This is a genomic window from Streptomyces pimonensis (genome assembly GCF_041380215.1).
GTDB classification, from domain to species: Bacteria; Actinomycetota; Actinomycetes; order Streptomycetales; family Streptomycetaceae; genus Streptomyces; species Streptomyces pimonensis.
This window is the reverse complement of record NZ_JAHWZY010000011.1, coordinates 56842-114512: the sequence shown is the minus strand read 5'-3', so window position 1 is coordinate 114512 and position 57671 is coordinate 56842. Positions and strand designations below refer to the sequence as shown.

The following is a 57671-nucleotide window of genomic DNA, read 5'->3' as shown; positions in this document are numbered from 1 at the left end:
ACGTGCCGCAGGCCCGGCGTCCGCTCCCGTATCCGCGCGGCCAGGTCCCGGTGGTCGAAACCGGCGTGCCGGTCGGGGACGACGTACGCGACGGCTTCGGTGAAGGAGCAGAAGTGGGAGATCTCCGTCTCGCGGTGCGCGGGCAGCGCGTACACCGGCAGCGCGCCGATACGGAACAGGGCGAAGACCACCTCGACGAACTCGCCGACGTTCGGCAGCTGCACGACGACCCGGTCGCCCTTGGTGATGCCGCGTGCCAGGAACCCGGCGGCGAGCCGGTCGGCGCGCGCGTCCAGCTCCCGGTACGTCCAGGTGCGGCGCTCGGGCGCCGGGTCGACCAGGGCGATCCGGTCGGGGTGGGCGGCGGCCCGCTCGCGCAGCATGCCGCCGAACGTCTCGCCGCGCCAGTGACCGGCGGCCCGGTAGCGCTCGGCGAACTCGGGCGGCCAGGTGGGGGCGTCCACACCGGGGGTGAGGGTCACAGCGCTGCTCCCACGGCGTGCAGGAAGGTACGGAACTTGGCGGCGGTCTCCGCGGTCTCGGCCTCCGGCGTGGAGGCGGCCACGACCCCGGCGCCGGCGAACAGCCGCAGGGTCGTGCCCTCGGCCTCGGCGCAGCGGATCGTCACCACCCACTCGCCGTCGCCGTCGGCGTCCTGCCAGCCGACCATGCCGGTGTAGGCGCCGCGGTCGAAGGGCTCCGACTCGGCGATCACCCGCCTGGCCCGCTCGGTGGGTGTGCCGCAGACCGCCGGGGTGGGGTGCAGCGCGGACGCCAGGTCGAGGGCGGTGGTGTCCGGGGCGGAGACCTCGCCGGTGACCGTGGTCGACAGGTGCCACATGGCAGCGGTACGCACCAGCGTGGGCCGCTCGGGCACGTCCAGCGCCCGGCAGAAGGGCGCCAGTGCCTCCCGTACGGCGGCCACGACGACGGCGTGCTCGTGCAGCTCCTTCTCGGACTCCAGCAGAGCCGCCGCGCGCCGCACGTCTTCGGCGAGGTCGGTGCTGCGCGGCGCCGATCCGGCGAGGGGGTTGGCGGTGAGCCGGCCGCCCCGGCGGGAGACCAGCAGCTCAGGGCTGGCGCCGACCAGGGTGCGGCCCGGCCCGCTCGGCACGGCGAAGGTGTAGCCGGCCGGGTCGCGGCGGGCCAGGCGGCGCAGCATGGCCGGCAGGTCCGGTTCCCGGGCGGAGGTCAGCTCCAGCGTGCGGGCGAGGACGACCTTGTCGAACTCCCCGGCCCGCATCCGCGTCACCGCGGCGGCGACCGCCTCGCCGTACCGTCCCGCGGCCGGGACCTCCTGGACCCGCCACTCGGGACGGTGCCCGTCCTCGGGCACGGGCAGCGCGATCAGCGGGTCCTCGCGCAGGGGCGGTGCCCAGCGCACCGAGTCGGGCACCGCCAGCGCGGCCGGGGCGTCCGGGGCGAAGGGCAGCGCCCCCACGACCACCGGCACGGGGGCACCCGGGCGGCGCAGCGCCTCCAGCGTCTTCCGCACCCGCCGGGCCGGGGGACGGGAGTCCTCGGGTATCCCGGCGGCGGTGCCGCGTCCCAGGAGCGTGCGGTGGGGGGTGGCGAGGAAGCGGTCGGTCGCGGGGCGGTAGGACTCCAGCAGCGCGGTCGCGGCGCCGGGGGTGACCGGTGCTCCGGTGGGCCGGTGCGGGGTGTCGGGCAGCGGTTCGTGCAGGGGTTCGTGCAGGGAAAGGGACATGGCTGTCTCCAGTGGGGAGGACGTGTGCCGAGGGCCCGGGTCAGGCCCGCAGGGTGGCGCCGCCGTCGACGTACAGGTTGTGCATGGTGATGTGCTGGGCGTGGTCGGAGGCCAGGAAGACGACGGCGTCGGCGATGTCGGAGGGGTCGGCGATCCGGCCGAGCGGGATGCCCGTGCGGTAGGTCGCCGGGTCGCCCTCGACCACCCGCTGGGCGGAGGCCTCCTCCTCGCCCGCCGTCCACAGGGCGCGCTGCATGTCGGTCATGGTCGAGCCGGGGGAGACCGCGTTGCAGCGCACGCCCTGCCGCGCGACCTCCAGGCCCAGGCACCTGGTGAACATGACCGCGGCGGCCTTGGACGCGGCGTAGGCGGCGAAGCCCGCGCGAGGGACGCCTCCCGCGTTGGAGGCGACGGTGACGATGCTGCCGCGGCCACGCCCGGCCATGCGGCGGGAGGCGGCGCGCGAGACGTGGAACACCCCGGTGGTGTTGACCGCGAAGTGCGCTGCCCAGTCCTCGTCGGAGAGGCCGGCGACGGGTCCGTCGCGCAGGATGCCGGCCACGTTGACGGCGATGTCCAGCGGGCCGAGGGTCTCCTCGGTCCCGGCCACCAGCGTCTCCACGGCGGTGGCGTCGGTGACGTCCAGCGGGCGGGCGGTGACCCGCCCGTCGTGCCGGGCGGCGAGTGTCTCCACGCCCGCGGGGTCGAGGTCGGTGGCGACCACGCGGGCGCCCTCCTCGACGAGGGCCGTGACCACCGCCGCGCCGATGCCCCGGCCCGCCCCCGTCACGAGGGCGAGCCGGCCGTCGAGTCCGGGCGTCACGAGGCGAGCGCCTTCGTCACGTCGTCCAGGACGATCCGGGCGGCCAGGGGGCCGCCGGCGCTGTTCCAGGCGGAACCCTGGACGACCACGACGTGGCCCTCCTGTTCGGCCTTGAGCCTGCTGAAGTTGGGCACCTTCTGGGCCTCGGCGTACGCCTTCTCACCGTCGGCCTTCTCGCCGAGGGTGCCGAAGAACAGCCAGTCGCCGTCGATGGTGGACAGCTTCTCCAGGCTGACCGGCTCGCTGTGGCCGGTGCCCACGCCCTGCTGGTCCTCGGGCCGCTGGAGGCCCAGGGCGGTCAGGGTGGCGCCCACGTGGCCCACGCCCCGGCCGACCGCCGACGGCGCCTTGTTCTGCCAGCGGATCACGCTGACGACCGCTCCGGCGTTCTCGCCGAGCTTCCCCTTGGCGGCCGTCACGTCGGCGTCGAAGCCGGTGAGGATCTTCTCGGCCTCGGCCTTCCGGTTCAGCGCGTCGGCCGTGGCGGTGAAGGCCTTCTTCCAGTCCTCGTTCAGCTTGGCGGTGACCACGGTCGGGGCGATGGACTCCAGCTTGGAGACCTCGCCCTTCACCGCCGTGGTCTCGTCGAGCAGGATCAGATCGGGCTGGAGCGCGGCCAGCTTCTCCATGTCGGCCTCCGCGACCGTGGCGACCACCTGCGCCTCGCCCGCCTTGTCGGCCAGGTACGTGGACACGCCCTTCTGACCGCGTCCGGCGGTGGCGCCGGCCGGCTCGATGCCGAGCGCGAGAGCGGCGTCCAGGGTGGGCTCGCTGAGCGTCACGACCTTCCTCGGCTCGGCGGGCACGTCGACCTTGCGGCCCGTGGCGTCGGTGACCTGACGGGTGCCGGTCTCAGAGCCGCCCGCGCTGTCGCCGCCGCCGTCGTCACCGCAGCCGGTCAGGAGCAGGGCTCCGGTGACGACGGCGGCGGGGACGAGGACGGTTCTGCGGGAGGCACGTGCAGGGGACATGAAGGAGTCGCTCCTCGGAAGGGTGGTGGGAAACGGAAACGGAAAACGGGGCGGGACAGGGAGATGGGAACGGGGAAACGGGACGGGACGGGGGAAGGTGGGCGGGACGGGGGAAGGGGAGGCGCGGGAGGGGAGTCGGCGGGCGGAAGGGAGCGGGCGGAAGGGGGCGCGAGGCGACGGGTCAGAGGGTGGGGCCGCCCAGCAGGCGGACCAGTCCGTCCGCCAGAGCGCCGTGCCAACAGGCGTAGTCGTGACCGCCGTTGAACTCGGTGCGGGTGACCTGGCGGCCGGTCGTGCGCAACGCGTCGTACAGGGCGCGGCTGTGGTCGACCATGACCCCCTCGTGTAGTCCGACGTCCAGATGGACGCGCACCGGCCGGGCGGTTCCGGCGGCGTAGCGGGCGACGAGCCAGGGCGTGCCGTGGACCGGCGGTTTGGGTCCGGCCGGCGGCGGCTGTCCGGGCCGCCACCACAGGGAGGCGGATTGGGCGAGGACGTTGCCGAACCGGTCGGGCCGCAGGTACGCGGCGTACAGCGCGGTTACGCCGCCGAGGCTCTGTCCGGCGACCACGGTGCGTTCGGGGTCCGTGGCCAGCGGCCAGCGTCCGGCCGCCCAGGGCAGCAACGCGTCCGCCAGGAAGGCGACGAACGGTTCCCGGCCGCCGAGGTCACGCCAACGGGTCCGCCGGTCCACGGCGTCCGGTGCCAGCACGGCCAGCGGTGGCAGCGCGCCGTCGGCGATCAGCGCGTCCAGCGTGTCGCCGAGTCCGAGCCGCCCGAACCACATGTCGCCGTCGCACAGCACCACGGTCGGCAGGGGCGCACGGGCGCCGGCTTCGTGACCCGGCGGCAGATAGACCCAGACGTCCCGGTCCCCGACCGGCGCCGAGCCCTGGACCCGGTGCCGCTCGACCCGCCCGGCCGGCACCGTGCCCCGCCGCCCGGCCCACCGCTGGGCGGGTGCGTCGGGCAGGGCGAAGATCGAGGCGTCGGACTCCCCGCGGCGGGTGGCGACGGTACGGCGGTTGAGCGGGTCGGCCGCGGCGAACGCGGTCAGCGACCGCAGCCGCTGCTGGAGTCCGTCCGGGTCCGAGGGCGGTTCCCGGAGCGAGATGTCGGCGGCCAGCCGGTAGGAGCCGCGGTGGTCGGCGCGCAGCCGGAGCCCCAGATGCCAGACGTCGGTGCCCGGGACCCGCTCCAGCAGTGAACCGGCCAGGTGGGCGCGGTCGGTGAGGCGGTTGCCGAAGAACAGCACCTGCCGGGTGGCGCGGTGACCCCGCCACAGGAACGTGACCGCCCGATGGCCGGGCGCACCGTCGAGCTCCTCGACGAGCGGGGTGCCCAGCCTCTCCGCCTCCTGCCAGAACTCGGCTGCCAGGGCCGCCCGTCGGGCGTCGTCGGCCCCCTCCACGGCCTCCAGCAGCTGTGCGACGCGCGGTCCCGTCACCCGCTCCGGGCGGATGTCCGGCGCGGTGGCACCGCGAGGGGTGGATCGAGTGAGCGTGGTCATCGGTGTTCTCCGTGAACCGCCGGTCGGAGCGTGCAGGGCAGGCGAAACTGCCGACAAAATCGTCAACAGCCAAGGTAAGGTTAGCCTAAGCTAAGCACATGTCCACTGGAATGTGTGCCCTGCACCTAGACGCTTCGGTGCCCGTCGTCCGGCGCTCCGCCCCCCGGACGGCCGTCTCGTGAGCACCACGACGGCCGCAGCCCCACCGAGGGGGGAGCAGGATGGGAAGAGGCCCCGCACCAGGGCTCCCCGGCGCGCGGCGGGCCTGCTCCTCGGCGTCCTCCTGCTCGTCGGGGCGACCGCCCTCTCCCTGGCCGTAGGGGCCAGGCAGATGCCGCTCGACCAGGTCTGGTCCGCGCTGTTCGACCCGTCCGGTACCGAGAACGACGCGATCGTTCGGGACCTGAGGCTGCCCCGCACGCTCATCGGCGCCGCCGTCGGCGCCGCCCTCGGCCTCGGTGGCGCCGTCATGCAGACCCTGACCCGCAACCCGCTCGCCGATCCCGGACTCCTCGGCGTCAACGCGGGCGCGTCGGCCGCGGTCGTCACCGCGATCGGGGTCCTCGGCATCACGTCGTTCACCGGACACCTGTGGTTCGCACTCGCCGGCGCGGCCCTCGCCGCCACCGCCGTCAACGCCCTCGGCGGCGGCCGGTGGGCGACACCGGTGCGGCTCGCGCTGGCCGGGACCGCCGTCAACGCGGCCCTGTTCGGCTACGTCAACGGCCTCTCGCTGTGGCACCTGAGCACGCTGGACGAGATGCGGTTCTGGTCGGTCGGCACCCTGGCCAACCGCGAGGTGTCCCTGCTGGTCACCGTGGCGCCCCTGCTCCTGGGCGGCGCCGTGCTCGCCCTCGCCCTGGCCCGGCCGCTCGCTGCCGTCGCCCTCGGCGAGGACCACGCGCGGGCACTGGGGACCCGGGTGCGGCGCGTGCGGGTGCTCTCCGTGGTCGCCATCACCCTGCTGTGCGGCGGCGCCACCGCCGTGTGCGGGCCGATCGGCTTCATCGGCCTGATGATCCCGCACGCCGCCCGCGCCTTCTGCGGGCCCGACCCGCGTCGGCTCATCCCCTGCTGCGCGGTGTTCGCACCGGTGCTGCTGCTCGTCTCGGACGTGATCGGCCGCGTCGTGATGCCGCCGTCCGAGATCGAGGTGGGCACGGTCACCGCGTTCCTCGGCGGACTGCTCTTCATCCATCTCGTACGGCAGCGGAAGGTGGCCCAGCTGTGAGCCTCGTGAAGGACACCCCCGTGCGGACCCGCGCGGAGGTGCGGCGCGGACTGCTGCGCACCGGCCGCTGGTCGCTGCGCTACGGCGCCCGGACCCTGCTGGTCTGCGTGGTGCTCGCCGTGCTCACGGCAGGCGCCATGGTGCTGGCCATCGGCAACGGAACCTACGAGCTGTCCCCGCCCGAGGTGCTGAGCACGCTCGCCGGCGACGGGCCGCCGGGCGCCGGGTTCGTCGTCCTCGACCTGCGCCTGCCCCGGGCTCTCGTGGCCGCGCTGGTCGGCTTCGGGCTGGGCATGGCGGGCGCGGTCTTCCAGTCCCTGACCCGCAACCCGCTGGGCAGCCCCGACGTCATCGGCTTCGGCAACGGCGCCTCGGCCGGCGCGCTCGTGGCCATCATCGTCCTCGACGCGGGCGCGGCGCGGACGGCCGTCGGCGCGGTGTGCGGCGGCGCGGCGACGGCCGCCGCCGTCTACCTGCTGGCCTGGAAGCGCGGGGTGCACGGATACCGGCTGGTCCTCGTCGGCATCGGCGCCTCCTCGGTGCTGGGCGCGGCGACCAGCTTCCTGTACCTGCGCGCCGACATCGGCAAGGCCGCGCAGGCCGCCGCCTGGACGATCGGCTCGCTCAACGCCCGGGACTGGAACGACGTCCGAGTCGCCGCGCTGGGCCTGGTGGTGCTGGCGCCGATCGTCCTGGCGTACGGACGACGGCTGACCATGCTGGAGATGGGCGACGACTCCGCCGCCGCGCTCGGGGTGCCGCCCGAGCGGAGCCGCCTGGTGCTGCTCGGCGCGGGCACGGGCCTCACCGCCCTGGCGGTGGCGGCGGCCGGCCCCGTCCCGTTCGTGGCGATGGCCGCCCCGCAGTTGGCCCGCCGGATGACCCGGGCGGCGGGCCCGAACGTCCTGGCCGCCGGGTGGACCGGAGCGTTCCTGGTGACCGCCGCGGACCTGGTCACCCAGCGCCTGACCGGCTCCGCCCTGCTGCCGGTCGGTGTGGTGACCGGCGTGGCGGGCGGGGCCTACCTGGCCTGGCTGCTGCGCGCGGAGCGCAGGGGCTCCCGGCTGTGACGGGGGAGCCGGCCGCCGAGCGGGACTGACGTGCGCCCCACCGTGACCGGTGGCTCCCGGCCTCCCCGCACCTCCGCCCCCGGCGGCCCGCCTCCCCGAGAGCGACCTGGATCGAACGCGCGCCGGCCCGCGTCACCCGCTGGGGCGCCCGTCTGTCTGTAAGGACTTCTTTTGGGACCAGAGTTCGGAGTTCTTTTGGCCCCACTGGCGGGCCGTAGGGGGCGTGTGGAGAGGTGCTTCGCGCCCCTGTAGCAAGTTCTTTTGGCCCCACTTCGATCGGGTGGTTCCGCTGGCCGGGTGTGGGGGGCTGGAGGGTAGTTTTGGGGTATCGGTCAGACGCCGTCACCGTGCCCCCGACAGGCGCGTGGAGTCTGCCGACCCGACTCGATTCAGGTCGCAGGCCGCCCAGTGTCTGCGGCGGCTGGACGAGAACGGGTGCTGGCCCGGTCGGCACTGGGACTTTTTGGCCGGGCCCGACATGGCTGCGGCCGGCACCCCGTCAGGGGCGCCGGCCGCGGTTGCCGTGAGGAGTCAGCGGCGTCGCTTCTTCTGGGTCTGTGCGAAGCGGTAGGAGTCGGTGCCGGTCTCGACAATGTGCGCGTTGAACGTGACCCGGTCCACGATTGCCGTGCAGAGACGGGGGTCGGTGAACGTCTGCTTCCACTCCGAGAACGGCGCGTTGGAAGCGACCGCGATGGCCCCTCTTTCCTCACGTTCAGTAAAGATCTGGAACAGGAGCTTTGCGCCGGCCTTGTCCAGGTCGAGATAGCCGAACTCATCCAGGCAGAGCAGATCGACGCGTCCGTAACGGGCGATGGTGCGGGCGAGCCTCTTCTCGTCGGCTGCCTCTGCCAGCTCGTTCACCAGGTTCACCGTGGTCGTGTAACGGACCCGGAGCCCCGCTTCGGCGATCGCGGTGCCGATACCGATCAGCAGGTGGGACTTGCCGGTGCCACTGTCGCCGATGAGGCAGAGCGGCTCCCCGGATTTGACCCAGGCCGGGTCAGCCAGGGTGCCCAGGAGTTCGGGTGTGACGTTCGGGTTCTCGGCGAAGTCGAAGTCTTCCAGCCGCTTGGGACGGGGGAAGTTGGCCTCCCTGACCAGCCGCTGCTTGCGGCGTTCTTCACGTTCGGCGACTTCAGCTTCCAACAGGTCCGCCAGAAAGTCCTTGTAGCTGACCCGCTCGCGCAACGCGGAAGCCGCGATGTCCTCGAATCGGCTGCGGATGGTGGGCAGGTGCAGGGTCCGGCAGGCTTCGTCGATGACTGTGTCGACGGCGCCTTCCGCGGCGGCATCACTGCGAGGCGGGGGAATCCGCTCGTCCGTGGATGCTGTGGGAGTACTCATGCAGGGCCTTTCGGTTGGCGGCGGGTCAGGAGCTGGTCATAGGGCGCCACCGACGGCAGGGGGCGCTTGTCCTCGGGGATCTGTGCTCTGCGGGCTGTCAGGGAGACCACGCCGCTTGGCTCGGCCCAAGGCGGCGGATCGTCTGGGTCGTCCGGCAACGGGGTCTGCTCCGGTTCGGCAGCGACGGCTTTGCGAGCTTCGACAGCCACCACGTCCGAGCTGATCGAGCCCGCTCTGACTGCGGCAGCCATGCCCAGCTGGACGGCCGCCGCGGGCATCCGCCGGTGCAGCAGCAGGACCTCGATCAAGGCCCGGGTTCCTGCCGCGTCCCCGTGACTGGCACGGGCCGATGCCCAGAAGGCCTCATGGACTTCGGTGAACGAACCGTTCTCGCGGGCGCTGGCCAGCGCGGTCGATCCCGCCATTGCTCCCGGCTCGGCCAGCAGGATTTCCAGATAGTGATCGAGCTCGTCACGGAACTCACCGCGCCGGGTCAGTCGCGGATGGCGGGCCACGACCGTGCGCCGTTCGAAGATCAGAAGTTCGTTGCCCCGCAGCAGCACCCGAATGTTCTGTCCGATGAACCGGGCCGGTACTGAGTAGTGGCACTGGCGGACGGTGATTCGGCTGGTGCGGTCGACCTTCGGAGTGAGGGTGATGCCGCACTCGAATTCCTCGAACGGCAAGGGCGCCAGGCCGTCGCTCTCACTCACGAAGTTGAAGCCGATGGATGTCAGTTTGCCCTGCAGAACACGGTCGTCCTCGGCCACGTCGATCGCGGCGATCTTTTCATTCAGCTCTTCGAGCGATGCCACTTCGGGAACCGGGACCAGATGGGTGCGGCGGAAGCGTCCGCCCTCCTGTTCCACCCCGCCCTTCTCGTGGGCGCCTTCCTGGCCAGGGATGCAGTAGAACGCGTCAAAGCCGTAGTGGGCACGGAAGGTGACCCACCGCTCGGACTCCACCCGGCTGCGGCCCGTGCAGATTCGGTTGACCGCCGGCTTCAGATTGTCGTAACGGATGTGGCGGGCCGGCACTCCGCCCAGCGCGTTGAAGGCCGCGACGTGGCCTTCCATGAACGACTCCTGGGCCTGCGAGGCGAAAACCCGGTGGATGGCCTTGTCCGAGTACGACAGTCTCAGTGTGAACAGATGGCACTTGGTCACTGTCCCGGCCAGCCGCACCCAGACGTCTGCGAAGTCCACTTCGGCCTCTTCGCCGGGAAGGTGGATCTGCGGGACCATCCCCTCCAAGTGCCGGCGTCCCTCGCGGGCTTCGGTCTCGATCTCCGGCCGGCGGACCGCCACATAGTCCGAGACCGTCGAGTACGACACCTGATCGAACCCATGCTCCTGCGCGAGGCGTTGATAGACACGCCGGGCGGTGTGCTTCTGCTTTCGAGGAGCCGTGAGGTCGTCCCGCAGCATCGCGTCGATCCAGCCCTTGGCCGGGTCCAGCACCGATCTCCGTGGCTGTTGCTCCTTGCGCGGCGGCGGCACTGCGGACTCCAGCGCCTGCCGCACCGTGCGCCGATGCACCGAGTATTTCTCTGACAGAGCACGCTGCGACAACCCCGGATCGAGACGTTTGTCCCGACGGATAGCGGCGAACAGCTCAGCCCGCGACAAACCCACCCCGGCCTCCCGACACGACCGTGTTCCAACATCACGGTCCCGACATGACCGTGATCGACGGAGACACCTTGTCGCTGATCGGCGGACGGCTCATCGCATGCACTCCATCGTGGGCACGTCGCCCTCGACGAATGTCGCGGCCAAGTGAACGGCCTGGTCACGGCCCCGGACCGGGCCCGTGACCAGCACGTTCGTCAACGACCTAGCCGACGCAGAACTCGTTGCCCTCGGGATCCTGCAGAACGACGGCGTAGTAGTCCATGTCCGGCCTGTCCATTACCCGCAGCACAGTCGCACCAGCGCCGGTAAGCCGTTCCACTGTGGTGGTGATCCGCTGAGTGCGAACCGCCAGCGGGACGCTCCGGCCACCGCCGACTTTCAGGTCAAGGTGTACCCGGTTCTTGACGGCTTTGGGTTCCGGCACCGGCTGGAACCACACCCGCGGTCCCTGCCCTGTCGGGTCGACGATCGACTCCGGCCCCTCTCCGACGCCATTCAATTCCTCTTCGGGCACTCCCATGTCCGCCCAGTAGTCCCGCCACGTGTCGTGCCCGCCCGGCGGGGGCTCCGGGACATATCCCAGTGCGTCGGCCCAGAAGGACACCAGCCGTTGCGGGTCTGTGCAGTCGATGGCCACTTGAAGCGTCAGATCCATGCCAGCAGCGTCTCAGGCAGGTCTGACAGAGACCGGGTCGCGACGCTTGCCGGGCCGAACACCGTGAGTGGAGCCAAATCAACTCCGTACGTCCCTGGAGCCCGGAATCGTTCCCGCAGTGGAGCCCAGAGAAGTCCTTACAAACACCCGTCACCGGCAGCCCGCCCGATTGATTGACGGCCCTGGTCGGCGTGTCCCCGGAGCGGCTCGCCGCCGCCCTTCCGTGCCGGGCGCCGTGCGGGCGTGTCCGCGGGGAACCGGCTCGCGTGACCGGCCCGGTATCGCCTTGTGCTCCGTAGTGCCTCACCGTCAAGCACGTCGTCGACCTCCCCGCCCACTTCCTGGGGGGCGCGGGGGCGAGGAAGCGTGCCCCTCCGTCCTCTCACGTGGGCCGCCCTGCGACGTGACCGGCTCACGGGTCATCGGGACGAGGCGGTTACCGCCTCTCCGGGGACACCGCGCCGATCGGACGTGAACGGCCGGTGCCGGGCCGGAAGACGCGAATACGGTAGACGAAATTGTTGACAATCTTGTTTGGCTAGATTTACGTTCGACAGGCACTCACTCAGGGAGGGCAACCATGCCGAAACAAGCCCGTCCGGGCACCGGGGAGCAGGCCAAACAGCTTGCGCTCGGGCAGCTGCGGCAGGCGATCCTGCGCGGCGAGATGGCACCGGCGCAGCGGCTGGTGGAGAACGAACTCGCCGAGCAGTTCGGCGTGACCCGGGCCAGCATCCGGGCCGCACTGATCGACCTGGAGTCCCAGGGGCTCGTGGAACGCATCCGCAACCGCGGTTCACGGGTACGGGTCGTCACGGTTGAGGAGGCGGTGGCCATCACCGAATGCCGCCTGGTTCTCGAAGGGTTGTGCGCGGCCAAGGCCGCCGCCGCCGTCGACGACGAGCAGCTCGGTGAACTGCGGGGCCTAGGCACGGCCATGCGCAAGGCCGTGACCGCCGGCGAGCCGTTGACCTACTCGGACCTCAACCACGAACTCCACGCCAGGATCCGGGAGTTCTCCGGGCAGCGGACGGCCGTGGAGCTGCTGGAGCGGCTCAACGCCCAACTGGTGCGTCACCGTTTCCAGCTGGCGCTGCGCCCGGGGCGTCCGCAGCAATCCCTGAACGAGCACCTGGCCATGATCGAGGCGATCGAGGCCAGGGACCCACAGGCGGCCGAGGCGGCCGTCCGGGCCCACCTCACCAGTGTGATCGAGGCGCTGCGCGACTGACACACACGCGTCGAGGCGGGCGTCACCTGTTCACCAAGGAGAAGCATCCATGACGCACGGCAACGCGCCCGCCGCCACTCCACGCTCGACACTCGTCGTCACCGCGCACGCGGGGGACTTCGTGTGGCGGGCGGGCGGCGCCATCGCCCTGGCCGCCTCGCGCGGGGAGAAGGTCACCATCGCGTGCCTGACCTTCGGCGAGCGCGGCGAGTCCGCCAAGGCATGGCGCGAGGGGAAGAAGCTGGAGGAGATCAAGGCGATCCGCCGGGAGGAGGCCGAGAGGGCCGCCGCCGCCCTCGGTGCCGAGGTCCGCTTCTTCGACGCGGGCGACTACCCGCTGACCGCCACGCCCGAGCTGACCGACCGGCTCGTCGAGGTCTACCGCGCCACCCAGCCCGACGTGGTGCTCACCCACCCGGTCGAGGACCCGTACAACGGCGACCACCCGGCCGCCAACCGCATGGCTCTCGAAGCCCGTGTCCTCGCCCAGGCCATCGGCTACCCGGGCGAGGGCGAGATCATCGGCGCCCCGCCGGTCTTCTACTTCGAGCCGCACCAGCCCGAGATGAGCGGCTTCCGGCCCGAGGTCCTGCTCGACATCACCGAGGTGTGGGAGACCAAGCGCAAGGCCATGGAGTGCCTCGCCGCCCAGCAGCACCTGTGGGACTACTACACCGACCTGGCCGTCCGCCGCGGCGTCCAGCTCAAGCGCAACGCGGGCCCCAACCTGGGCCTGGCCCACAAGACCATGGCCGAGGCATTCATGCGCCCGTACCCGCAGATCGCGAGGGAGCTGGCATGAGCGGCGTCATCGTCACCGGCCCGCCGAAGGCCGCCGCCGCGGACGTCGAGGCGCTCGCCAGGTACGGCGTGGCCACCGTCAGCGAGGCCATGGGCCGCACCGGCCTGCTCGGCCCGGAGATCCGCCCCGTCCAGCAGGGCGTACGCATCGCCGGCACCGCGGTCACCGTCCTCAGCTGGCCCGGCGACAACCTGATGATCCACGCCGCCGTGGAGCAGTGCGGCGAGGGCGACATCCTGGTCGTCACCACCACCTCCCCGTCCACCGACGGCATGTTCGGCGAACTCTTCGCCACCGCCCTCCAGCGGCGCGGTGTGCGCGGTCTGATCATCAACGCGGGCCTCCGCGACACCCAGGAGCTGCGCGAAATGGGCTTCGCCGCCTGGTCCCGGGCCGTCTCCGCCCAGGGCACCGTGAAGGCCACGGGCGGCTCGGTCAACGTGCCGGTCGCCATCGACGGCCAGGTGATCCGCCCCGGCGACGTGATCGTCGCCGACGACGACGGCGTGGTGGTCGTCCCTCGCGAACGCGCCCGGCGGACGGCCGAGGCGTCCGAGGCCCGCGAGGTCAAGGAGGCCGGCGCCCGCGCGGCGTTCGTCGAGGGACAACTGGGCCTGGACCGCTACGGGCTGCGGGAGAAGCTGAAGCAGCTGGGCGTCACCTACCAGTCGTACGACGAGTACACGGCGGGGGAGCGGCCGTGACCGGCTCCGAGGGGGTGCGCTGCACGCTGATGCGTGGCGGCACCTCCAAGGGCGCCTACTTCCTGGCCGACGACCTGCCCGCCGACCCCGGTGCCCGCGATGGGCTGCTGCTGCGGATCATGGGCAGCCCCGACCCGAGCCAGATCGACGGCCTGGGCGGGGCCCACCCGCTGACCAGCAAGGTCGCCGTGGTTTCCTGTTCGGCCGACCCGGACGCGGACGTCGACTACCTCTTCCTCCAGGTCGCCGTGGACACACCCGAGGTGACCGACCGGCAGAACTGCGGCAACATCCTCGCCGGGGTGGGCCCGTTCGCGGTCGAACGCGGGCTGGTGGCGGCCGGGGACGAGGAGACGTCCGTACGCGTCCGCATGCGCAACACCGGAGAACTCGCCGTCGCGACGTTTCCCACCCCGGGCGGACGCGTCGACCCCACCGGGAACGCCGAGATTTCCGGCGTGCCCGGGACCGCCGCCGCGGTGGTCCTGGAGTTTCCACAGGGTGCGGGCCCCCTGCTCCCCACGGGCAACGTCCGCGACACCGTGGCCGGTACGGAGGTGACCTGCGTGGACAACGGCATGCCGGTCGTGCTGATCCCGGCCGCCGCGCTGGGGGTCACCGGCTACGAGAAGCCCGGGGACCTGGAGGAGGACGCCGCGCTCGCCGACCGGCTGCGGGAGATCCGGCTCGCCGCCGGACGGCTGATGGGCCTCGGCGACGTAGCGGGCACCACGGTGCCCAAGCTGACCCTGCTCGCCCCGCCCGCGGACGGCGGCGCGGTCATGACCCGCACCTTCGTCCCCGTGCGCTGCCACACCTCCATCGGCGTACTGGGCGCCGCGAGCGTGGCCGCCGGACTCCGCCTGCCCGGCGGGGTGGGGGAGCCGATCGCGGTCCTCCCGCACTCCGGCGACCGCCTGCGCGTCGAGCACCCCACCGGATTCCTGGAGGTCGGCGTCGACGTCGACCCGGGCTCCGGCACGGAGCCCGCCGTGGTCCGCCGCACCGCCGTCGTACGCACCGCACGGAAGATCTTCGACGGCACCGTCTTCCCGCGGTCCGCCGAGACGGCACCGATCCCCGCACAACGCCCTGGAGGCCCCCATGACTCCGCCGCTCGGTGACATCGCCCACGTCGGCCACGCCCAGCTGTTCACGCCCGACCTGGACGCGAGCGTCGCCTTCTTCACGGACTACCTGGGCCTGACCGTCAGTGGTCAGGACGGCGACACCGTCTACCTGCGCACCTACGACGACTACGAGCACCACAGCCTGGTCCTCACCGCCCGCGAGCACCCCGGCCTCGGCCGGCTCGCGCTGCGCACCTCCAGCGAGGAGGCGCTCCGGCGCAGGGTGGCGGCGCTCGAGGCGGCGGGCCGGCCCGGCACGTGGACCGAGGACGAACCGGGCCTCGGCAAGATCTACCTGACCACCGACCCCGACGGCCACGAGCACGCCCTGTACTGGGAGAGCGAGTACTACCAAGCACCGGACGAGCTGCGGCCGGCGCTGAAGAACCAGCCGCAGGCCAAACCCAACCGGGGCGTGGGCGTACGCCGCCTCGACCACGTCAACTTCCTCGCCGCCGACGTGCTCGCCAACGCCGAGTTCCAGGAACAGCTCCTGGGCGCCCGGCCCACCGAGCAGATCCGGCTCGACTCCGGGAGGATCGCCGCCCGCTGGCTGACCTTCACGGACAAGTCGTACGACATCGTCTACACCGAGGACTGGACCGGCACCTCGGGACGCCTCCACCACATCGCCTTCGCGGCCGACACCCGCGAGGACATCCTGCGCGCCGCCGACCTCGCCATCGACACCGGCGTGTTCATCGAGACGGGCCCGCACAAGCACGCCATCCAGCAGACCTTCTTCCTCTACGTCTACGAGCCGGGCGGCAACCGTATCGAGCTGTGCAACCCGCTCACCCGCCTGGTGCTGGCTCCCGACTGGCCGATCGTCACCTGGACCGAGGCGGAACGGGCGAAGGGGCAGGCCTGGGGTCTGAAGACCATCGCGTCCTTCCACACCCACGGCACCCCGCCCGTCGCCTAGCGGGGACCGGACGACGGGGGGTGGGCCGCGCAGGTCGTGCGCGGCCCACCCTTCGGCGTATGCGCCCGAGTCCCCACGGCGGCCACCGGAACGACGGCATCAGATCGTTGCTGAGATTGTCAACAAAAGTGTTGACATCCGATGAACGCGGTCTTTAGCGTCGCCCCATCACACGTCCCCTCCAGGCACCGCCTCCTGGACGAGAGGAAAACAACGATGTCCTCCTCACCCGCCGTGCTGTCCCCCCGCGGCAGCAGACTGGCCCTGCTGGTCGTCGGCCTCTGCTGGCTGGCCGTGCTCTTCGACGGCCTGGACATGTTCATCTACGGCTCGGTCCTGCCCCGCATGCTCGAGGAGAAGGCGCTCGGCATGACTTCGGGACAGGCCGGCGACCTCGGCAGTTACGCCACCTTCGGCATGCTGGTCGGCGCGCTGGCCGCGGGGACGGTCGCCGACCGGATCGGCCGCAAGAAGTTGATGGTCTCCTGCGTCGCGCTCTTCTCGCTGGCGTCCGGCCTCTGCGCGGTCGCGAGCAGCGTCGCCGTCTTCGGCCTCGGCCGGACCCTGGCCGGCGTCGGCCTCGGCGGCCTGCTGCCGACCGCGATCAGCATGGTCTCCGACTACGCCCCGCGCACCCGCGCCGCCCTCACCATCGGCCTGCTGATGACCGCCCACCACACCGGGGGCATCCTCTCCGCCTACGTGGCCCTGTGGATCGTCGAGCCCCTCGGCTGGCGCGCCGCCTTCTGGGTCTGCGTGGCCCCGCTGCTCTTCGTCCCGGTGCTCGCCAAGTGGCTGCCCGAGTCGCTGAGCTTCCTCGTCGCCCGGGGCCGCACCGATGAGGCCCGCGAGCTGGCCGCCCGCTACGACGTCGAACTGCCCGCCGCCGCGACCGGCAAGCCCGCCGCCGGTGCCCGCTGGAACAGCCTGCTGGGCCTGTTCCGCGGTGGCGAGTGGGTCCAGACCCTGCTGTACTGGCTGGCCTCCTTCGGCGGCCTGCTCCTCGTCTACGGCGTCGCCACCTGGCTGCCCACCCTGATGCGCGGCGAGGGCTACGAGCTGGGCTCCGCGCTCACCTTCGTCGTCCTGTTCAACCTCGGCGGCATAGTGGGCATGCTGGTCGCCGGCCGCGCTTCCGACCGCTTCGGCGCCCCCCGCATCTCCTCGATCTGGTTCGCGCTGACCGCCGGCGGCGTCTTCCTGCTCAGCGTCCACATGCCGCTGGCGCTGACCTTCGTGGTCGTCTTCCTCACCGGCGTGTTCCTCAACAGCGCGCAGACCATGGTCTACGCGACCGTCTCCATCGGTTCCGCCCCCGCCAACCGTGCCACCGCGGTCGGCTGGACCTCCGGCATGGGCCGCTTCGGCGCGGTCTTCGGCCCCTGGCTCGGCGGCCAGCTGCTCGCCGCGGGCAAGGGCGACTGGGGCTTCACCGCCTTCGCCCTCGCCGGCTTCTCGTCCATGGTCTTCATCGGCGTCGCGGCCCTGCGCACGGCCAAGCGGTCGGGCACCGGCAGCCCGGACCGGAAGCTGGTCGGCGCCCACTGAGCCCGGCACCCGTCGCCGTCCTGGCCGGCGCCCCGCGGGGCGCCGTCGGGGCCGGCCGGGTGCGCCCCGTCCAGCCGAGCGGTTCGGGTGCGGTCTCCGCTTCTGTTCCGTGCCTCGGTGACACGCCCCGTTCGTACGGGACAGGTGGACGACGGGCCGGGTCCGCTCCGGACGGCCCGGATCGGTGGACATACCGGCTGCCTCATGGCGGCCCGGACGCGTTGTTCGATGCGGTCGTCGACCTGGGCGTGGGCGACGCGGCCGTGGCGACGCGGGCGAGGAGCCCTGTACCCAAGGGCGACGACGCCGCTCCCACCGACATCGCCCTCGACGGCCTCCACCGCGCACGTGAGCCGAAGAAGCTCGTCCTCATGGACTGCGACTACTTCTCCCCCCGACGCCGAGCGGTTGGAGCCGTCCTCCTCGGCCGTCATCAACTGGTTCGACACCCGCCTCAAGCCGGGTGCGGGACGGTCTCATGGCTCCCTGGTTTCTGCGTGCGGGTGTGCCGGGAACGGTCGACGGAGCGAGGACGTCAGGAGAGCCAGAAGTCGCAGCGGTGGTCGGCCGAGTAGTCGCTGATCACCTTGCTGGCCCCGGCCGTGCGCAGCTGCATGACCGGCCAGTTCGCCGCCTCGGTGTAACGAGGCCAGGTGGGCTCGCCCTTGGCCTTCGGGGCACCGCTGTGGGCGAAGGCGCCCCAGTAGGCGATCATCTGGTCGGCCAGCTTCTCCTGCCGTGCGGTGAGGGGCTTCTCGCCGAGGGTGAAGTCGAAGAGGTAGGCGAGTTCGGCGCTGTGCGCGTTCGACATGTCCTTGCCGGGGATGGTGAAGCCGTACAGCGTCGGCGAGGTCGGGTCGTCGAACTCGTACCGGTAGACGGGCGCCTCGGCGGAGATCAGCTGCGCGGCCTGCTGGTTGGTGCAAGCACGCTGGACGTCGGTCCGGATCTGCGTGAGGGCGTCCCAGGGGTTGGCGAAGTCCGCCAGCGGATACAGGTCCAGGACGCGGTCGGCCCGGTCGCCGTAGTCCTCGCGGACCCGCTCCTCGAAGTCCTCCGGTGTGAGGCCGGCGAACGCCTCGGAGGCGAGGCGGTTCTCGGAGTGGGTGTTGCCGGTCAGTACCGGCACCGCGTTCCAGGTCCCGTCGGCCAGCGCCTGCCGGAACGTCTTGGGCAGCACGGAACCGCCGACCTTGGAACCGCCCAGGTACTCGCCCTGGTGGGCGACCAGGGCGCCCGGCCATGCCTTGCGCAGGCAGGCGACGACGGTGGCCTCGTCGGTGCAGCCGACGGCCTCGGCGTACGAGACACCGCTCTGCTCACCGGCTGCAAGCGTCGACTGCGACTGCAGGCACTGGGAGCTCTGCACCGCCGCCTTGCCGAACAGGCCGCGCGCGGACGGCATGGCCATCAGGTCGCAGACGGCGCCGCCGCCGGCGGACTGGCCGGCGATGGTGACGTTGCCGGTGTCGCCGCCGAAACGGGCGATGTTGTCCCGGACCCACTTCAGGGACGCCACCTGGTCCATGCGGGCGTAGTTGCCGGAGCCGCCCGGGGTCCGTTCGCTCAGCGCCGGGTGGGCGAGAAAACCGAGGGCGCCGAGGCGGTAGTTGACGGTGACGACGATGACGTCGCTCTTGGTGGCCATGCTGCCGCCGCCGTAGATGACGCCGGTGCCCTGGGTGTTGGCGCCGCCGTGGAACCACACCAATACGGGCAGCCGGGCACCGGGCTTGGTGCCGCTCGGGCGGTAAACGTCCAGGTAGAGGCAGTCCTCGCTGACGGCCTGCTCCTCCCGCACGCCGGAGGGCTGGAACTGGAGACAGGCGGGCGACTGCCGGTCCGCCTCGCGCACGCCCTTCCAGGACGCGGGTGCGGCGGGCGGTGCGAAGCGCAGGTACCGTACGGGCGGGGCGGCGTACGGCAGTCCCAGGAAGCGGTCCGCCCGGTCGGCGGTGACCCCTTGGACCAGGCCGCTGTCCGTCCGCACGACGGGAGCGGCGCGGCTCGCGTCCGGTCCGGAGGCCGAGCCGGCGGTGGACGCGGAGGCCATCAGGGCGAGGGCCGGCAGCAGGGCGGTCGCCGCGAGCGCGGCCAGAGGGCGCGTCAAGGCACGTCGGAACACACAACCTCCAAGTAGGGAGCCGCCGTCACGTGACCGGCGGGGCGAGCTGTGGGATGTGAGTTGTCTGTGGCCGACTGCGAACGTAACCGGTCGGCAATATTGTCATCAATATGCTCGACATGTTTTCTTCGGCCGGTGAAGGCGCGTCGTGCGCGGCCGCCCTCTCATTGCCCTGGGCATGAGCGGCGGTTTCGGCAGTCGAACGCGTGACTGCCGCCAACTGCCTTTCCCGCTTGAAGTGTTGACCACGGACGCCACCCCGTCGACACTCGGCCCGGATCCGCCCGACACCACGCACGGGACCGGGCGACCTCCTCCACCGGTCCGTGTCGGGGGAGCGCCGGGCGGCGTGCCCGACGACGTGCGCCGCAGGGAAGGGAACGCCCCCATGCCTCACTCCGACGACCGCGGCTCCAGGGTCCGCGGGCTGCTGGTCCGGTTGGCCCTGGGCGAGCTGCACAGGGCCGCGCGTGCGGGCGGACGGCCGCTGAGACCACCGGCCCCTGGGGAGCCGGGCCGCAGCCCGGCTCCCCACAGGCCACTCACGCTCGCGGACGGTCCGCTCCCGGACGCCGTCAATGCCGCAGGCGATCCGCCAGGTGGTGAGGCGGTTTCCCAGCGGGCCGTCCCGGGAACGCACCGCGGTGCCGGCGGCCGGAGTGTCCGGATGCGCGCTGCCCCCGGACGCGCGCCGCCTTCACAGCCACGGCAAAGGCGCGCCTAACCGTTTCCTCAGGCGGTGTCCGGACAATCGTCGGCATGAACACCTCTCACCTGTCACGACGCGGTCTCCTCGCCGCCTCGTTCGGCGCGGTCCTCCTCGGTGCCACCGCCTGTGCCAACTCCTCCGACGGCTCCAGTGCATCGGCGTCCAGCTCCTCCGGGGCAGCCAGCGGCACCCCTGCCGCGGAGGCCACCACGACCGGCGGCGCTGAGGAACCGCCCAGCCTGGAGACTCTGACCTCGGAGGTGAAGAGCACGTTCCAGCAGTTCACGTACGAGGACTCGCAGACGGGGAAGTCCCTGCCCTACAACCTGTACGTCCCCGAGGACTACGACGCCAGCAGGTCCCACCCTCTCGTGCTCTACATCGCCGACTCCAGCCTGGTCGGCCAGGACGTCACCGCCCCGCTGTCACAGTACGGCGCACTGATCTGGGCGAGCGCCGGCGAACAGGCCAAGCACGCCGGCTTCGTCCTCGTCCCCGAGTTCCCGTCCGTCATCATCGACGACCACGGCAGCTACACCACCACCGACTACGTCGAGATGACCACCCGCCTGCTCAGCTCGGTCACCGGCGAGTACAGCATCGACGACAAGCGGATCTACGGCACCGGCCAGTCGATGGGGTGCATGACGGTCATGTACCTGGCCGCCCAGCATCCCGACCTGTTCGCCGCCGAGCTGTTCGTCTCCGGCCAGTGGGATGTCGGCGAACTGGACGGCCTGGCCGAGCAGAAGTTCGTCTACATCGCCGCCGGCGGCGACGAGAACGCCTCCGGCGGCCAGGCCGACGTCAAGGACATGCTCGAGGAAGCCGGGGTCTCGTACCAGAGCGCCACCTGGGACGCGACCTGGTCCGCCGAGGAGTACGCCACCGCCGCCGAGAAGCTCTTCGCCGCAGGGGACGACATCAACTTCGCCACCTTCAAGTCCGGCACCGTCCTGGAAGCCTCCGACTCCTCCTCTTCCGGACCGGCCATGAACAGCGAACACATGGCCTCCTTCGAACCCGCCTACAGGATCACCGCTCTGCGCGACTGGCTCTTCGAGCAGAAGGCGGCCTGAGACCGCACCCGGCCCGCGCGCCGCGACGACGCGCGGGCCGGGTGCAGGTCCGTGAAAAATGACAGCGATATTGCTGTCTATATTGTCAACAATCTTGTAGCGTGCGTAACGCCTCGGTCCCGAGGTATCGGCGATGTACTTGATGCTCAGTGAGGGGAGACCCCGTGCAGCGGCTCTCTGCGTCCTTCGGACGCGACGCACTCACCCGTCCGACCGGTACAGGTAAAGGACGCCCCGTGACCCGCACACGTTTCCTGAAGGGTGCGGCGTTCGCGGGTTCCCTCGTCCTCGCGGCGGTCGCGATGCCGGTCTCAGCCGCGGTGGCGGCTCCCGCCGCCGGCCGCGGCCACGTGGTGGACCGCGAGGACGCGGCGCTGGACTTCGACTCCGCCGCCTACACGCCGATCACCGTCACCGTCGACGGCCGGCCGACGAACGTGCGCTGGTACAAGCAGATCTGCTATGTCGCGAACCCGGTCGCGGCGGCGGCCCAGCAGTCCGGCGGCCCCGGCGGCGGTACGACGATCACCGACACCGCCTGCGGCTACCAGAGCATGAACGTGTTCGTGCCCGAGAGCGCCTTCGGCGACCAGCGCGCCCCGGTCTACTTCGCCGTCAACAACAGCGGCTGGAAAGCCAGCTACCTGCGGGCGAGCGTCACCGCCGGCACCTCCTACGACAGCGCGACCAGCACCGTCGGCGCCGCGCTGAAGGCCGGCTACGTCTTCGTCGACGTCGCCAACCGCAGCCGCGGCCTGGTCGGAGCGGACGGTACGGCTCCCGGCAAGGCCCCCGCGGCGGTGGTCGACGCCAAGGCGGCCGTCCGCTACCTGCGTCTCAACGACGCCGCGATGCCCGGCAGCGCGGAGCGCATCGTCGTCAACGGCACCAGCGGCGGCGGCGCCCTGGCGTCGATCCTGGGCGCCTCCGGCAACAGCGCCGAGTACAACTCCTACCTCGCCGCCATCGGCGCCGCCGGTATCGACGCCAAGGGCCGCAGCACCCTGCGCGACGACGTCTTCGCCGTCAACGCTTACTGCCCGATCACCGACCTCGGCAACGCCGACATCGCCTACGAGTGGCTCTACAACGTCCTCGGCACCCGCGACGCCACCGGCTCCAACCCCTCGCCGTCGGACGCGGCCGAGATCGCGGCCCGGTTCGAGCGGTACGAGAAGAGCCTCGGGCTGCGCAACCCCGACGGCTCCAGGCTCACCGCTGCGACCATGCTCGACACCATCAAGAAGGAAGTCGTCCGCTCCGCCGAGACCTATATGAAGGCGGACCCGGCCCACACGATCCCGCCGCTGGGCGGCACCTTCGAGATCACCTCCCGGGGCACCACCGTGTCGTACGTCAACGACTGGATCGACGTCGACACCGCCACCGGCCAGGTGCGTTCCGTCGACATGACGAAGTACCTCGCGTTCGTCGCCACGCAGGCCACGCTGAAGACGACCCCCGCCTTCGACGGCGTGGGTGTCGACGGGAACGTCACCAGCGGCACCGAGACCGACCTGTTCGGCCCGCCGACGCAGAAGTACATGAACTACACCGAGTACAGCTGGAACAACAACGACGTCGCCGGTGACGGCAGCGGCCTCGACGACACAGGGCTGACCTGGAAGCAGTACACCGCGAAGAAGAGCACCACCGTCGACGACCAGGTGCACCTGGTCAACCCGATGGACTTCATCGGCACGAGCGCCGACACCGCGCCCAACTGGTACGTCCGGCACGGCACCCGCGACCGGGACACCGCGTTCACCGTATCCGTCAACCTCGACCGGGCGCTCGCCGCCGACAAGCAGGTCGAGAGCCTTGACTACCAGCTCGCTTGGAACCAGCCGCATGCCGGCAACTACGACGTGCCCGAGGCCATGGCCTGGATCGCCGAGGTCGTCGGCAAGGCCGGCGACCCGCTCGCCGGGCACAAGGGCTGAACCGCCCGCGCCCGCGGAGGCGGACAGCCGGTGCGGCCCCGCGCCGGAGAGGTGATCAGGGAGCGGGTCAGGCCGACTGGCGGACGACGATCCGCGCGGGCGGCGGGTGCAGGCCGTCCGCGCCGAGGCCCAGGGCCAGGCGGGCGCTGAGCCGGCCGTGGGCCTCGGCGTAGACATGGACGCTGGTCAGCCCCGGAGTGGTGTAGGCGCCGTACCCGTTGTCGTCGAAGCCGATGACGGCGACGTCGTCCGGCACGCGGTGACCGAGGTCGCGCAGGGCCATGAGGACGCGCAGGGCGATGTCGTCGTTGAAGCCGGCGACGGCGGTCACTTCGGGGGCGCCGGTCAGGAACGCCCGGACGGCCTCGGCGCAGGCGGCGCGACCGGGCGGCGCGACGAAGGTCCCGGGGGTGCGAATGCCCAGGTCGCGCGCGGAGAGTCCGGTGAACTTCAGCCGGGTCGCGGCGAGCGGGGACCCGGCGTCGGGCAGGGCCGTGGCGACGGCGGTGTGGCCCTGCTCCACCAGGTGGCGCAGTTGCAACGCCGTGTGGGCGGCGAGGCCGTCGCGCCAGCCGCCGCCGAGGTCGTCCAGTTCCCGGCCGGTGAGGTAGGTCTCGCCGGAGCGGATGACGGCGCGGGGCGCGATGACGTCCAGGACCTGCTGGGTGGACTACGGCGTGTGCTGGCCGTGCCGGACGAGCAGGACGTGGTCGTGGGCGGCGAGTTCGGCGTCCAGGCCCTGGACACAGCCCCGGGAGTGGTGACCCTCCATGCCGGCGTCGATGTTCAGGACCACGACGCGGGACGACCCCTCACGCAGGGCGCGGGCGACCCCGTGCGGCACGTAGCCCAGCCCCCCGGGCGGCCTGCCTGACCCGGTCCCGGGTCGCGGCGGAGATGGTCTGGTGGGGGTCGTCGTTGAGGACGAAGCTCACCGTGGCGCGGGGGACGCCGCTGGCCGCCGCCACGTCGTTCAGCGTGACTCTTCCGGAACTGCCCATCACCCTGCTCCGATGCGGTCGGCGCACCGCCCGCCCCCGCGGGTCGGCGCACCGCCATTCTAGGGACCCGGGCCGGCCCCCGGGATGCGGGCCGTCAGCCGGCGTGCTGTGCGTGGCCGTCGCCACGCCGGTGCCCGGGGTGGCACTTTCGGTCTCCGCGGGCGCGGCTCCTGTCGGATTCGGGCCCTGCAGGGCACCTGGCTCGCCTCGTCCTGGCAGCGCGCCCCATAGTTCCCAGGACAAACGGCCGACGGCGGCACGTCTGCCTTCGCGAAGGAGTCTGGAATGGGTGCAGCAGTGGTGGAACAACGCCGTGACCGGCGTACGGCGACGCTTGTCATGGCCTGTCTGGGGGGTATTCGTCGGCTATCTGCCGGTGACCACGGTCTCCGTGAGCCTCCCGGTCATTCAGCAGGCCCTCGGCGCTTCGACGGCCGACCTGTCCTGGGTGTCGGACGCCTTCGTGCTGCCGGTGGCCGCGCTGATCCTGACCGCGGGGGTTTTCGGGCTCATGTGCTGGACCTGTGGGTGTGATCATGCGAGTTGACGCCGCGGGAGGACTGGTCGGTTGCCGCCGAGGCAGAGCATGACGAGAGCGATGACCGCATCGGCGGTGCGAAAGCCGAAGCCGCGGCGGATGATCAGCCGGGTCTTGGTGTTGGTGGACTCGATCAGCCCGTTGCTCAGTTCCTCGACGATCGCGTGCAGAATCGCGTCGTAGTGGCGCTTGACCTTGTGTTTTACCCCTTTCCGCGACGAACTTGAGTACGTCGGCGGCCGTGGCGAAGCGTCGTTCGGTGGGTGTCACGGCGTATTGATCCTGGTCGAGGAGAGGCTGGACGTCCTCGATGGCGTTGCGGATGGTGCCGCGACTGACGCCGAAGACGTCAGCCAGGACCTGCTGGTCGCATAGCCCTCGTTGGGAAAGAACGGGCGCCAGGACCCGGTCGGCGTCGGTGATCTTTTGGCGGAAGAGGCCACCGCGAGTTCCCGGTCGCCTGTCACCGCCGCGCTGGCGATGCCGGCGTTCTTCGAGGGCGGCCTGGTAGGGCACGGCGATCTTGTCGATCAACACCTGGAGCTCTGGTCGGGGCATGCCGGTAAGGGCGGGGTGGGACAGCACTTGGGAGAGCTCCATGCGACTGGTGGTCGCGCCGCCTTCCGCCCAGTCGCGCAGTTCCCGGGCGGAGGAGAAGTAATGCGCGGTCTGTGTGACGGTGATCTTCTGTGCGTCCATGAGCGTGCGGGTCTCGCCGATGGCCTTGCCGATGGTGACCGCGTTGATGGCCAGCAGATCGACCAGCACCTTCTGGGAACAGACGCGGCGCAGATAGATCACGGTGATCAGGACGCGATCGGCGTTCGAGAGCAGGGGTCTGCCGTGTGCTCCGGGGGCCTGCAAGCGTCGGCCGCCACGCTGCTGGAACTTGCGTCGCTCCGCCTGGGCGGTTTGCGCAGGGGCCAACTGGAAGGTCCACGAGGAGTCAGCTCTGCTGAAAGCACCGCCCGGTGCTCGTGAACGGCGGACCGGCTCCGACGCGCTCACCGGGGGCTGCTCCGGGTGCCGGCGGCGGCGCAGCCGGGGGAAGTGACGGCCCGGCGGGGGAGTGACGGCCCGGCGGGGATGCGGATGGCTACCCCCCTACGAGGCGGCCGTTCCGCATGTCGATCGTCCGGTCCGCGAAGTGGCGTACGACCGCCTGGTCGTGGCAGATGAACAGGTACGCGAGCCCCAGTTCCTCCTGGAGGCCGGCGAGCAGGTTGAGGACGCCGGCCCGGACGGACGGGTCGAGGGCGGAGACCGGCTCGTCGAGGACGAGGAGCCGGGGCTCGGACACCAGCGCCCGCGCGATGCCCGCGCGCTGGCACTGCCCGCCGGACAGCTCGTGCGGGAAGCGGTTGCCGTGGGCGGTGTCCAGGCCGACCCGGTTCAGGAGTTCGGCGACCCGGGCGGGGCCGTCCGCGTCGTCCCAGCGGCCCTGGACGCGCAGGGGCTCCGCCACCGCGTCCCGGATGCGGTGGCGGGGGCTGAGCGAGCCGTACGGGTCCTGGAAGACCGGCTGCATCAGGGGCCGGAGCGGGCGCAGTTCGCGTTCGGTGAGCACGGTCAGCTCCCGGCCCTCGAAGCGGACCTCGCCGGAGTCGGGACGGCGCAGCTGGAGCACGGCGGTGGCCGTGGAGGACTTGCCGCAGCCCGACGGGCCGTTCAGGGCGAGGGTCTCGCCCGCCTCCAGGGTGAAGGAGACGTGGTCCACGGCGGTGACCGGGCCGTACCGCACGACCAGGTCGCGGACGTCCAGCAGCGGGTCGTCCGCGGCGCGGCGCGGTGAGGGGATCCCAGGGATGCTCATACGGATTGCTCCAGGAACAACTCGGTCGCCGGGCGGGGCACGTCCTCCCAGCGGTGGCAGGAGACCGCATGGCCGTCGCCGGCCGTCCGGGGACGCGGCTCCTCGCGCCGGCAGCGGTCGTCGGCCAGCGGACAGCGGGGCGCGAAGGCGCAGCCGGGCGGGAGGCGGTCGAAGGAGGGCGGGGCGCCGGGGACGGTGGGGAGACGCCGGCGGCCATGGCGCCCACCGGGTCCGTCCGGCGGCAGCGACGCCAGCAGCCCCGCCGTGTACGGCGCCGCGGGGCGGTCCAGCACGCGCCGGGCCGGACCCTGTTCGACCTGGCGTCCGGCGTACATCACGAGCACGCGGTCGGCGTGGTCGCGGACCGTCCCCAGGTCGTGCGTGACCAGGACGAGGGCGGCGCCCACCGCCTCGCGCTGCTCACCGAGGACCCGCAGCACCTGCTCCTGGAGGTCCGGGTCCAGCGCGGTCGTCGGCTCGTCGGCGATCAGCAGGTCCGGCTCGTTGATCGTGGCCATGGCGATGACGGCGCGCTGGCGCATCCCGCCGGAGTACTCGTGCGGATACGCCCGCGCCCTGCGTGCGGGGTCCGCGATGCCCACCCGGTCGAGCGCGGCGACCGCCCGCGCGCGGGCCTCCGTGCGCGAGACGCGGGCCACCGACCTTACGGCGGCGGCGAGTTGGTCGCCCACTGGGTGTACGGGGGAGAGCGCGGAGAGCGCGTCCTGCGGGACGAGGGCCGTGCGGCGGCCGCGCAGGGCGGTGCGGGCTGCGGCCGGGGCGCCCACGAGTTCGTCGTACGAGTCCGGTGTGCGGCGCAGCCGCACACTTCCCGTCACACGGGCGCCCCGGGGAGCCGCGCCCAGCAGCGCGCGTGCCGTGAGGGACTTGCCCGCGCCCGACTCGCCGACCACGGCGAGGACCTCCCGGGCGCGGACGTCGAAGGTCAGCCCGCTGACGACCGGGGCCCCGTGCAGGGAGATGCCGAGACCGCGTACCGAGAGGAGGGCGTCGGTGTCAGGTGGTGCTGCCGTCAAGGGAGTCCTCCTTCCGGGAGGGCCGAGGGGTGAACCGGGAGGTGCGGCCGGCCGTCGTGCGGCGGGTGCGGGGGACGGTACGGCCCTGTGTGTACGCCGCGCCTGCCACGGCGAGACCGGCCAGCAGCGCGAGGGCGACCGCCGGGGCGAGCGCCGCCCACGGGGCCCGCTCCACGTACGCGCGGGACTCCTCCAGCAGCAGACCCCACTCGGGAGCGGGTGGCTGGGCGCCGAGTCCCAGGAAGCCCAGGGAGGCGAGGGCGAGGGCGATGCCGGGGAGGCGGAGGACCGCATGCCGGGTGACGGGGCCGGCCACCGACGGCAGGACGTGGCGGGTCAGGATCCACCACGGGGTGGCGCCGATGGCGCGCTGGGCGGTCAGGAACGCCGACGCGCGCACCTCCTGCACCAGGGCCGCCGCGTGTGCGGACAGCGGGGGCCAGGAGACCAGCGCGACCGCGAGGGCGGCGCCGCCCGTACCGGGGCCCGCCGCCGCCGCGACCAGGATGCCGACGATCACCGGCGGCAGCGCGTTGGCGATGTCGGAGGCCCCGGCGGCCACCCGCGGCAGGAATCCGAGGGCCAGGGCGAGCAGCAGGCTCGCGAGGCACACGGCGACGGCCGTGCCGACCGTCGTGGTCGCGCCGTGTCCGAGCCGGGCCAGGACGTCCCGGCCGAGCCCGTCGGTGCCGAGCGGATGCGTCCACGACGGGGGCAGCAGACGGGCCGTGGTGTCCACGGCGTACGGGTCGCGCAGCAGTCCCCAGCCGATGGCGGCCAGCAGGACGGCGCCCAGTGCCGCGGGGACCGCCGGGTGTGCGCGCACCGGGCGCGGTGCGGGCAGCGTCAGGCCCGCGTCGCGCAGCGCCGGGCCGAGCAGCCGGCGCCGTACGAGCGTGGCCAGCGCGCCCGTGACCAGTCCCAGCACCAGCAGCGCGAGCACGGAACCCTGGAGCAGCGGCAGGTCCTGGGACTTCGCCGCCCCGAGCGCCGTACGGCCGATGCCCGGCACCGCGAACACCGTCTCCACGGCGACCGCCCCGCCGGTCAGGCCGACGGCCACCATGCCGAACTGCGGGACCAGCGGCGGCAGGACGCGCCGCAGGGCGGCCGCCGCGATCGGCCCCCGGCTCACCCCGGCCTCCCGCCACAGCTCCACCCAGCGCTCGTCCAGCACGGCCGGCAGCGCGTCCGCCACCAGGCGGCCGAGGAGCCCGCCCGCCGGGACGCCGAGGGCGACGGCGGGCAGGATCATGTACTCCGGGCCCTGCCAGCCGGAGGTCGGCAGCACCCCGATCCACACTCCGCACACCAGCAGCGCGACCGTGGCGAGCAGGAACTCGGGCACTGCGGCGAGCATGGCGCCGAACGCTCCCGCCGACCCCCGGCCGCGCACCAGAACCGGCGCGACCAGGGTGCAGGCGAGCAGTACCGCGACCGCGAGGGCGGCGGCCATGAGGCTCAGCGACACCTGGAGGCCGGAGAGCACGGACGGCAGCACGTCGGTGCCCGAGACCCACGAGGTGCCGAGGTCGCCGCGGGTCAGCCCGGCGAGCCAGTCGCCCAGCAGGGACAGCGGGCCCGCGTCCAGGCCGAGGTCACGGCGCACCGCGTCCAGGGCCTCCCGGGTGGGCTCCTGCTCGGCCGACCGTGCCCGCAGCACGGTCAGCGCGGGGTCGCGGCCGGAGAGCCAGGGCAGCAGGCCGACGGCGGCCAGTACGGCGGCGAGGCAGACGAGGCGGCTCAGCACGGCCGCGCCGGCCTGCCCGCGTGTGCGGGGCCTCACCTGACCCGGGTGTCGATCGTGACGAGCTCACGCTCGCGCGGGTCGTGGGCCGCGTCCGCGACCCCGGCGGCGTCGCCCTGGACGACGCGCTCGTGCAGCATGGGCACCGCGGCGTCCGTGGCGAGCACGGCGGCCTCGGCCTCGATGATCGCCCTGCGCCGCGCGTCACCGGTGGGCGCCGAGGACGCCTTCTCCAGCGCCTCGTCGACCGCCGGGTCGGCCAGCTGGGAGATGTTGAAGGACCCTTCGGAGGCGAAGTCGCTGTAGAGGTAGGCGGCCGGGTCGCCGGAGTCGAGGACGGTCGCCCGGGACAGGATGAAGGCGTCGAACCGGCCGGCCAGCGCGTCGGACTCGATGTTCGCGTACTCGCGGATCTCCAGCTTCACCTTGAAGCCGGCTTGCTGCAGCTGCTGTTGGAGGGTGGCGGCGACCTCGGGGAGTTCGGCGCGGTCGGTGAAAGTGCCGATGGTGACGGTCCTCCCGGCCGGGTCCCCGGCCTTCGCCCGTCCTCCGGCCGGCTCGCGCAGTCCGGTCGCCCACGGGAGCGCCGGGCCCAGCAGGCCCTCGGCGACGTCGGCGCGTCCCTCGTAGACACCGTCCACGAGGGACTTCGTGTCGATCGCCTCCCGTGCCGCCGCGCGCAGCGAGGCGTCCTTGAAGACGCCCTTCTCCGTGTTCAGGTACAGGGTGTTGGTGCGCGGCATGGGGACCTCGGTGATCAGGTCCTGGTCGAGCACGGCGGCCTGCGAGACGGGGACCGCCTCGACGATGTCGGCCTCACCGCTGCGCAGGGCGGCGGCCCTGGCGGTGCCGTCGGGCACGAAGCGGACGTCGATGCCAGGGGCCTTGGCCTCGCCGCCCCAGTAGTCGTCGTAGCGGTCGAGGGTCGCCGAGGACGTGCCGTTCACCTCGGTCAGTTCGAAGGGGCCGGTGCCCGCGCCGACCGGGTTCACGGTCTTCCCCTTGTACGCCTTGGCCGCGAGGATCGCGAGCTGCGGAGAACTGAGGCGCTGCGGGACGAGCGGGTCCTCCTCGGCGGTGGTGACGGTGACCTTGTCCCCGTCGGCCTTCACGGTCATGTCGACGCCGTCGAGGATGCGCGGTTTGGGGGATGCGGTGGCGGCGCGGGTGAGGGAGTTGACCACGGCCTCGGCGGTGAGGTCGGTGCCGTCGTGGAAGGTGACACCGTCCCGGACGGTGAAGGTCCAGTCGCGTCCGGACTGCTTCCACTCGGTGGCGAGGGCGGGCTCGGCGTCGCCGTCCTCGTCCAGCTTCACCAGGGTCTCGGCGGTCGACCAGCGGGACAGCTTGAACGCGTCGTCGGAGAGCGGGGAGAGCCCCGAGCGCGGCGGCTGCATCATCGCGACGCGTATGCGGCGGCTCTCGCCCTTTGAGGAGCCGTCGGTGTCCGACGCCGCGGAGAAGCAGCCGGTGAGCAGGAGGGAGGCTGTGGTGGCCGCGGTGAGAGGGAGGAGACGGGCGGGGAGGCGCACGGGGGACACTCCGGGGCAGTACTCGGTCAAGATCGGATGTGCGATGACCGTAACATGATGACAATCATTTTCAGAAGTCCGGTTCCTTTCGGATCCCTTCCCGCCCCGTCCGGCAGGGCGACCTCTTGCGAGTTGGCGTGTGACAGCGGGAAGTGAAGCATCCGGCCTGTTCAGGGCCGACTTCGACCGGTGGCGGACCGGCCCGGCCGGTTCCGGCCCGGTCCGAGGCAGTCGTCGCCAGGAAGACCGCCACGGCGCCGCAGTGGCCGGAACGCTGCTGGTGCCCGCAGTGCGAGCCGCGGTGCCCTCGTGCACCGTCCTGGCCCGCAGCGTGCCGGTCCACGAGGTGCGACCGCGTCAGCCGGCGATGACGGTGGCCTTCACGGTGTTCTGCTCCTCGTCCGGGAGGAGCGCCCGCCCGGACAGGGGCCGGAGCACGGACACGGCATGCTCTTCGTCGCGGCCCGGATCGTCGTTCGTCCGTACTTTCCCCTCACCGCCCGTGTGGTCGACAGGCCGACCTGGTCGAGGCCGCGATCCGTGGTGCGCGGTGTCATCGTGCAGGAGCCGGCAGGGACGCGGGACGGACGGGCGACCGGCCGCCACCGAGGTCCTGGCCGGGCCGGTGCCGTGTGCGGTCACTCCGTTTCCGGCTCTCGGCGCCCGTATCGGGGTCTCCCGGCACCGGCGCCCACGGTCGGGCCGGGGAGGCGCCGGCGGAGGTCTTGACGGTCCGGAAGTCCGGCCCGCGGACGGGAGGCTACCGTCGTCCCAGTTCCGTCAGAAGCATCGCCAGTGAGGCGCCGGGGCGCCCGAGTGCCTCGCTGTATCGCTGCAGGACGTCGTTCTCGCGGGCGAGTTCGATCGTCGGCCTTCCTGTGGCCCGGCGCCGGGTGGTCAGTTGCGCACAGATCTCGGTGCGCCGACGGACCAGTTCGATGATGGCCGCGTCCAGCTCCGCGATATGCGTGTGCAGGCCTTCGGTGGGGCTGTCCGTGGCCCTGGGCATGCGGAAGTGCCTTCCCGTGCGAGGTCGATGGGAGCGGATGCTTCGCCACGTCGGTGGCGGAAGGCGTGCCGAGAGGTGGGCACGCCGAGAGGGTCAGCGACGTCCGGTCACCAGCAGAGTGGGATGGATCAGGTAGTAGCCGGGCTCGTCGACCACGTACTCAGGACGTCCGGGGGTCAGCAGGGCCTCGGCCCGTGCGATGTCCTCCTTCGTCATCCCCGCGTCCCTGCCCCGCGCCCGAGCCCCCGCCAGCAGTTGGGGCCACACGACCTTCTCCAGGTAGGGGCGGACCGCCGGGTCCGCGTCCGCGGGGAAACCGACCCGGGGCAGCACGTGGAGCCGCACGTCGTGCAGGCCGGCCGCGGTCATCCAGTGCACGTGCCGCGCGTAGTGCTCCGGGCCGTCGGCGGGGATCCCCCAGTCCAGCTCCGAGGCGGTGAGGAGCTGCCGCTCCAGACGGGTATGCCCGGGAAGGAACGTCGAGCTGTAGTAGTTGCTCGTGAAGAGCGCGAGCACGCCGTCCGGTGACAGGGCTCCGGCCAGCCGTGCGACCGCCGCTGCGGGATCCTCGACATTCCCCGGCCAGATGACGTCGCTCGCCCAGATCGCGTCGAAACGGTCCTCCCCGGAGGCCCTTGCGGCAACCTGGAGCAGGTCCGCGGTCTCGGTGCGCACCTGGCCGAGGACGTTCTCCTCCTGCGCGTGCCGGAGGGCCAGCGCGAGCGCGCTCTCGTTGCGGTCCACGCCCAGGACCCGTGCCTGTTCACCGGCGGCACGGGCGAGGGCGACCAGGCCGCCGCCCGCACCCGTGCCCACATCGAGGATGCGGTGACGGCCTTTCAGGCCGAGCAGGCCGACGGCCCGCTCGACGACCGGCGCCATGAACGCCCGGTTGGTCCTCAGGTACGTGGTCAGTCCTGCCTCGTCGACATTCGCCATGACCGGCAGCCTAGTTGGAAATCGTTTTCATGTACAACCTTATTGAGAACGATTATTGTTTCCATATGATGTGGTGCAAGGTGCCACGGTCACATGCCGGGTCGGTCGGGGCCGGGCTCCGGCCGCACGCCGTGCCCGCGCGGACGTCATCCGCGCTGCGCCCGGGCGGTGACGGGCCCGCGCCCGGCACCCCGTCTCTTCTCCCTGCAAGCAAGGACACACTGTGAGTAACATCCCTCGTCGCGCCTTCCTCGGGTTCGGCGCCTTGGCCGCCGCCGGCGTCTCAGGGTTGCTGACCGCCTGCTCCTCGTCCCCGGACGGTGGTGGCGACGACACGGGTACGACGTTGCGCGCGGCCTTCGCCGGAGGCGGGTCCAGCGAGACGTTGAACTACTTCGTCGGCCCGACGGCCCTCGACTTCGTCCGGGCGCGGCTCGTCCACGCCCCTCTCGGGGCCATCGACGCGGGGCGGCCGGACGGCGTCAGCTACGGGATCCTGGAGTCGATCGAGATCAGTGACGACCTCACGTCGTACACCCTGCGGCTGCGTGACTCCGTCACCTTCACCGACGGATCCCCGGTGACCGCCGCCGACCTGCTCCACTCGCTGCGCGCCCCCGATGAGTTGGAGGGGCTGCCCTTCACCCGCCTCGTCGGGCGCAACTTCGACCTCACCTCCGCCCGCAGACTCGACCGGCGCACCCTCCGCCTGCCCGCCGCGCGGCCGATCGCGGACGGACGCCTTCTGCTGTGCCAGAGCATGCTGGTCGTCAAGGACGGCACCACCGAGTTCACCCCGGGAACACCGTCCTGCGGGCCGTTCGTGATCGAGGCGTTCGAGCCCGGGCAGCAGACGGTGCTGCGCCGCAACCCCGACTACTTCGGCGACGACGTGCACCTGGACGAGATCCACCTGCTGTCCATAGGCGACGCCGAGGCGAGAGTGAACGCGCTCCGGGAGGGACAGGCCGACTTCGTCAGCGGGGTCTCGCCCTTCAACGCGCGGGACCTGGCGAAGACCCGCGGTCTCACCGTGAGCGCCGGTGAGCCGCCGTACGTGTCGAACCTGCGGTTCGAGATGAACCTGTCGCACGCGCCGTTCAAGGACGAGCGCGTGCGCAGGGCGTTCCGTCTCGCGGTCGACCGTCAGGCCATCGTGGACACCGTGTACTTCGGCCGCGCCGAGATCGGCAACGACGTCCCGGCGCTCGGCTTCCCCAGCTACGACACGGGCCTGGAGCAGCGACCCCACGACCCCGACGAGGCGAAGGCGCTGCTGCGCGAGGCCGGTCACGAAGGGATGTCGATCGAGCTTACCGCCGGTCCCGAACTGACCGGCATGGTCGAGACGGCCACGCTGATAGTGGAGAACCTCCGGGCCGTCGGAGTGAAGGCCCGCCTGAACGAACTGCCGGCCGGGCAGCTCTTCGCCGACTACGAGGCCTACCGGCGTCTCCCGTTCGCCGCCGGATACAACCCGTCGGCGCCCTTCGAGGCCAACCACACCCCCGGAACCTTCCCCGACGTCGACGAACTGGTGGCCACTGCGCGCAGCGCGCCGGCCGAGAGCGACCGGGAGGCGGCCTCGCACAAGGCGCAAGGCCTGCTGTGGGAGAAGGGGAACGAGATCATCCCGGTCTTCGTGCCCACCGTGGACGCCCACACCGACAAGGTGAGCGGTGTGCGACCGCTTCAGTTCCCTGACCTTTCGGCCGCCGAACTGGCTTCGGCCTGATCGCGTGATCCGGTCCGGACTGACCCGTGGCGCGACGGCCGCCGCGATGATGCTGCTGCTGTCGGCGGTGCTCTTCTTCTCGACCGAGGCGCTGCCCGGGGACGCGGCGGGGGCCGTCGCCGGCGCGGACGCCACCGAGAGCGAACGGGCGGAGATCCGCAAACGCCTGGGGCTGGACGAGCCGGCGGTGGCACGCTACGTGACGTGGCTGGGCGACGCGCTGACCGGCGATCTCGGCCGCTCCTCGGCCGCCGGCAGGCCGGTGGCCGAGGTGCTCGCCTCGAGGTTCGGCAACTCGGTGGTGCTGGTCGGGCTCGCGGTGGCCGGGATCGCCGTGCTCGCCACGGTGTTCGGGCTGGTCGCCGGTCTCCGGGCCGGCCGCCCCGGGGACCGGCTGCTGTCGTCGATGACGGTGACGCTGATCGCGCTGCCGGAGTTCCTTCTGGCCACCGGGCTGGTCGTGGTGCTGGCCCATCAGGGCGGGTTGTTCCCGGCGGTGTCGATGTTCCCGCCGGGGGATTCCCCCTGGCGGCATCCGGACATGCTGGTGCTGCCCGTGGCCGGCCTGGTTCTGGGGGGCCTCGGGGTGGCGACTCGTCTGGTCCGCGCCGCCGTGGTAGGCGTTGCCGGGAGTCCCGCGATCGAGCAGGCCCGGCTGGACGGGGAGTCGGGAGTGCGGCTGGCATGGTCCTATGTGCTGCCGGCGGCCGCCGCTCCCGGGATCCAAGGACTGGCCGTGATGGCGGCCGGTCTGCTCGGTGGCGGTCTCGTCGTGGAGACGCTGTTCAACTACCCAGGCCTGGGAAGTGAGTTGGCTCGTGCCGTCACCTATCGGGACGCCGCGATGGTGCAGGGGCTCGGGTTGGCACTGGCAGGTTCCGCGCTGCTGATCCTGTTCGTGGGCGACCTGCTGGCCGGACTGCTGAACGTCCGGTCCCGCCCCACGTCGTGGCGTCGGACCGAACGGGGTGCGTCGTGACACGCGCGATCCTCGGACGGCTGCTGACGGCAGCTCTGCTCCTGACGATGCTGGTCGCACTGGTCGGACCGTGGCTGCCGCTGCCCTCACCGACCGAACGGGTGGGCATGCCTTTCGAGCCGGCGAGCTGGTCGAGGCCCTTCGGTACCGATGTGCTGGGGCGCGACGCGCTGGCCAGGACGGTGCACGGCGGGCGGACTCTCGTCCTCCAGGCGGTGGCGGCGACCGCGCTGGGCAGCATCGTCGGGCTGGTCGTCGGCACCTGTGCGGGCCTGGCCCGGGGCGGACCCCTCACCGGTGTGCTGCGCGTGGTGGACGGCCTGGCGGCCGTGCCTCCGCTCCTGATCACGCTGTTGATCGCGGCGGGCAGACCGGGCAGCGACTTCGCCGTACTCGTGGCCGTCACCCTGGTGAGCCTGCCGTTCTCCGTGCGTGTCATCGGCGCGGCCACCGCCCGGCTGGCCGACCTGGCCTACGTACGCACCGCGCTGGCACGGGGGGACGGCAGGTTCGCGGTCGTCCGCCACGACATCCTTCCGAACATCGCCTCCGAAGCATGGGCCGAGGCCGGCCTCCGTTTCATCGCCGCCACGCAGCTCTGCGCGACAGCCGGCTTCCTGGGCCTCGGCGCACCGGCGCCGGCCGCCAACTGGGGCCGGCTGGTCCGGGAGAACGCGGTGGGCGCGGGAGCCCAGCCGTGGCCGGTGCTGGCTCCGGCTCTGCTGCTGGTCGTCCTCGCACTCGGGATGACCCTGACCGCGGACCGCCTCACGTCTCCCGTCGGGCGGCCACGAAACGAACGGAACACCGCGCCATGAACCTGGTGGAGGTTGCGAACCTGAGCCTGTCGTCCGCCGAGCGGAGGGTGCTCTCGGACTGCTCGCTGACGATACGGCCGGGGGAGCGGGTCGGACTGGTCGGCCGGTCGGGGTCGGGCAAGACGGCACTGGCACACGCCCTGCTGGGCTATACGAGGCAGGGGCTGGCACGCGTCGGAGGGACGGTCCGGGTCGCGGGTCACGACCCGTTCTCACCCGCCGGCGCACGGCGGGTGCGTGGCCGCCTGGCCGCGTACCTGCCGCAGGACTGCGCCAGCGCGCTACCTGCCGAGCATCGGGTCGGATGGGTGCTGGACCGCGCGGCCCGCCGGTCCGGAGTGGCACGTGCGCAACTCGCGTCCTTCCGCAGGAACGCACTCGAACGGATGGGACTGCCCGCGGACTTGGCGCGGGCCTTTCCCCACCAGATCTCCGGAGGCCAGGCTCAACGAGTGGCCCTGGCCTCGGCTCTGGCCGCCGGCGCGGAGCTGCTCGTCCTGGACGAGCCGACGAGCGGCCTCGACCCGGGCACGAGGGAGGACCTGGTCCACCTCCTGCGCACAGCCGTCGGTCATGCCGCCATGCTGGTGGTGAGTCATGACATGGACGTGGTCGACCGTCTCGCCCCCCGTCGCATCGTCATGACCCACGGCGGGCTCATCGATGCCGGCGTCCCCGACCGCAGTGCCGCCGAGGGCCCGAGCATCCCTCGGCGGCCGGTCGAGGGGGTGCTCGACGCGCGTGCTGTGGAGGAGAGGGCATGCGTGCTGAGGGCCGAGGGCGTGCGGGGAGGACCAGGCGGAGAACGGGTTCTGAGGGAGGTGAACCTGACACTGGGCGCCGGCGAGTGTGTGGCCGTCATGGGCGCCTCCGGAGCAGGAAAGACCACGCTGGCACGGGCGCTGGCGGGCACGCTGGAACCGGTCGGCGGCCGCCTCTGGTTGAACGGCGCTCCCCAGCCGTGGTCCGTCGCCCGCAGACCGGCGGCCGACCGGCTCTCGGTGGCCCATGTGGACCAGGACAGCCGTGCCGCCCTCAACCCGCGCGAGACCGTCGGCAAGGCCCTCGAGAGAGCCCGTCGCGCAGCCGCCCGCGGTGGTCTCACCCCGCCCCCGGTCGCGGAGCTCCTCAGCGCGGTCGCCCTCCCCCGGAGCGCGGCGGGCCGCCGCCCGGGCGAGCTGAGCGGAGGGGAACGTCAGCGGGCGAACCTCGCGCGAGCCGTCGCCGCCGGGCCACGCGTACTGCTGTGCGACGAGGTGACCGCGTCCCTCGACGGCGCCACTGAGCGGGAAGTGCTCGACATGCTGGCGGCGCTGCGGGAGGAACGGGGCCTTGCCGTGCTCCTCATCACGCACAGCGGGGCCGTCGCCGCCACGGCGGACCGATGCCTCGCGTTGGTGGACGGCACCCTCGGGCCTCCTGTCACGTACCTGCGTCCACCGGGATGCCGACGGGGGGCGGATCAGGGCGTGTCCGGGGGCTGAGCCATACGCAGGCGCCGGTGGACGGGGCTGCGTACGGCGCGGGGAGCGGCTCCCGGTCCCGGGCCGGGAGCCGGGATCCACGGGAGGAGCCGCGCGGCGTGACGTCGGCCGTCGCCTCTTCCCCGCCGCGCTGCTCGCCCCGGATCAGGTCACCCCTCGTGCAGCGTGACGGCCCCTGCGGGACACCGGTCCACCGCGTCGCGGACGGCGTCCAGCCCGGCAAGCGAGGGATCGGGCGTCCGGAGCACGACGAGCCCGTCGTGCAGGTCCTGATCGAACACCTCCTCGGCGGACAGCACGCACTGCCCGGCGCCTACGCAGAGATCGCGGTCGACGGATACCCGCACCGATCCTCCTCTCCCGCCCGTCCGGGCACCGCCGGACCGGACATCATCAAACCGAGCACCGCCGGGCCGGACAGTGCGGCGGCCGCCATCAGGCCCGCCCGTCCGCGCGTCGTGCCCTCTCCCTCAGCGCGTTCTTGTCCGTCTTTCCCACAGGGGTCAGGGGCATCCGCCCGATCGCCGCCACCCGGTCCGGTGCCTTGTAGGCCGCCAGTCCGCGCTCACGGAGGAAGGAAGCCAGTTCCCGGGTGCCGGGCACCGGGCCCGCGCACACGACGAACGCCACGGAACATTCGCCGAGTTCGGGATCCGGCGCGGCCACGAGCGCCGCGGAGTCGATGCCGGGGTGGGCGAGCAGGTGCTCCTCGACCTCGGTGGCGTCTATCTTCTCGCCTCCCCGGTTGATCTGCTCCTTGACGCGGCCGACCACGCTGAGGTGTCCGGTGGGGAGCCGCCGGACGAGATCGCCGGTGCGGTAGAAGCCGTCCTCGGTGAAGTGCGTCCGGGCCAGCTCGGGGGAGCGGTAGTACCCGCGCAGTGTGTAAGGGCCCCGCGTCAGCAGCTCGCCGACGTGGCCGTCGGGTACGGCCGTGCCGTCCCGACCCACGACGAGGACCTCGTCCGCAGGTGAGACCGGGCGGCCCTGGGTGGAGCAGACGATCTCGCCCGGGTCGTCGAGGGCGGTCAGGTTGAGCAGTCCTTCCGCCATACCGAACACCTGTTGGAGCCGGCATCCGAGTGTGGGCTCGATGCGGCGCGCGAGGTCGTCGGCCAGTCGTGCGGCACCGACCTGCAGGACGGCGAGGCTGGAGAGATCGCGACGGCCGTCCTCGGACTCGCGCAGCCAGTACGGCACGAGCGGCGGGTTGATGGCGGTGATGGTGACCTTCTCGCGCTCGATCAGCTCGAGAGCGGTGCCGGGGCTGGGGCTGGGGGAGAGCACCACGGTCCCGCCGGCCTGCAGTGTGCCCAGGATGCCGGGGCAGCTCATCGTGAAGTTGAAGGCGACCGGCAGGACGGCGAGGTAGACCGAGTCCGCATCGAGCCGGCACACCTCGGCCGCGGCCCGCGCGTTGTAGGCGTAGTCCTGGTGCGTCCGCGGGATGAGCTTGGGCGTGCCGGTGGTGCCTCCGGACAGCAGGAGGAGCGCCAGGTCGCCGGGAGCGACGGGCGGCCCGGGGGGCGTGACGGCGGGCGCCTGCGGATCGAGCAGCGTCTCGTAGGGGACGAAGCCGGTGCGGCCCCCCGTGTCACCGACGACGATCGTGTGCCGCAGCGACGGATGGTCGGCGCCCAGGTCCGCGGCCAGCGGCCGGTAGTCGAAGCGGGCATGCCGGTCGGGGATCGCGTAGGCGACCGCCTCGGTGATCCGGGCGAGGTGGGCGATCTCGTGGCGACGGTGCCCGGGCAGGGCATGGACCGGCACGGCGCCGAGCCGTTGCAGGGCGAACCACAGCAGAACGAACTCCGCGCGGTTGGGCAGCTGCACGATGACCCGGTCGCCCCGGCGCAGTCCGAGACGGTGCAGGGACCGGTGCAGGACTTCGACGTCGGCCTCGAGTGCCGAGTAGGTCCAGCGCCGGTCGCCGTCGACCAGGGCCACGGCCTGCGGGCGTGCCGCTGCCTGCCGGGCCGGGAGGTCGCCGAAGACCTCGTCCCGCCAGTGGCCGGCGTCGCGGTAGCGCTGCGCGGCCTCGGGTGGCCAGCCGGGCCAGTCCGGTGTGCCGGCCGGCGCTCCGTGGACCGAAGTCGTGCCCATATGTCCTCCAGGGTGCGGAAGTTGCAGCTGGTGCAAACGTCAACAAGCGTCTAGGCTAAGCTAAGTGAACATGATTGTCATTTGAGAGTACGGCGGTGTGATGAGGGAGAAACCGGAACCCGTGAGCGAAGCACCTGCACCGGGACGAGCGGAGCCGGGGGAGTCGGAGGTGCTCGCGGCGGTGGCCGCCGCCGTGGACGTCCCCCGCGCGGAAGTGACACTCGACGCCGACCCGTTCGAGCTCGGACTCGACTCCCTGGGACTCATCCGGCTCACGGCCGACTGGCGCCGCCAGGGCATCGGAGTCGGTTACGAGCAGCTCGCCGAGGCGGCGACGCTGCGGGAATGGCTGGCCGTTCTGAGCGCCGCCCCGGCCACGGTGCTGCCGGACGAGCCGGGCACCCCGGAGCCGGCACGGGCCGACCCGCCCGAAGCGGACGCGCAGCGGCGGGACGAGGCACCCTCGGACGGCGCGTTCCCCTTGGCCGTCATGCAGCACGCCTATTGGATCGGACGCCAGGACGACCAGCCCCTCGGTGGCGTCGGAGCGCACTTCTACGCCGAACTCGACGGAACCGGCCTCGCTCCCGAGCGCCTCGCCGCCGCCGTGACCGAGCTGCGCCGACGTCACGAGATGCTGCGGGTCAAGGTGCTCGACGACGGCCGGCAGCAGATTCTCGCCGAGCCCGCACAACCGGCCATCACGGTGCACGACTTCACCCGGGAAACGGCCGAGGGCTGCGCCGAGGGGCTCGACCGGCTGCGGGACCGCTACACCCATCGCCGCATGGACGTCGAGCAGGGCGAGGTGTTCGACGTCGCGCTCAGTCTGCTGCCCGACAACCGGACCCGCCTCCACATCGATCTCGACATGGTCGGCGCCGACGCCGCCAGCATGCGTGTCCTCCTGGCGGACCTGCAGCACCTCTACGACGATCCGGGCGCCTCGCTGCCGGACATCGGCCACAGCTACCGGGAGTATCTGCGGGAGAGCCGGGTGCGCCGGAAGGCCGAAGTGGACGCGGCGCGCGACTGGTGGCGCGAGCGGCTGGACGCACTGAGCGCCCCGCCCCGGCTGCCCACGGTCGTCGACCCGCTCAGTCCGGAATCCGCCGCGCCGCGGTACCACCGGACCGTTCGCCTGCACCACCACCTGACGTCCCGGCGCAAGCGTGTCCTGCTCGAGCGGGCCAGGCAGTACCGAGTGACCCCGACGGCGGTGCTGGCCGCGGCGTTCGCCGAGGTGCTCGCCGCCTGGAGCGCCGAGCCGAGGTTCCTGCTCAACCTCCCTCTGTTCGACCGGGACCTGAGCCGGCCCGGCACCGAACTGCTGATCGGTGACTTCAGCAGCTCCGTCCTGCTGGACGTCGACCTCACCGCCGGGCACCCGTTCGTCGACTCGGCACGGGACATCCAGGCGGAGCTGCGCAGAACCATCGCGCGCGGCTCGTACTCGGGCGTCGAGGTCCTGCGGGACCTCTCCCGCGCCGCGGGGGGCACACCCGTCCTCGCGCCCGTCGTGTACACCAGCGCCCTCGGCCTCGGGGAGGTCTACGACCGCGCCGTGCGGGAGACCTTCGGCGAGCCTTCCTGGATCATCTCCCAGGGCCCCCAGGTGTGGCTGGACGCACAGGTGACCGAGCTGGACGGCGGCCTCCTGCTCAACTGGGACGTCCGGGAGGAGCTGTTCGCCCCCGGCGTGCCCGCCGCGGCCTTCGGCGCCTACCGGAACCTGCTGGAGACCCTGCTGGACGACGAGGACGCATGGGCCCGCCCCGTGGGGACCCGGCTCCCCGCCGACCAGGCCCGTGTCCGCGAGCGCGTCAACGACACCGACGTGCCCGAAGTGACCGAGCGCCTGCACGAGGGGTTCCACCGGGCCGCGTCCGAGCAGCCCGAACGGGTGGCGCTGATCGACGGGACGGGCCGCGCCCTCACCTACCGGGAGTTGCAGGCCTGGGCCGGGCGCGTCACCGCGCTGCTCACCGACGCCGGTGTCCGGCGGGGCGACTCGGTCGCGGTGCGCCTCACCAGGGGGGCCGGACAGGTCGCGGCGGTACTCGGCGTGCTGGGAGCCGGCGCGACCTATGTTCCCGTCGGTGTGCACCAGCCCGCCGAGCGCGCGGCACGCGTCCTGGAGGCCGCCGCGGCGACGGCGGTGCTGACCGACGCGCCCGGCGCGGTGCAGCAGCCCGCCCGGACCGAGGGCGGTTCGCCCCGCGTCCTCGCCCTCGACGCGGCCGACGCCCTGCAGCCCGCGCCTCCGGTGCTGGACCAGCCTGTCTCGTCGGTCGCCTACACGATCTTCACCTCCGGGTCCACGGGGACCCCGAAGGGGGTGGACGTCTCCCACGGCGCCGCGATGAACACCCTCGCCGCGATCAACGCGCGCTTCGGGGTGCGGGCGTCCGACCGCGGACTGGCCCTGGCCGAGCTGGACTTCGACATGGCGGTCTACGACCTGTTCGGACCGCTCTCGGCGGGTGGCTCGGTCGTCCTGATCGACGAGGCGGCCCAACGCGACCCACAGCACTGGATCCGGCTGACGCGCGAGCACCGGATCACCCTGGTCAACTGCGTCCCCGCCCTGCTCGACATGATCCTCACCGCGGCCGAGGCCGACCCCGAGGGACTGGGCGACACGCTCCGGCTGGTCCTGCTCGGCGGTGACTGGGTGGGCATGGACCTCCCGGGACGCCTGCACGCCCTGGTACCCGACGCGCGGTTCGTCGCACTGGGCGGCATGACCGAGGCCGCGGTGCACTCGACGGTCTTCGAGGTCGACGAGGTCGACCCGGGCTGGGCCTCCGTCCCCTGGGGCGTCCCCCTGCCCAACATGCGGGCCCGTGTGGTCGACGCACGCGGCAGGGACTGCCCGGACTGGGTCGCGGGAGAGCTGTGGATGAGCGGAGCCGGGCTGGCCGAGGGCTATCGCGGCGACCCCGACCGCACCGCCGAGAAGTTCGTCCTGCACGAGGGCAGGCGCTGGTACCGGACCGGCGACCGCGCCCGGTACCGCTCCGACGGCGTGCTGGAGTTCCTCGGCCGTGTGGACCACCAGATCAAACTGCGCGGACACCGCATCGAACTCGGTGAGGTGGAAGCCGCGGCCTCCAGCCGGCCCGACGTCTCCGGCTGCGTGGCCCTGGTGACCGGCCAGCCGGCCCAGCTGGCCCTCGTCGCCGCCGGCACCCCGACGGGGAAGCCCACCGAGGCCGACCTGCGGGACAGCCTCACACAGCGGCTTCCCGCCTACATGGTCCCCTCCCGCATCGAGATCGTCGACGCCCTCCCGCTGACGGCCAACGGCAAGCCCGACCGCAAGAAGGCCGCGGCGCTGGTGGAGGCGGGAGCGGCGGCCTCCGGACACGGACGCGGCGAGCCGCCCACGGGGTGGGCGGAGACCACCCTCGCCCAGGTCTGGTCCGAGCTCCTCGACGCCTCCGGCATCGGACGCGACGACGACTTCTTCGCCCTCGGCGGGGACTCCCTGCTGGCCACCCGTGTGATCGCCGCCCTGCGCGCACGCGATGTCGGAGGGGCGCGCGTCGCCCAGCTGTTCACCCGTCCCAAGCTGGCCGACTTCGCCGCGACCCTCACCCGGCAGGAACACCGTGCCACGACCCTGGGCACCGGCGACATCGCCCACCGGCACGAGCCGTTCCCGCCCACCGACGTGCAGCGCGCCTTCTGGATCGGCCGCGACGACCGGTTGCCGCTCGGCGGCGTGGGCACCTACCACTACAGCGAGTTCGACGGCGTCGACGTCGACCTGGCCCGCATCGAACGTGCCTGGCGGACGCTGATCCGGCGCCACGAGATGCTCCGCGCGGTCTTCGACCACGAGGGCCGGCAACGGATCCTGCGCGAGGTGCCCCGCTTCACCATCCCGGTCACCGAGGTGGGCACGGAGGACGAGGCGCCCGCCGTGCTGGACAGCCTGCGCGCCGAGTCGTCCCACCGGCGCCTGGACCCCACCAGGTGGCCCCTGTTCGACATCCGGGCCGTGCGCTATCCGAGCGACGGCCGCACACGGACCCGGCTGGCCGTCGGGCTCGACTACATCGTCCTGGACGGCGCCTCCATCATGGCCCTCTACGCCGAACTGGACGCACTCCACGCCGACCCGGACACCGAACTGCCCGCCATCGACATCTCCTTCCGGGACTACGTCCTCGGCGTCGTCCCGGAGAAGGACGACGTCGAGCGGGCCCGTGAGTACTGGCTGCGCAGGCTGGACGACCTGCCGCCCGCCCCTGAGCTGCCGCTCGCCGGCGACCCGGCCGCGGTGACCCGCCCCTGGTTCACCCGCCGCAGCCGACCGCTGGCGGCCGACCGGTGGGAGACGCTGAGGGAGCGGGCCCGGCAGCACGGGCTGACGCCCTCGGTGGTCCTGCTGATCTGCTACGTGGAGGTCCTGGCGGCCTGGAGCGACCAGGACGGGGTCACCGTCAACCTGACCCTGTTCAACAGGCTGCCGGTGCATCCCCACATCAACCGCCTGGTCGGCGACTTCACGTCGGTGTCGCTGATCGGCCACAAGCCCCGGCCCGGCGAGAGCTGGCTCGACGCCGCGCACCGGCTCCAGCAGGTCATGGGCGAGGACCTGGACCACAGGGAGGCGTCCGCGATCTGGCTCATGCAGGAGCTCGCCCGGCGCACGGGCACGGTCGAGGCCGCCATGCCCGTGGTCTTCAGCAGCACGGTGGGCGTGGGCGACCGGGCGGCCAAGGACCTGAGCGGGGTCTTCCCGGCCAAGGTCTTCGGCATCTCGCAGACACCGCAGGTCATGCTCGACAACCAGGTGACGGAGTCCTTTGGCGGCATCCTGGTGAGCTGGGACGCCGTCGAAGAGCTGTTCCGCCCCGGAGTGCTGGACGCCATGTTCGACTCCTACTGCCGCATGCTCGACCGGCTGGCCGACGAGGACTGGCGGCACGGTCCGCTCCCCGCCGCGCTGCCGCCCGAGCAGAAGGAGGCCCGGGAACGGATCACCGGCGCCCCCGGGCCCGCCCCCGTGGGCCTCCTGCACGAGGACGTGTTCCGACGGGCCGGGACCGACCCGGACCGTACGGCGCTCCTCATGCCGGACGGCGACACCCTCACGTACGGCCGACTCGCGGAGCGCGCCACCCTGATGGCTGGAGGACTGGCCCACCACGGTGTCCGCCCCGGTGACACGGTGGCGCTCCTGCTGCCCGGCGGAGTCGACCAGATCGTCGCGGCCCTCGGGGCCCTGGCCGCGGGCGCCGCCTACCTGCCGCTGCGGCCCGCAGCGGACGTCGGCGTCGCGGCGGAGCACTGCGAGTCGGCGGGGGTCGCCCTCGTCGTCACCGGCACCCCCGGCGCCGACATCGGCGGAGTGCGAACGGTCACCGTCTCCGACGTCATGGCGCCGGCCACTCCGGCCGCACCGTTCCGCGGTGATCCCGGCACCCCCGCCCACGTCCGCCTCACCGAGCACGGTCCCCTGACCTTCAGTCACGCGGCGGTCCAGGGCACACTGACGGACCTCCGGGCGCGGTACTCGGTGGGCGAGGGGGACCGGGGGATCGCCCTGTCCGAACCGGACAGCGCACGCTCCGTGTTCGACGTCTTCGGTCTGCTCGGCACCGGTGCGACGCTCGTACTGCCCGGCATCGCCGATCGCGGTGACATCGCCGCGCTGGCGCGGCTCACGGTCCGGCACGACGTCACGGTGTGGAACAGCACTCCGTTCCTGCTGGACCGGCTCCTCACCGAAGCGGAATCGCCGGCGGCCGAAGCCCGTGTCCCCGCCCGGCTCCGCCTGGCGATGGTCTCGGGCGGCCGAGTGGGCCACGACCTGCCCCGCAGACTGCGCGACCTGGCAGGCCGGGGATGCCGGTTCGTCTCGCTCAGCACCGTGCCCGGCACGGCTCTGTGGGCCGGCGCCTACGAGCCGCCCACAGCGGATCTTGCCGACGCGACGCCCATGCCGTCCGGCCCGCCGCTCGCCGGCCGGCGGCACCGCGTGGTCGACGCCGCCGGACGGGACTGCCCGGACTGGGTCGGCGGCGAGCTGTGGGTCAGCGACGAGGGGATCACGGAGCAGGCCGGGGGCGGACACCACGGCCGGATCGTCGAACAGGACGGGACGCGCTGGTACCGCACCGGAAGCCGGGCGCGCCACCGGCCGGACGGAACGCTCGACCTGTTCGGACGCTCCGGGCAACCGATCCGGATCGGCGCTCGGCGCGTCGAACCGGACGAGGTCGAGACAGCTCTCGAGACGCACCCGGGAATCGCCCGTGCGGTGGTCCTCGTCACCGGAGCGGAGGACGACCGCAGGCTGCACGCGGTGATCGTCCCGGTGGGGGAGCGGCCGACGGGCGTCCCCGAGCACCTGGAGAGACTCCTCCCGGCGTACGCCACACCCGGCCGCTTCACGTTCGTCGACGGGCCCGGCCGGTTGCCCGTCGCCGACGACGGAGACATCGACCGGACCGCGCTCGCGGCCTCGGTGGCCTCGGAGAACGAGGCCGGGGGGCCGCCGAAGGGCGAGGTCGAGCGCCGCATCGCGGCCATCTGGTCCGACCTTCTCGGTGCCGGAGTACACGACCGCAACGCCAACTTCTTCAGTGAGGGCGGCGACAGCCTCACAGCGCTGCGCCTCGTCGGAGCCGTCAACGAGTTCTTCGGCACGGACGTACCCGTACGTGCCTTCCTGGCGGCATCGACCCTGGCAGACCTGGCAGCGCGCATCGAGAGCACGCAGGCCACCGATGAGTTCGAAGAGAGTGGAGAGATATGAAAGCGCAGGACATCGTCGCGGACCTGGAGCGGCACGGCATCCGGCTCTGGGAGGAGGACGGCAAGCTGCGCTTCCGCGCCCCCCAGGGCGCACTCACTGAGGAGCGGCGCGCGCTGCTGCGTTCGCGTCGTGAGGACGTGCTGGCCCATCTGTCCGAACGGGCGCAGGCCACCCGCCTCGTCCCCGAACCCGACGCCGCACACCAGCCGTTCCCGCTGACCGACATCCAGGGCGCGTACCTGGTCGGCCGCGGCAGTGCCTACGGCTACGGCGGCGTCGCCTGCCACGTCTACACCGAACTCGCCTACCCCGCCGACACCGATCCGGACCGGCTGGACGAGGCCTGGTGGGCGATCGTGGAACGGCACGACATGCTGCGGGCGGTCGTCCACCCGGACGGCTCCCAGGAGGTGCTGCCCGGCATCCCCCGGACACCGATCCCCGTCGAGGACCTGAGGGGGGCCTCGACGGCGGACGTGGAGCGCCGAGTGGCGGACGTCCGTGACGAACTGGCCGCACGGGTACCGCCCACCGACCGGCCGCCGCTCTTCGAGCTCCGGATGACCCGCTGTGACGACGCACTGCTGCTGCACCTGTCCATCGACCAGCTCATCGTGGACTACGCCAGCCTCCTGATCGTCCTCGCGGAACTGGAGGACGCGTACCACGGCCGGCGACTGGTGCCGCTGAACGCCCGGTTCCGCGACTACGTGCTGGCGCGCCGCCGCCAGACACTCACCAGCGAGTACAACCGGCACCGCGACTACTGGCTGCGGCGCCTTCCTGACCTGCCCGGCCCCCCGGAGCTGCCGCTCGCGGACGGCACCGGAGCCCTCGGCCCCTTCCGCCGGTACGAGACCGTGATGAGCGCCGAGCAGCGCAAGGCGTTCGAGGCCAACGCCGCGGCGCTGGGGATCCCCATGTCCGCCGCGGCCCTGACCGCCTTCGCCGAAGTGATCGGCCGGTGGAGCCGCAACCCGGAGTTCATGCTCAACCTCCCCACCTTCACCCGGCTCCCGCTGCACGAGGACGTCGACCGGCTGGTGGGCGACTTCACCTCCGTCGAACTGCTCGCCGTCGACCTGCGGGAGCCGCAGGCCTTCGCCGACCGCGTCCGCACCGTGAGCTCGGACCTGCTGGAGGACCTGGCCCACTCGCTGTTCACGGGCAGCCAGGTGCTGACCGAGATGGCCCGCCTCCGCGAGGCCCAGACCCTCCTCATGCCGGTCGTGTTCACCAGCACCCTCGGCTCCGCCACCATGCGGCAGCCGGAGGCCGTGGTCCGGCACGCCCAGACGCAGACACCGCAGGTCTGGATCGACTGCCAGGTGATGGAGCGCGGCGACGGTCTCGCGCTGAGCTGGGACGTGCGGGCAGGCGTCCTCGCGGAGGGCACCGCCGACGACCTGTTCAGCGCCTTCACCGCACTCATGCACCGCCTGGCCCAGGACCCCGGCAGCTGGTCGGCGCCCGCGGAGATCGACCTTCCCGAGCACACCCGTGCCGTGCGCGCGCGCGTGAACGACACCGGCGCTCCGGTTCCCCGCGCCCTGCTGCACGAGGCCGTGCTCGACACCGCACGCCGTACCCCGGACCGTGTGGCCGTCCTCGACCAGGACCGTGAGGTCACCTACCGCGAGCTGGTCGCCCGGGCAGCCGGCGTCGCCCGGGCCCTGACGACGAGAGGCGTCACTTCCGGGCAGATCGTGGCGATCACGATGGACAAGGGCTGGGAGCAGGCGGCCGGCGTCCTCGGTGTGCTCATGGCCGGTGCCGCCTACCTGCCGCTGGACACCACGCAGCCGCCCCGGCGCCGCGACGCGATCCTGGCCGACGCGGAGGCGCGGGCCGTCCTCACCCAGTCCTGGCTGGCCGACGGCGACCGGCCGGACGGCATCCCGGTCATCGCGGTGGACGTCCTGCCCGACAGCGAGGCTGCCGTCCCCGAGCCACAGGCCGGCCCCGACTCCCTGGCCTACGTCATCTACACCTCGGGTTCGACGGGCGCGCCGAAGGGCGTGATGATCAGTCACGCCGCCGCGCTGAACACCATCGTCGACATCAACCGCCGGTTCGCGGTCACGGAACACGACCGTGTCCTCGCCCTGGCCCAACTCGGCTTCGACCTGTCCGTCTACGACCTGTTCGGTCCGCTGTCCGTGGGCGCGACCGTGGTGATGCCCCACCCTGAACGCCGGGGCGACCCCTCCAGCTGGGCCGAGACGGTCAGGCGGGAGAACGTCACCGTCTGGAACTCGGTGCCCGGGCAGCTCCAGATGCTCCACGACTACCTGCGCTCCGACGACCCGCCACTGCCCTCCGTCCGGCTCATGATGCTCTCCGGGGACTGGATCCCCGTCAGCCTCCCGGACGCGGTCCGGCGCTGGGCCCCCGCCGCCGAGGTGCACAGTCTGGGCGGTGCCACCGAGGCATCCATCTGGTCCATCCACCACCCGGTCTCCGGCACCGACCGCGCCCGGCGCAGCATCCCGTACGGCAAGCCACTGGCCAACCAGACCTTCCACGTCCTGGACTCCGCGCTGAGGCCCCGTCCGGACCTGGTCACCGGCGATCTTTACATCGGTGGAACCGGCCTGGCCCAGGGGTACTTCGGCGACGCGGAGCGCACCGCGGCGGCGTTCGTACGGCACCCGGTCACCGGTGAGCGGCTCTACCGCACCGGCGACCTCGGGCGCTACCACCCGGACGGCGTCATCGAGTTCCAGGGCCGGGCGGACACCCAGGTGAAGATCCGCGGCTACCGGATCGAACTCGGTGAGATCCAGGCGGCCGTCGAATCCCTCCCCTCCGTCGGCGCGGCGGCCGTCGTCGTGGCGGGCGGTCGTGGCGACGCCGGCCAGACGACCCCCCGTACGCTCGCCGCCTTCGTCGAGCCCGCCCACCTCAGCGACCCGCTGCCGGTGCCGGCCTCGCTCCGGACCGCCTTCGAGCGGGCCGCGCGGGACGCGGCCGAGGGCGTCGACCTGCCCGCGCTCACGGCCTTCCGCACGGCACTGAACGCCGCCGCGCTGTCCGCCATGTGCGAGACGCTCGCCCCCGCGTTCGCCGGAGCGGAGGAGCCCCGGACGGCCGACCGGATCTGCGAGGCGCTGGAGGTCGCCCCGGCACACCGCCGCCTGGTCCGCCGCTGGCTGCGCGGTCTGGTGGCGGCAGGCAGGCTCAGGGAGGACGCCGGCGGTTACCGGGACCTGTCCGTCCCCGCCCCCGGCGCCACCGAGCAGGCGTGGGAGGACGCGGCCGCACGCGAACGCGAGGCGGAGTGGAGCCCCGAGCTGTTCGCCATGGTCCGCAACTGCGCGCGCGTTCTGCCGTCCCTGCTCACCGGCCGGGCCGACCCGGCGGACCTGCCGTTCTCCGGTGCCTCGGCCGACGCGCTCGACGCCGCCTACAAGAGCAATCCCGCAGCGCACGCGCTGCACCAGGTGCTGGTGGCCGGCGTCACGGAGATGGTCCGTGACCGTCCGGAGGGCACCCCCCTGCGCGTGATGGAGGTCGGTCTGCGCGGTGGCGGCGCCGTCACCGACCTCGTGCCCGCCCTGGCGGACGCCACCTTCGACTACCTGGCCACCGATCCGTCCTCCCGCCACCGCTCCCAGGTCGAGCAGCGCTTCGCGGACGACCCGCGGGTCCGGTGCGCCTCCTTCGACCCGTCGGAGGACCCCCGGGAACAGGACTTCCTGCCCCACTCCGTGGACGTGCTGATCTGCGTCGGGGTGCTGGACAACGTCCCGGACGCCGGGGCGGCACTCGCCCGGCTGGCCTCACTGGTCACGGCGGGCGGCTGGCTCGTCCTGCTGCAGAACGCCGGCGACGACGACCACGCCCTGCGGATCTCCACCGAGTTCCTCCCCGAGCACGCGGGAGCGTTCACCGACGTCCGCGCGGCGCACGAGCAGTCCTTCCTGACCGCCGAACAGTGGACAGCGCTGCTCGGTGAGCGGGACGGCCGGATCGTCGCCGAGTTCCCCGCCGGAGCGGAGGAGGCCGCCACCTACGGCCGGCGGCTGTACTTCGTGCAGCCCAAGCCGGCACGGGCACCGGTCGCGGTGACGGAACTGGGCACCCGCTGCGCGGAACTGCTGCCCGAGTACTCGGTGCCGACCCGGTGGCAGATACTCGATCAGCTGCCGAAGACCGCGAACGGCAAGCTGGACCGCGCCAGGCTCGAGACCTGGGCCGCGCAGACAGACCGGCAGGCCGACGCGCCCACCTCGAGCCGGCCCCGGGACGAACTGGAACGGGCCATCGCGGCCCTGTGGGCCGAACTGCTGGAGCTGGACGAGGTCGGCCGCGACGACGACCTGTTCGACCTCGGCGGGGACTCCCTGCTCGTGGCACGCATCGTCGGCAGGCTCAGGGACGGACTCGACGGCCTGGACGGCCTGGAGTGGGACCTGGAGTGGGAGGTCGTCCTCCGGCACCTGCTGCGCCGGCCCACGGTCGCCGGACTGGCCGACTACCTGCGTGACGTCTCGGCGGACCAGCAGAGCGAGGGGAGCGAGGCCTCCCCGATCGTCACACTGGTCGAGACGCCCCCGTCGCGTCCGGTGACCGTCCTGGTGCACGCAGGCACCGGCACGCTCCTTCCCTACCGGCCACTCGTCACCGAGATCCGCAACAGGACGGCCGGCCGCAACGGACTGGTCGGCCTGGAGATCCCGGAGCTGGACACGTTCCTCAACGCCGACCCCAACGGACTGATCGACCGGCTCGCCGCGCGGTACGTGCGGGCCCTGCTCGACGACGGACACACGTCCTTCGACGTCGTCGGCTACTGCGTGGGCGGCGTCATCGCCACCGAGGTGGCACGCGGGCTGACGGAGGCCGGCGCGGAGGTACGCAGCCTCACCGTCATCAGCAGTCACAGCCCGACCTTCCGGATCGACGACGAACTGCTCTCCGAGTACTCCTTCTCCCTGATGATGGGCATGGACCACGCCCGCATCGGGTTCCCGGCCGACTCCGACCGGGTGGGCGCCGCGGTCGGCGCCGTGCTCGAGCGCTCGCCCGACGCGATCGTCGACGGTGCCCTCGCCGACCTCGACGGGGAGTACGCGGACATAGCCGAGGCGTTCACGAACCTCGAGTCGCTGCCGCGCATGGCGCGCGTCACCAGGATGTGCGAAGCGCTGCCTCCCGCCCTGGAGGGCACCCACCAGCCCGAGGGGCTGCTGCGTGCGCTGCGCACCTACCAGCAGAGCACGTACGCGCTGAGCCGGCACCGGGCCGAACCGTACGCGGGCGACATCACCTTCCTGCGGCACAACGGCGCGTACCCCTTCCCCGGCAGCGCGGACACCATCACAGACCACTGGGCGAAGATCTGCCTCGGCGACCTGGAGAGCCGCGAGATCCCGGGCGAGCACTTCACCTGCATGACCGGCGACAACGTGCCGACCGTCTTCGGACATCTGCGCGAGATCGTCGAAGGGATGGAAGCGTGATCGGCATCCTGGGAGCGTCCGGGGCGGTGGGGAGTCACGCCGCCGCCGCCCTGGCACGAGCGGGCGACGGGCCGTTGCGTCTTGGCGCCCGCAGGCCCGAGGCGATCCGCGTGGAGGCGGACCGGGCCGACGTGGAGACCCGCGCGGTGGACGCGCTGGACGCCGCCTCGCTCGCCGAGTTCTGTGCGGGCTGCCGCGTGGTCGTGAACTGCGCCGGGCCCAGCTATGCGCTGAAGGACACGGTGGCCCGGGCCGCCCTCGCAGCGGATGCCGACTACGTCGACGTCCTCGGCGACGACCCGGTGCACGAGGCGCTGACCGCCACCGGCGCGGTGCCGGCCGGCCGTACCGTCGTGCTGTCGGTCGGCACCGTGCCCGGCCTCTCCCTCCTGGTCCACCGGCGGCTGACGGAACTGGCCGAGCGGGACGCGACGCGTGCGACGCGCCTGGTCGCCTACGCCGGCGGACTGGAACGCGCCACCGCGACCGTCGCCGCCGACATCCTGCTCTCGCTGGATGTCGGCGGCGCGGGCGGCGAGCCCTACGGGCATCCGCTGGCGGCCTGGCGCAACGGCCGGCGCGTCCCGCGCGCGCTGCGTGTGAACGAGAACGCCGAGGTGCCGCACTACCCGCAGCGCGTCGCCCTGCAGCCGCTGCTGACCGCGGAGACGGAACGCGGTGCGCGCGCCGCCGGCCTGGCCGAGGCCGAGTGGTACAACGTCTTCCCGGGCAGCCAGGTGCGCGCCCTGTTCACCGCGCTTCCGACCCTGCCCGTCGACACGCCCGAGCAGCGGGAGGAACTGGTCCGGCGCATCATCCGGGCGGGTGAGATCGACCTGGCGGGCGCCGAACCCTACTACCGCCTGGTGCTCACCCTGTCGGGGCCGGACCGGCGCCGCACCGCCGTGGTGCGCACGGACGACAGCTACCGGCTGACGGCGGCCGTGGCCGCGCACACCGTCCGCGCCCTCGGCAGCGGCCGTGTCCCACCCGGTCTGCACTTCGCGGGGGACGTCCTGGAGCCCGCCGAGGCGATCGACGAGCTGACCCGCACCGGGGCGGCGGACTTCTCGGTCTACGAAGGCGAAGGGCACACCGGCGAGCAGGCGGGCGACGGCTTCGAGGACGGTGAGCTGTGAACGCTTCCCCGGGCCGGCCGCTGCGGACGGTGGTGGCCGGCACCAACTTCGGCCGGTTCTACATCGACGCCGTACGCGAGCACCCGGACTTCGAGCTGGCGGGCATCCTCGCCAAGGGGAGCAGCCAGTCCCGGCAGACCGCCGAACGGCTCGGCGTGCCCTGCTGCACCGGCGTCGACGAACTGCCCGACGACATCGACGTGGCCTGCGTCGTCGTTCCGTCGGCCGTGATGGGAGGGTCCGGGACCGAACTGAGCCAGGCGCTTCTGCACCGGGGGGTGCATGTGCTCCAGGAACACCCCCTGCATCCGGACGAGCTGTCGGACACCCTGCGCATCGCCAGGAAACGCAAGCTGCAGTACCGCGTCAACACCCATTACGTCCATGTGGAGCCCGTGCGCGTCTTCCTCGAAGCGGCACGTCGACTCCGCGCCCGGCAAAGGGTGCTGTACGTCGACGCGGCGTCCCCGGTGCACGTACTGGCTCCCCTGATCGACATCCTGGGCAGGGCGCTCGGCGGTCTGCGCCCGTGGCACCTCGGGGACGTCGCGGCCGTAGGGGAGGAGGTGCTCGCCGCGTCCGACGGACGGACGCCGGTGCGGACGCTGCACGGCGCCCTGGCCGGAGCACCTCTGACGCTGCGCGTGCAGAACCAGATCCATCCGGGGGACCGGGACAACCACGCGCTCTTCTGGCATCGCGTGGCCATCGCGACCGAGGGCGGCGTGCTGACGCTCGCGGACACCCACGGACCGGTGCTCTGGCACCCCCGGATGCACTCGCCGCGCGACGACGGGCACCGGCTCGTCTTCCGGTCCGGTCCCGGCGCGCAATGGCTGGAACTGCCGACGCATTCCGTCGTCGGTGATCCCGCGCAGGATCCGCACAGCTTCGACGGGGTCTTCTCCGACCTGTGGCCGTCGGCGGTGACCGACGCGCTCAGCGCGTTGCGCGATGCGATCGGGGAGGGCGCGGACGTCCTGCGCACCGCGCAGCACGACCTGACCGTCTTCCACGTCTGGCGGGACCTGATGGCCCGCCTCGGCCCCCCCGAACTGATCCGCCCGCCCGCACCCACCCCGCTGGCCGTGACCGACCTGACCGTTTCCGGCACCGGTGGTTCGGGGGAGCGGCGTGGCCGCGGCCCGGTCCAGGGGGGTGCGCCGGCCGGCGCCGAGGGCGACGTCCCCGGAGCCGGGTACACCCAGCCGGCCGAGTTCTTCGACCTCGGGGCCCGGGAGCACACGGACCGGACCGGCCCCGCGGTGGTCGCCTCGCTCGCGGGCATCGACCCGAAAGCCGGTCCGCTGCTGGACATCGGCGCGGGGAGCGGCCTGGTGACCCGTCGGATAGCCGCCGCCTATCCGGACTGCCGGATCGTCGCGGCCGAGCCCTCGCCGGGCATGCGCGCCATCCTCACCAGCCGGCTCGCGGAGGACCCCGGGATCGGGGAGCGGGTGACCGTGCTGCCCGACGCCGCGAACGACCTCGTCCTGCCCGACCGGATCTGCGGCGCGGTCGCCTGCGGGATGCTCGGACACCTGGACCCGGACCGGCGCCGCGCGCTGCTGCGGGACCTGGCCGACCGTCTCGCGCCGGGCGCGCCGCTCGTCGTCGAGCTCATGGGGCTGTACACCCCGGTGTCGATGCCGGCGACCCGGTTGCGTCAGGCCACCCTCGGCGGGTTGCGCTACGAGTGGTGGATGGCCGGTGAGCCCGCCGGTGAGGAGCTGATGTGCCTGGAGACGACCTGGCGCGTGTTCGACGGGACGCGGTTGGTGCGGGAGGTGCGGGACGTGTACCACTGGCACACGGTGACCCTGGAGCGGATCGCGGAGGAGGCGGGACTGGCCCTCGAGGCACCGCCACCGCCCCATGGAGCGGCCGTTCCGCACCTGGGCGTGCTGCGCGGTGCGGAACGGCCCTCGGTCACCAGGTGACGAGCACCTGTTCCGGCCCGAAGGCGATGCCTTCGTGCCGGAACCGGACCGCGTGCAGGGGAGCCGCCGCGCGGAGCGTGGGAACACGGTCCAGAAGGGTGCTGATCGCGGTCACCAGTTCCAGGCGGGCAATGTTCTGGCCGACACACTGGTGAATGCCGTAGCTGAATGCCACATGCTGCTTGCCTTTCCGTTCGAAATCAATTTCCTCAGGCGTTTCGAAGACGCTTTCGTCATGATTTGCTGCCGCCAATAGAGGAATGATTCCATCGCCCTTGTGGATGACTTGCTCACCGAACCGAATGTCCTCGGTGGCAGTGCGCAGGGCGATGGAGTCGCCGACCGAAAGAACACGAAGGAGTTCTTCGACGGCGGCCGGGAACTTGGTGTGGTCCGCGCGCAGCTCCGCGATCAGGTCCGGGTTCTCCAGCAGGGCCAGCACGCTCAGGGCGATCTGGTTGGTCGTGGTCTCCCAGCCGGCCACGACGAGGATCGCGATGGTCGTGATCAGCTCCTCCCGGCTCACCTCGCCGGTGTGCAGCCGCCCGGCTGTCAGTCTGCTGAGCAGGTCGTCGCCGAGGTTCGTCTCGCGCTCCGCGATGATCCCGTCCACCACGGCGGACAGGGCGCCGATGCCCTCCGCCGCGCCTTCCGCGGTGCTGGCGCCGCCACCGAAGACCTGGGAGCCCAGGGTCCCCGTGACGCGCCGGAACCACGGATCGGTGCGCCGCACCCCGATGAGCTCGCACATGACCGTGCTGGACACGGTGTGGGCGAAGTGGGTGACCAGGTCGACCGGGGGGCCGCCGGCGAGCAGCTCGTCGATGCGCTCGTCGACGATGCGCTGGATGTCCCTGCGCATGCGGCGCGCCTTGCGGACGGTCATCTCGGCGAGCAGCATCCGCCGGAACCGCGTGTGCTCGGGCGGGTCCATCCTGATGAACGGCCTCGTCCTGGCGCCCACCTCCTGCTCGCCGTCGACGAGCGCCGGGAAGTTCGGGTGGCGGATGTCCGCGCTGACCCGGGGGTCGGCCAGCACCGCACGGACCTCCTGGTAGCCCGTCACGATCCAGGCCTGGCGGCCGGTGGGCAGGGTCACCCGGGACACCGGGCCCCGCCTGCGGAGTTCCGCGTACTCCTTCGGCGGGGCGAATGGGCATCCGCGGACCATCGGAAAGGGGTGGGAAGCGGCGTCGGCCGCGTCGTTTTCAGCCATGACTGTCAAATCCTTTGTGCGGGGACATCGGCATCCTAGCCACCGCAAGCTCCGGTTGCTACAGAAAAGCAATCCCTTTGCTTGAGTGAAGTTCCGGTAGGGCTGGACGGAAGCGGAGATTGATGATGAAGTGGCTGGAGCGGTGGCAGTGTGACTGCCTTGTGCAACTCGCGGTACGAGCTGCGGTTCGCGGTAGGAGAAAATGGTGAATCAGTCGGTTCTCGGACCTTGGCTGCGCAGGCCGGTGGTTCGGCCCGAAGCGCGTCTGCGCCTGGTGTGCTTCCCGCACGCGGGCGGCGCGGCCTCCTCGTTCCGCCCCTGGCAGCGTCTGCTGCCGGACGAGATCGAGCATGTGACCGTGCAGTACCCGGGCAGGGAGGACCGGTTCGCCGACGATCCGGTCGACTCGATGGACGTCCTGGTCCGCGAGGTCGTCGACGCCCTCCGGCCGTTGCTCGACCGGCCCTGCGCCCTCTTCGGCCACAGCATGGGCAGCGCGGTCGCCTACGAGGTGGCTCTGGAGCTGCGGCGCCGGGGCCTTCGGGTGCCGGTCCGGCTGCTGGCCGCCGGCCGGGCGTCACCCCATCACGCGGTGGTGGGCGACATCCACCACCAGGACGACAGCGCGCTGATCGACGAACTGACGCGTTACGGCGGGACGCCTCAGGAGGTGCTCGCGGACCCGGAGCTGCGCGCCGCCATCCTGGGGTACGTGCGCAGCGACTACCGGCTGATCGAGACGTACCGGCCGTCCTTTGCCGAGCCGCTGGACTGTCCGGTCAGCGTCTTCTTCGGCTCCCGGGACTCCGAGTGCGGAGCGCGGGATGCCGGGACGTGGTCGAGCACCACACGGCACCCCCTGACCGTCACGGCCTTCGACGGCGGCCACTTCTTCCTCGTCCCGCAGCGCGCCCTGCTGGTCGAGGCCATCGGCCGGGACCTGGGCCTCGACCCCCGCCGCCCCGCGCACACGTGGCCCAGTACCCCCTGAGAGCTGTGAGACCTGAAAGGACGTCACTGTCATGGTCGCGGACTACTACACCGCCTCCGCGGAGTTCTACGAGATGGTGGCCGCGCGCCACGTGCGGACGAGTGCCGGGCCTCTCGCTGCCGCCCTGGCGGGGGTCGACACCGCTCGCGGCCCCGTCGTCGAGATCGGCGCGGGCACGGGGCGGATCACCGCGGTCATCGCCCGGACCCTGCCGGGCGTCCCGATCATCGCTGCGGAGCCGTCCGTTCCTATGCGGGCGATGCTCACG

Annotated in this window: 42 protein-coding genes and 2 pseudogenes (2 of these 44 only partly in view); 22 read left to right on the top strand and 22 right to left on the bottom strand. The window is 72.3% G+C overall.

Going from position 1 to position 57671, the window contains the following annotated elements; all coding sequences use genetic code 11:
- The 5 genes from KYY02_RS13540 to fes all read right to left on the bottom strand — a co-directional run.
- Positions 1–482: the start of a (2,3-dihydroxybenzoyl)adenylate synthase gene (locus KYY02_RS13540; RefSeq protein WP_371238164.1), read on the bottom strand. The gene continues 1147 nt to the left of window position 1, outside the view; only the first 482 of its 1629 coding nucleotides appear in the window; the start codon lies at positions 480–482; its stop codon lies beyond the left edge, outside the window.
- Positions 479–1708 (bottom strand): isochorismate synthase, encoded by a 1230-nt coding sequence (locus KYY02_RS13535; protein ID WP_371238163.1) that lies wholly within the window; start codon positions 1706–1708, stop codon positions 479–481. The genes KYY02_RS13540 and KYY02_RS13535 overlap by 4 nt, the downstream gene beginning before the upstream one ends.
- A 40-nt stretch (positions 1709–1748) precedes the next feature.
- The gene (locus KYY02_RS13530) at positions 1749–2531 is read right to left on the bottom strand and encodes a 2,3-dihydro-2,3-dihydroxybenzoate dehydrogenase (protein ID WP_371238162.1); all 783 of its coding nucleotides are present in this window, start codon (positions 2529–2531) and stop codon (positions 1749–1751) included.
- On the bottom strand, positions 2528–3502 hold the full coding sequence (locus tag KYY02_RS13525) for an ABC transporter substrate-binding protein (RefSeq protein ID WP_371238161.1): 975 nt from the start codon (positions 3500–3502) through the stop codon (positions 2528–2530). Before KYY02_RS13525 ends, KYY02_RS13530 begins: the two co-directional genes overlap by 4 nt.
- A 181-nt stretch (positions 3503–3683) precedes the next feature.
- On the bottom strand, positions 3684–5012 hold the full coding sequence (fes, locus tag KYY02_RS13520; RefSeq protein ID WP_371238160.1) for an enterochelin esterase: 1329 nt from the start codon (positions 5010–5012) through the stop codon (positions 3684–3686).
- Between the two features lie 178 nt (positions 5013–5190).
- Here fes and KYY02_RS13515 point away from each other — a divergent pair, with 178 nt between their 5' ends.
- Together KYY02_RS13515 and KYY02_RS13510 are read left to right on the top strand one after the other, a co-directional pair.
- A complete protein-coding gene (locus KYY02_RS13515) occupies positions 5191–6243 on the top strand; it encodes a FecCD family ABC transporter permease (protein WP_371238159.1) in 1053 nt (350 codons plus the stop codon).
- A complete protein-coding gene (locus tag KYY02_RS13510) occupies positions 6240–7313 on the top strand; it encodes a FecCD family ABC transporter permease (protein WP_371238158.1) in 1074 nt (357 codons plus the stop codon). Before KYY02_RS13515 ends, KYY02_RS13510 begins: the two co-directional genes overlap by 4 nt.
- Before the next feature lie 531 nt (positions 7314–7844).
- On the opposite strand, the gene istB is transcribed toward KYY02_RS13510, so the two are convergent.
- The 3 genes from istB to KYY02_RS13495 form a co-directional block, all read right to left on the bottom strand.
- A complete protein-coding gene (istB, locus tag KYY02_RS13505; RefSeq protein WP_371238157.1) occupies positions 7845–8660 on the bottom strand; it encodes an IS21-like element helper ATPase IstB in 816 nt (271 codons plus the stop codon).
- Positions 8657–10288 carry an IS21 family transposase gene (istA, locus tag KYY02_RS13500; RefSeq protein ID WP_371238249.1) on the bottom strand — a complete coding sequence of 544 codons (1632 nt, stop codon included), beginning with the start codon at positions 10286–10288 and terminating at the stop codon, positions 8657–8659. The genes istB and istA overlap by 4 nt, the downstream gene beginning before the upstream one ends.
- Before the next feature lie 208 nt (positions 10289–10496).
- Positions 10497–10949 (bottom strand): VOC family protein, encoded by a 453-nt coding sequence (locus KYY02_RS13495; protein ID WP_371238156.1) that lies wholly within the window; start codon positions 10947–10949, stop codon positions 10497–10499.
- Between the two features lie 580 nt (positions 10950–11529).
- Here KYY02_RS13495 and KYY02_RS13490 point away from each other — a divergent pair.
- From KYY02_RS13490 to KYY02_RS13465, 6 genes are all read left to right on the top strand, one after another.
- Complete coding sequence (locus tag KYY02_RS13490; RefSeq protein ID WP_371238155.1) at positions 11530–12180, top strand: GntR family transcriptional regulator; 651 nt, start codon at positions 11530–11532, stop codon at positions 12178–12180.
- 49 nt (positions 12181–12229) lie between these two features.
- The gene (locus KYY02_RS13485) at positions 12230–12982 is read left to right on the top strand and encodes a PIG-L deacetylase family protein (RefSeq protein ID WP_371238154.1); all 753 of its coding nucleotides are present in this window, start codon (positions 12230–12232) and stop codon (positions 12980–12982) included.
- Positions 12979–13686, top strand: a complete 708-nt coding sequence (locus KYY02_RS13480) for a 4-carboxy-4-hydroxy-2-oxoadipate aldolase/oxaloacetate decarboxylase (protein WP_371238153.1) — start codon at positions 12979–12981, stop codon at positions 13684–13686. Before KYY02_RS13485 ends, KYY02_RS13480 begins: the two co-directional genes overlap by 4 nt.
- Positions 13683–14810 (top strand): 4-oxalomesaconate tautomerase, encoded by a 1128-nt coding sequence (locus KYY02_RS13475; RefSeq protein ID WP_371238152.1) that lies wholly within the window; start codon positions 13683–13685, stop codon positions 14808–14810. Before KYY02_RS13480 ends, KYY02_RS13475 begins: the two co-directional genes overlap by 4 nt.
- Positions 14791–15741 carry a VOC family protein gene (locus KYY02_RS13470; protein WP_371238151.1) on the top strand — a complete coding sequence of 317 codons (951 nt, stop codon included), beginning with the start codon at positions 14791–14793 and terminating at the stop codon, positions 15739–15741. Before KYY02_RS13475 ends, KYY02_RS13470 begins: the two co-directional genes overlap by 20 nt.
- 216 nt (positions 15742–15957) lie before the next feature.
- Positions 15958–17289: an MFS transporter gene (locus tag KYY02_RS13465; protein ID WP_371238150.1), complete on the top strand. Its 1332-nt coding sequence runs from the start codon at positions 15958–15960 to the stop codon at positions 17287–17289.
- Between the two features lie 535 nt (positions 17290–17824).
- Here KYY02_RS13465 and KYY02_RS13460 read toward each other — a convergent pair.
- Positions 17825–19399: a carboxylesterase/lipase family protein gene (locus KYY02_RS13460; protein WP_371238149.1), complete on the bottom strand. Its 1575-nt coding sequence runs from the start codon at positions 19397–19399 to the stop codon at positions 17825–17827.
- A gap of 774 nt (positions 19400–20173) precedes the next feature.
- Here KYY02_RS13460 and KYY02_RS13455 point away from each other — a divergent pair.
- Together KYY02_RS13455 and KYY02_RS13450 are read left to right on the top strand one after the other, a co-directional pair.
- Positions 20174–21202 carry a carboxylesterase family protein gene (locus KYY02_RS13455; protein WP_371238148.1) on the top strand — a complete coding sequence of 343 codons (1029 nt, stop codon included), beginning with the start codon at positions 20174–20176 and terminating at the stop codon, positions 21200–21202.
- Positions 21203–21438: 236 nt separating this feature from the next.
- Complete coding sequence (locus tag KYY02_RS13450; protein WP_371238147.1) at positions 21439–23145, top strand: subtype B tannase; 1707 nt, start codon at positions 21439–21441, stop codon at positions 23143–23145.
- Positions 23146–23212: 67 nt separating this feature from the next.
- Here KYY02_RS13450 and KYY02_RS13445 read toward each other — a convergent pair whose 3' ends face one another.
- The 3 genes from KYY02_RS13445 to KYY02_RS13435 form a co-directional block, all read right to left on the bottom strand.
- The gene (locus KYY02_RS13445; RefSeq protein WP_371238146.1) at positions 23213–23686 is read right to left on the bottom strand and encodes a substrate-binding domain-containing protein; all 474 of its coding nucleotides are present in this window, start codon (positions 23684–23686) and stop codon (positions 23213–23215) included.
- 129 nt (positions 23687–23815) lie between these two features.
- Positions 23816–23989: a hypothetical protein gene (locus tag KYY02_RS13440; RefSeq protein WP_371238256.1), complete on the bottom strand. Its 174-nt coding sequence runs from the start codon at positions 23987–23989 to the stop codon at positions 23816–23818.
- A complete protein-coding gene (locus KYY02_RS13435) occupies positions 23958–24146 on the bottom strand; it encodes a LacI family DNA-binding transcriptional regulator (RefSeq protein WP_371238145.1) in 189 nt (62 codons plus the stop codon). The genes KYY02_RS13440 and KYY02_RS13435 overlap by 32 nt, the downstream gene beginning before the upstream one ends.
- Positions 24147–24431: 285 nt before the next feature.
- Here KYY02_RS13435 and KYY02_RS13430 point away from each other — a divergent pair.
- A pseudogene (locus KYY02_RS13430) lies at positions 24432–24654 on the top strand (hypothetical protein); the annotation flags it as partial.
- A gap of 35 nt (positions 24655–24689) precedes the next feature.
- Positions 24690–24911 carry a hypothetical protein gene (locus KYY02_RS33935; RefSeq protein ID WP_442538147.1) on the top strand — a complete coding sequence of 74 codons (222 nt, stop codon included), beginning with the start codon at positions 24690–24692 and terminating at the stop codon, positions 24909–24911.
- Here KYY02_RS33935 and KYY02_RS33930 read toward each other — a convergent pair.
- The 7 genes and pseudogenes from KYY02_RS33930 to KYY02_RS13390 form a co-directional block, all read right to left on the bottom strand.
- A pseudogene (locus tag KYY02_RS33930) lies at positions 24883–25614 on the bottom strand (ISAzo13 family transposase); the annotation flags it as partial. The gene KYY02_RS33935 and the pseudogene KYY02_RS33930 overlap by 29 nt on opposite strands.
- Before the next feature lie 166 nt (positions 25615–25780).
- Positions 25781–26497 (bottom strand): ATP-binding cassette domain-containing protein, encoded by a 717-nt coding sequence (locus KYY02_RS13415; RefSeq protein WP_371238143.1) that lies wholly within the window; start codon positions 26495–26497, stop codon positions 25781–25783.
- Entirely contained in the window at positions 26494–27534 is a 1041-nt protein-coding gene (locus KYY02_RS13410) for an ABC transporter ATP-binding protein (RefSeq protein WP_371238142.1), read from the bottom strand. The genes KYY02_RS13415 and KYY02_RS13410 overlap by 4 nt, the downstream gene beginning before the upstream one ends.
- Positions 27515–29320 carry an ABC transporter permease subunit gene (locus tag KYY02_RS13405; RefSeq protein WP_371238141.1) on the bottom strand — a complete coding sequence of 602 codons (1806 nt, stop codon included), beginning with the start codon at positions 29318–29320 and terminating at the stop codon, positions 27515–27517. Before KYY02_RS13405 ends, KYY02_RS13410 begins: the two co-directional genes overlap by 20 nt.
- The gene (locus KYY02_RS13400) at positions 29317–30813 is read right to left on the bottom strand and encodes an ABC transporter substrate-binding protein (RefSeq protein ID WP_371238247.1); all 1497 of its coding nucleotides are present in this window, start codon (positions 30811–30813) and stop codon (positions 29317–29319) included. The genes KYY02_RS13405 and KYY02_RS13400 overlap by 4 nt, the downstream gene beginning before the upstream one ends.
- Before the next feature lie 760 nt (positions 30814–31573).
- A complete protein-coding gene (locus tag KYY02_RS13395) occupies positions 31574–31822 on the bottom strand; it encodes a chorismate mutase (RefSeq protein WP_371238140.1) in 249 nt (82 codons plus the stop codon).
- A 93-nt stretch (positions 31823–31915) separates the two neighbouring features.
- Positions 31916–32761 (bottom strand): SAM-dependent methyltransferase, encoded by an 846-nt coding sequence (locus KYY02_RS13390; RefSeq protein WP_371238139.1) that lies wholly within the window; start codon positions 32759–32761, stop codon positions 31916–31918.
- A 223-nt stretch (positions 32762–32984) separates the two neighbouring features.
- Here KYY02_RS13390 and KYY02_RS13385 point away from each other — a divergent pair, with 223 nt between their 5' ends.
- From KYY02_RS13385 to KYY02_RS13370, 4 genes are read left to right on the top strand one after another with little or no spacing between them, the layout of a single operon-like run.
- Positions 32985–34496: an ABC transporter substrate-binding protein gene (locus KYY02_RS13385; protein WP_371238138.1), complete on the top strand. Its 1512-nt coding sequence runs from the start codon at positions 32985–32987 to the stop codon at positions 34494–34496.
- A 4-nt stretch (positions 34497–34500) separates the two neighbouring features.
- Positions 34501–35475, top strand: a complete 975-nt coding sequence (locus tag KYY02_RS13380; RefSeq protein WP_371238137.1) for an ABC transporter permease — start codon at positions 34501–34503, stop codon at positions 35473–35475.
- Positions 35472–36293, top strand: a complete 822-nt coding sequence (locus tag KYY02_RS13375) for an ABC transporter permease (RefSeq protein WP_371238136.1) — start codon at positions 35472–35474, stop codon at positions 36291–36293. Before KYY02_RS13380 ends, KYY02_RS13375 begins: the two co-directional genes overlap by 4 nt.
- On the top strand, positions 36290–37777 hold the full coding sequence (locus KYY02_RS13370) for an ABC transporter ATP-binding protein (protein ID WP_371238135.1): 1488 nt from the start codon (positions 36290–36292) through the stop codon (positions 37775–37777). The genes KYY02_RS13375 and KYY02_RS13370 overlap by 4 nt, the downstream gene beginning before the upstream one ends.
- A gap of 149 nt (positions 37778–37926) precedes the next feature.
- On the opposite strand, the gene KYY02_RS13365 is transcribed toward KYY02_RS13370, so the two are convergent.
- Together KYY02_RS13365 and KYY02_RS13360 are read right to left on the bottom strand one after the other, a co-directional pair.
- Positions 37927–38124, bottom strand: coding sequence for a ferredoxin (locus KYY02_RS13365; protein ID WP_371238134.1), 198 nt, complete (start codon positions 38122–38124; stop codon positions 37927–37929).
- An 88-nt stretch (positions 38125–38212) separates the two neighbouring features.
- Positions 38213–39880: a (2,3-dihydroxybenzoyl)adenylate synthase gene (locus tag KYY02_RS13360; protein WP_371238133.1), complete on the bottom strand. Its 1668-nt coding sequence runs from the start codon at positions 39878–39880 to the stop codon at positions 38213–38215.
- Between the two features lie 121 nt (positions 39881–40001).
- Between KYY02_RS13360 and KYY02_RS13355 the strand changes: the two genes are divergently transcribed.
- From KYY02_RS13355 to KYY02_RS13340, 4 genes are read left to right on the top strand one after another with little or no spacing between them, the layout of a single operon-like run.
- Positions 40002–46652 (top strand): non-ribosomal peptide synthetase, encoded by a 6651-nt coding sequence (locus KYY02_RS13355; protein ID WP_371238132.1) that lies wholly within the window; start codon positions 40002–40004, stop codon positions 46650–46652.
- On the top strand, positions 46649–52117 hold the full coding sequence (locus tag KYY02_RS13350) for a non-ribosomal peptide synthetase (RefSeq protein WP_371238131.1): 5469 nt from the start codon (positions 46649–46651) through the stop codon (positions 52115–52117). Before KYY02_RS13355 ends, KYY02_RS13350 begins: the two co-directional genes overlap by 4 nt.
- Positions 52114–53256, top strand: a complete 1143-nt coding sequence (locus KYY02_RS13345) for a saccharopine dehydrogenase NADP-binding domain-containing protein (protein WP_371238130.1) — start codon at positions 52114–52116, stop codon at positions 53254–53256. The genes KYY02_RS13350 and KYY02_RS13345 overlap by 4 nt, the downstream gene beginning before the upstream one ends.
- Complete coding sequence (locus KYY02_RS13340; RefSeq protein ID WP_371238129.1) at positions 53253–55196, top strand: Gfo/Idh/MocA family oxidoreductase; 1944 nt, start codon at positions 53253–53255, stop codon at positions 55194–55196. The genes KYY02_RS13345 and KYY02_RS13340 overlap by 4 nt, the downstream gene beginning before the upstream one ends.
- Here the strand turns inward: KYY02_RS13340 and KYY02_RS13335 are convergent.
- A complete protein-coding gene (locus KYY02_RS13335; RefSeq protein ID WP_371238128.1) occupies positions 55186–56412 on the bottom strand; it encodes a cytochrome P450 in 1227 nt (408 codons plus the stop codon). The two genes, KYY02_RS13340 and KYY02_RS13335, sit on opposite strands and share 11 nt — an antisense overlap.
- A gap of 244 nt (positions 56413–56656) precedes the next feature.
- Here KYY02_RS13335 and KYY02_RS13330 point away from each other — a divergent pair, with 244 nt between their 5' ends.
- Both KYY02_RS13330 and KYY02_RS13325 read left to right on the top strand, forming a co-directional pair.
- A complete protein-coding gene (locus tag KYY02_RS13330; RefSeq protein WP_371238127.1) occupies positions 56657–57403 on the top strand; it encodes a thioesterase II family protein in 747 nt (248 codons plus the stop codon).
- A gap of 31 nt (positions 57404–57434) precedes the next feature.
- On the top strand, positions 57435–57671 hold the 5' end (the start) of the coding sequence (locus KYY02_RS13325; RefSeq protein ID WP_371238126.1) for a class I SAM-dependent methyltransferase. Its footprint extends 495 nt past the window's final position; the window shows 237 of its 732 coding nt (coding positions 1–237); its start codon is at positions 57435–57437; the stop codon falls past the right edge of the window.

Coding starts and splice junctions, on each gene's coding strand:
- KYY02_RS13360 (WP_371238133.1), bottom strand. CDS start 39,880: ATGGGCACGACTTCGGTCCACGGAGCGCCGGCCGGCACACCGGACTGG.
- fes (WP_371238160.1), bottom strand. CDS start 5,012: ATGACCACGCTCACTCGATCCACCCCTCGCGGTGCCACCGCGCCGGAC.
- KYY02_RS13335 (WP_371238128.1), bottom strand. CDS start 56,412: ATGGCTGAAAACGACGCGGCCGACGCCGCTTCCCACCCCTTTCCGATG.
- KYY02_RS13480 (WP_371238153.1), top strand. CDS start 12,979: ATGAGCGGCGTCATCGTCACCGGCCCGCCGAAGGCCGCCGCCGCGGAC.
- KYY02_RS13535 (WP_371238163.1), bottom strand. CDS start 1,708: ATGTCCCTTTCCCTGCACGAACCCCTGCACGAACCGCTGCCCGACACC.
- KYY02_RS13525 (WP_371238161.1), bottom strand. CDS start 3,502: ATGTCCCCTGCACGTGCCTCCCGCAGAACCGTCCTCGTCCCCGCCGCC.
- KYY02_RS13455 (WP_371238148.1), top strand. CDS start 20,174: ATGAACACCTCTCACCTGTCACGACGCGGTCTCCTCGCCGCCTCGTTC.
- KYY02_RS13350 (WP_371238131.1), top strand. CDS start 46,649: ATGAAAGCGCAGGACATCGTCGCGGACCTGGAGCGGCACGGCATCCGG.
- KYY02_RS13470 (WP_371238151.1), top strand. CDS start 14,791: ATGACTCCGCCGCTCGGTGACATCGCCCACGTCGGCCACGCCCAGCTG.
- KYY02_RS13390 (WP_371238139.1), bottom strand. CDS start 32,761: ATGGCGAATGTCGACGAGGCAGGACTGACCACGTACCTGAGGACCAAC.
- KYY02_RS13495 (WP_371238156.1), bottom strand. CDS start 10,949: ATGGATCTGACGCTTCAAGTGGCCATCGACTGCACAGACCCGCAACGG.
- KYY02_RS13415 (WP_371238143.1), bottom strand. CDS start 26,497: ATGAGCATCCCTGGGATCCCCTCACCGCGCCGCGCCGCGGACGACCCG.
- KYY02_RS13435 (WP_371238145.1), bottom strand. CDS start 24,146: ATGGGCAGTTCCGGAAGAGTCACGCTGAACGACGTGGCGGCGGCCAGC.
- KYY02_RS13370 (WP_371238135.1), top strand. CDS start 36,290: ATGAACCTGGTGGAGGTTGCGAACCTGAGCCTGTCGTCCGCCGAGCGG.
- KYY02_RS13485 (WP_371238154.1), top strand. CDS start 12,230: ATGACGCACGGCAACGCGCCCGCCGCCACTCCACGCTCGACACTCGTC.
- KYY02_RS13490 (WP_371238155.1), top strand. CDS start 11,530: ATGCCGAAACAAGCCCGTCCGGGCACCGGGGAGCAGGCCAAACAGCTT.
- KYY02_RS13465 (WP_371238150.1), top strand. CDS start 15,958: ATGTCCTCCTCACCCGCCGTGCTGTCCCCCCGCGGCAGCAGACTGGCC.
- istB (WP_371238157.1), bottom strand. CDS start 8,660: ATGAGTACTCCCACAGCATCCACGGACGAGCGGATTCCCCCGCCTCGC.
- KYY02_RS13395 (WP_371238140.1), bottom strand. CDS start 31,822: ATGCCCAGGGCCACGGACAGCCCCACCGAAGGCCTGCACACGCATATC.